At 65.7% G+C, this 57,039-nt stretch carries 47 protein-coding genes and 1 tRNA gene (2 of these 48 only partly in view); 30 read left to right on the top strand and 18 right to left on the bottom strand.

Going from position 1 to position 57,039, the window contains the following annotated elements; all coding sequences use genetic code 11:
* The 4 genes from KVP10_RS13845 to putA form a co-directional block, all read left to right on the top strand.
* Window positions 1-866 carry the 3' portion of a paraquat-inducible protein A gene (locus tag KVP10_RS13845; RefSeq protein WP_343218741.1) on the top strand. The gene continues 283 nt to the left of window position 1, outside the view, so only the last 866 of its 1,149 coding nucleotides appear in the window; the start codon falls outside the window, past its left edge; the stop codon is at window positions 864-866.
* Window positions 863-2,599 (top strand): PqiB family protein, encoded by a 1,737-nt coding sequence (locus KVP10_RS13850; protein ID WP_217965185.1) that lies wholly within the window; start codon window positions 863-865, stop codon window positions 2,597-2,599. The genes KVP10_RS13845 and KVP10_RS13850 overlap by 4 nt, the downstream gene beginning before the upstream one ends.
* Window positions 2,600-2,621: 22 nt before the next feature.
* On the top strand, window positions 2,622-3,260 hold the full coding sequence (locus tag KVP10_RS13855) for a PqiC family protein (protein WP_217965186.1): 639 nt from the start codon (window positions 2,622-2,624) through the stop codon (window positions 3,258-3,260).
* A gap of 171 nt (window positions 3,261-3,431) precedes the next feature.
* Window positions 3,432-7,337 (top strand): trifunctional transcriptional regulator/proline dehydrogenase/L-glutamate gamma-semialdehyde dehydrogenase, encoded by a 3,906-nt coding sequence (putA, locus tag KVP10_RS13860; protein WP_217965187.1) that lies wholly within the window; start codon window positions 3,432-3,434, stop codon window positions 7,335-7,337.
* Between the two features lie 69 nt (window positions 7,338-7,406).
* On the opposite strand, the gene dut is transcribed toward putA, so the two are convergent.
* Complete coding sequence (gene dut, locus KVP10_RS13865; protein WP_217965188.1) at window positions 7,407-7,868, bottom strand: dUTP diphosphatase; 462 nt, start codon at window positions 7,866-7,868, stop codon at window positions 7,407-7,409.
* A gap of 323 nt (window positions 7,869-8,191) precedes the next feature.
* Here dut and KVP10_RS13870 point away from each other — a divergent pair, with 323 nt between their 5' ends.
* The 5 genes from KVP10_RS13870 to KVP10_RS13890 all read left to right on the top strand — a co-directional run bounded on the left by KVP10_RS13870 (window position 8,192) and on the right by KVP10_RS13890 (window position 11,409).
* A complete protein-coding gene (locus KVP10_RS13870; protein WP_217965189.1) occupies window positions 8,192-8,437 on the top strand; it encodes a DUF2249 domain-containing protein in 246 nt (81 codons plus the stop codon).
* A 148-nt stretch (window positions 8,438-8,585) separates the two neighbouring features.
* Complete coding sequence (locus KVP10_RS13875; protein ID WP_217965190.1) at window positions 8,586-9,950, top strand: hypothetical protein; 1,365 nt, start codon at window positions 8,586-8,588, stop codon at window positions 9,948-9,950.
* A gap of 57 nt (window positions 9,951-10,007) precedes the next feature.
* Complete coding sequence (locus KVP10_RS13880; RefSeq protein ID WP_217965191.1) at window positions 10,008-10,547, top strand: DUF2249 domain-containing protein; 540 nt, start codon at window positions 10,008-10,010, stop codon at window positions 10,545-10,547.
* On the top strand, window positions 10,544-11,014 hold the full coding sequence (locus tag KVP10_RS13885) for a metal-sulfur cluster assembly factor (protein ID WP_217965192.1): 471 nt from the start codon (window positions 10,544-10,546) through the stop codon (window positions 11,012-11,014). The genes KVP10_RS13880 and KVP10_RS13885 overlap by 4 nt, the downstream gene beginning before the upstream one ends.
* Window positions 11,015-11,238: 224 nt before the next feature.
* Complete coding sequence (locus KVP10_RS13890) at window positions 11,239-11,409, top strand: hypothetical protein (protein WP_217965193.1); 171 nt, start codon at window positions 11,239-11,241, stop codon at window positions 11,407-11,409.
* A gap of 33 nt (window positions 11,410-11,442) precedes the next feature.
* Here the strand turns inward: KVP10_RS13890 and KVP10_RS13895 are convergent, their stop codons facing one another.
* The 6 genes from KVP10_RS13895 to KVP10_RS13920 all read right to left on the bottom strand — a co-directional run bounded on the left by KVP10_RS13895 (window position 11,443) and on the right by KVP10_RS13920 (window position 18,278).
* Window positions 11,443-11,910, bottom strand: a complete 468-nt coding sequence (locus tag KVP10_RS13895) for an RrF2 family transcriptional regulator (protein ID WP_217965194.1) — start codon at window positions 11,908-11,910, stop codon at window positions 11,443-11,445.
* Between the two features lie 194 nt (window positions 11,911-12,104).
* Window positions 12,105-12,563, bottom strand: a complete 459-nt coding sequence (locus KVP10_RS13900; protein ID WP_217965195.1) for a hypothetical protein — start codon at window positions 12,561-12,563, stop codon at window positions 12,105-12,107.
* A gap of 27 nt (window positions 12,564-12,590) precedes the next feature.
* Entirely contained in the window at window positions 12,591-13,805 is a 1,215-nt protein-coding gene (gene coaBC / locus KVP10_RS13905; protein WP_217965196.1) for a bifunctional phosphopantothenoylcysteine decarboxylase/phosphopantothenate--cysteine ligase CoaBC, read from the bottom strand.
* A gap of 127 nt (window positions 13,806-13,932) precedes the next feature.
* The gene (gene lspA / locus KVP10_RS13910; RefSeq protein WP_217965197.1) at window positions 13,933-14,493 is read right to left on the bottom strand and encodes a signal peptidase II; all 561 of its coding nucleotides are present in this window, start codon (window positions 14,491-14,493) and stop codon (window positions 13,933-13,935) included.
* Window positions 14,486-17,323, bottom strand: a complete 2,838-nt coding sequence (gene ileS, locus KVP10_RS13915) for an isoleucine--tRNA ligase (protein WP_217965198.1) — start codon at window positions 17,321-17,323, stop codon at window positions 14,486-14,488. Before ileS ends, lspA begins: the two co-directional genes overlap by 8 nt.
* Window positions 17,313-18,278: a bifunctional riboflavin kinase/FAD synthetase gene (locus KVP10_RS13920; protein WP_217965199.1), complete on the bottom strand. Its 966-nt coding sequence runs from the start codon at window positions 18,276-18,278 to the stop codon at window positions 17,313-17,315. Before KVP10_RS13920 ends, ileS begins: the two co-directional genes overlap by 11 nt.
* A 123-nt stretch (window positions 18,279-18,401) precedes the next feature.
* On the opposite strand from KVP10_RS13920, the gene purN reads away from it, so the two are divergent.
* The 5 genes from purN (at window position 18,402) to KVP10_RS13945 (ending at window position 24,649) form a co-directional block, all read left to right on the top strand.
* Window positions 18,402-19,031 carry a phosphoribosylglycinamide formyltransferase gene (purN, locus tag KVP10_RS13925; RefSeq protein WP_246600688.1) on the top strand — a complete coding sequence of 210 codons (630 nt, stop codon included), beginning with the start codon at window positions 18,402-18,404 and terminating at the stop codon, window positions 19,029-19,031.
* Between the two features lie 200 nt (window positions 19,032-19,231).
* A complete protein-coding gene (locus KVP10_RS13930) occupies window positions 19,232-20,461 on the top strand; it encodes an RsmB/NOP family class I SAM-dependent RNA methyltransferase (protein ID WP_217965266.1) in 1,230 nt (409 codons plus the stop codon).
* Between the two features lie 144 nt (window positions 20,462-20,605).
* Entirely contained in the window at window positions 20,606-21,811 is a 1,206-nt protein-coding gene (locus KVP10_RS13935) for a DesA family fatty acid desaturase (RefSeq protein WP_217965201.1), read from the top strand.
* Window positions 21,808-24,264 carry a UvrD-helicase domain-containing protein gene (locus KVP10_RS13940; RefSeq protein WP_217965202.1) on the top strand — a complete coding sequence of 819 codons (2,457 nt, stop codon included), beginning with the start codon at window positions 21,808-21,810 and terminating at the stop codon, window positions 24,262-24,264. Before KVP10_RS13935 ends, KVP10_RS13940 begins: the two co-directional genes overlap by 4 nt.
* Window positions 24,265-24,340: 76 nt before the next feature.
* Entirely contained in the window at window positions 24,341-24,649 is a 309-nt protein-coding gene (locus KVP10_RS13945; RefSeq protein ID WP_217965203.1) for a DUF1330 domain-containing protein, read from the top strand.
* Between the two features lie 221 nt (window positions 24,650-24,870).
* Here the strand turns inward: KVP10_RS13945 and KVP10_RS13950 are convergent, their stop codons facing one another.
* The 6 genes from KVP10_RS13950 to KVP10_RS13975 form a co-directional block, all read right to left on the bottom strand.
* On the bottom strand, window positions 24,871-26,808 hold the full coding sequence (locus tag KVP10_RS13950) for an ABC-F family ATP-binding cassette domain-containing protein (protein ID WP_217965204.1): 1,938 nt from the start codon (window positions 26,806-26,808) through the stop codon (window positions 24,871-24,873).
* Window positions 26,805-27,701, bottom strand: a complete 897-nt coding sequence (gene prmB / locus KVP10_RS13955) for a 50S ribosomal protein L3 N(5)-glutamine methyltransferase (protein WP_217965205.1) — start codon at window positions 27,699-27,701, stop codon at window positions 26,805-26,807. The genes KVP10_RS13950 and prmB overlap by 4 nt, the downstream gene beginning before the upstream one ends.
* Before the next feature lie 134 nt (window positions 27,702-27,835).
* On the bottom strand, window positions 27,836-28,972 hold the full coding sequence (gene dapE / locus KVP10_RS13960) for a succinyl-diaminopimelate desuccinylase (protein ID WP_217965206.1): 1,137 nt from the start codon (window positions 28,970-28,972) through the stop codon (window positions 27,836-27,838).
* The gene (gene dapD, locus KVP10_RS13965; protein WP_217965207.1) at window positions 28,972-29,793 is read right to left on the bottom strand and encodes a 2,3,4,5-tetrahydropyridine-2,6-dicarboxylate N-succinyltransferase; all 822 of its coding nucleotides are present in this window, start codon (window positions 29,791-29,793) and stop codon (window positions 28,972-28,974) included. Before dapD ends, dapE begins: the two co-directional genes overlap by 1 nt.
* 125 nt (window positions 29,794-29,918) lie before the next feature.
* Window positions 29,919-31,115 carry a succinyldiaminopimelate transaminase gene (dapC, locus tag KVP10_RS13970; protein WP_217965208.1) on the bottom strand — a complete coding sequence of 399 codons (1,197 nt, stop codon included), beginning with the start codon at window positions 31,113-31,115 and terminating at the stop codon, window positions 29,919-29,921.
* 115 nt (window positions 31,116-31,230) lie between these two features.
* Window positions 31,231-31,315, bottom strand: a tRNA-Leu gene (locus tag KVP10_RS13975).
* Window positions 31,316-32,571: 1,256 nt separating this feature from the next.
* Between KVP10_RS13975 and KVP10_RS13980 the strand changes: the two genes are divergently transcribed.
* From KVP10_RS13980 to thpD, 10 genes are all read left to right on the top strand, one after another.
* Window positions 32,572-33,108, top strand: coding sequence for a Csu type fimbrial protein (locus KVP10_RS13980; protein WP_217965209.1), 537 nt, complete (start codon window positions 32,572-32,574; stop codon window positions 33,106-33,108).
* 107 nt (window positions 33,109-33,215) lie between these two features.
* Window positions 33,216-33,926, top strand: a complete 711-nt coding sequence (locus tag KVP10_RS13985) for a fimbrial biogenesis chaperone (protein WP_217965210.1) — start codon at window positions 33,216-33,218, stop codon at window positions 33,924-33,926.
* A 43-nt stretch (window positions 33,927-33,969) separates the two neighbouring features.
* Window positions 33,970-36,285, top strand: coding sequence for a fimbria/pilus outer membrane usher protein (locus KVP10_RS13990; protein WP_217965211.1), 2,316 nt, complete (start codon window positions 33,970-33,972; stop codon window positions 36,283-36,285).
* A gap of 43 nt (window positions 36,286-36,328) precedes the next feature.
* Entirely contained in the window at window positions 36,329-37,342 is a 1,014-nt protein-coding gene (locus tag KVP10_RS13995) for a Csu type fimbrial protein (protein WP_217965212.1), read from the top strand.
* Between the two features lie 234 nt (window positions 37,343-37,576).
* A complete protein-coding gene (locus tag KVP10_RS14000) occupies window positions 37,577-37,993 on the top strand; it encodes a hypothetical protein (RefSeq protein ID WP_217965213.1) in 417 nt (138 codons plus the stop codon).
* Window positions 37,994-38,258: 265 nt separating this feature from the next.
* The gene (locus KVP10_RS14005) at window positions 38,259-38,798 is read left to right on the top strand and encodes a MarR family winged helix-turn-helix transcriptional regulator (RefSeq protein ID WP_217965214.1); all 540 of its coding nucleotides are present in this window, start codon (window positions 38,259-38,261) and stop codon (window positions 38,796-38,798) included.
* On the top strand, window positions 38,795-39,367 hold the full coding sequence (ectA, locus tag KVP10_RS14010; RefSeq protein ID WP_217965215.1) for a diaminobutyrate acetyltransferase: 573 nt from the start codon (window positions 38,795-38,797) through the stop codon (window positions 39,365-39,367). The genes KVP10_RS14005 and ectA overlap by 4 nt, the downstream gene beginning before the upstream one ends.
* Window positions 39,368-39,529: 162 nt before the next feature.
* The gene (ectB, locus tag KVP10_RS14015; protein ID WP_217965216.1) at window positions 39,530-40,834 is read left to right on the top strand and encodes a diaminobutyrate--2-oxoglutarate transaminase; all 1,305 of its coding nucleotides are present in this window, start codon (window positions 39,530-39,532) and stop codon (window positions 40,832-40,834) included.
* Entirely contained in the window at window positions 40,831-41,226 is a 396-nt protein-coding gene (locus KVP10_RS14020) for an ectoine synthase (protein ID WP_217965217.1), read from the top strand. The genes ectB and KVP10_RS14020 overlap by 4 nt, the downstream gene beginning before the upstream one ends.
* 17 nt (window positions 41,227-41,243) lie before the next feature.
* A complete protein-coding gene (gene thpD, locus KVP10_RS14025) occupies window positions 41,244-42,176 on the top strand; it encodes an ectoine hydroxylase (RefSeq protein ID WP_217965218.1) in 933 nt (310 codons plus the stop codon).
* Window positions 42,177-42,315: 139 nt separating this feature from the next.
* Here thpD and ehuA read toward each other — a convergent pair whose 3' ends face one another.
* The 4 genes from ehuA to ehuB all read right to left on the bottom strand — a co-directional run bounded on the left by ehuA (window position 42,316) and on the right by ehuB (window position 45,642).
* Entirely contained in the window at window positions 42,316-43,110 is a 795-nt protein-coding gene (gene ehuA / locus KVP10_RS14030) for an ectoine/hydroxyectoine ABC transporter ATP-binding protein EhuA (RefSeq protein WP_246600663.1), read from the bottom strand.
* Entirely contained in the window at window positions 43,107-43,799 is a 693-nt protein-coding gene (ehuD, locus tag KVP10_RS14035) for an ectoine/hydroxyectoine ABC transporter permease subunit EhuD (RefSeq protein ID WP_217965219.1), read from the bottom strand. Before ehuD ends, ehuA begins: the two co-directional genes overlap by 4 nt.
* 129 nt (window positions 43,800-43,928) lie before the next feature.
* Window positions 43,929-44,603 (bottom strand): ectoine/hydroxyectoine ABC transporter permease subunit EhuC, encoded by a 675-nt coding sequence (ehuC, locus tag KVP10_RS14040; RefSeq protein ID WP_217965220.1) that lies wholly within the window; start codon window positions 44,601-44,603, stop codon window positions 43,929-43,931.
* Between the two features lie 166 nt (window positions 44,604-44,769).
* Window positions 44,770-45,642 (bottom strand): ectoine/hydroxyectoine ABC transporter substrate-binding protein EhuB, encoded by an 873-nt coding sequence (gene ehuB, locus KVP10_RS14045; RefSeq protein WP_217965221.1) that lies wholly within the window; start codon window positions 45,640-45,642, stop codon window positions 44,770-44,772.
* 346 nt (window positions 45,643-45,988) lie between these two features.
* Here ehuB and tig point away from each other — a divergent pair, with 346 nt between their 5' ends.
* The 4 genes from tig to lon all read left to right on the top strand — a co-directional run bounded on the left by tig (window position 45,989) and on the right by lon (window position 52,097).
* Window positions 45,989-47,299, top strand: coding sequence for a trigger factor (gene tig, locus KVP10_RS14050; protein ID WP_217965222.1), 1,311 nt, complete (start codon window positions 45,989-45,991; stop codon window positions 47,297-47,299).
* Window positions 47,300-47,302: 3 nt separating this feature from the next.
* The gene (gene clpP, locus KVP10_RS14055; protein WP_217965268.1) at window positions 47,303-47,959 is read left to right on the top strand and encodes an ATP-dependent Clp endopeptidase proteolytic subunit ClpP; all 657 of its coding nucleotides are present in this window, start codon (window positions 47,303-47,305) and stop codon (window positions 47,957-47,959) included.
* 74 nt (window positions 47,960-48,033) lie between these two features.
* Window positions 48,034-49,338: an ATP-dependent Clp protease ATP-binding subunit ClpX gene (clpX, locus tag KVP10_RS14060; RefSeq protein WP_217965223.1), complete on the top strand. Its 1,305-nt coding sequence runs from the start codon at window positions 48,034-48,036 to the stop codon at window positions 49,336-49,338.
* Between the two features lie 299 nt (window positions 49,339-49,637).
* Complete coding sequence (lon, locus tag KVP10_RS14065; RefSeq protein WP_217965224.1) at window positions 49,638-52,097, top strand: endopeptidase La; 2,460 nt, start codon at window positions 49,638-49,640, stop codon at window positions 52,095-52,097.
* Between the two features lie 79 nt (window positions 52,098-52,176).
* On the opposite strand, the gene KVP10_RS14070 is transcribed toward lon, so the two are convergent.
* Entirely contained in the window at window positions 52,177-55,047 is a 2,871-nt protein-coding gene (locus tag KVP10_RS14070) for a valine--tRNA ligase (protein WP_217965225.1), read from the bottom strand.
* A gap of 467 nt (window positions 55,048-55,514) precedes the next feature.
* Between KVP10_RS14070 and ndk the strand changes: the two genes are divergently transcribed.
* Together ndk and rlmN are read left to right on the top strand one after the other, a co-directional pair.
* On the top strand, window positions 55,515-55,940 hold the full coding sequence (gene ndk, locus KVP10_RS14075; protein ID WP_217965226.1) for a nucleoside-diphosphate kinase: 426 nt from the start codon (window positions 55,515-55,517) through the stop codon (window positions 55,938-55,940).
* 47 nt (window positions 55,941-55,987) lie between these two features.
* A protein-coding gene (gene rlmN, locus KVP10_RS14080; RefSeq protein WP_217965227.1) for a dual-specificity RNA methyltransferase RlmN crosses the window boundary here: on the top strand, window positions 55,988-57,039 show its 5' portion. 97 nt of this gene lie beyond the right edge of the window; the window shows 1,052 of its 1,149 coding nt (coding positions 1-1,052); the start codon lies at window positions 55,988-55,990; its stop codon lies off the right edge, out of view.

Here is a 57,039-nt window from a genome sequence, read left to right on the forward strand (position 1 = left end):
GCATGATCCCGGTGCTGATGCTGGGCATATTGGTCGCGATCGTCAAGCTTTCGGGGCTCGCGACCCTGGTTGTCGGGCCGGGCCTGTGGGGTTTTGCGGGCTTGACCGTATTGATGACGACGCTGACCCGGACCGGGGCGCGGCACTTGTGGCGCGAGGCCGAGGATGCCGGGCTGGTCGAGGCCTCGGGCGCGGCGCTCGTCGCGGGCCTGCCGGTGGCTGCATGCGAATCCTGCGGTTGCGTGCAAAACCTGGAGCCCGGCCGCGCCGAGGGCAAATGCCGCCGTTGCGGTGCGGCCCTGCATCTGCGCAAACCCATCATGGCCTCGCGCGCCTGGGCTTGCGTGGCGGGGGCCGCCATCCTGTACATACCGGCCAACCTGCTGCCGGTGATGCTGCTGCGCACGCCGGCCGGCACCAGCGCCCACACCATACTGGGCGGCGTGATCGAGCTGTGGCAACTGGGCTCGTGGGATCTCGCGATCGTGGTGTTCGTGGCCAGTATCGTGGTGCCGATGACCAAGCTGTTCGCCCTGGCCTACCTGTTGCTGCACCAGCGCTGGCAGGGCGTCGAGGCGCAGCGCCAGCGCACCCGCCTGTATGAGTTCGTGGAATTCATCGGCCAGTGGTCGATGCTCGACGTGTTCGTGGTGATCCTGTTGTCGGCAATGGCGGACTTTCCCGGCTTTACGCAGGTCACCGCCGGGCCCGGCGCGGCCAGCTTCGGCCTGGTGGTGGTGCTGACCATGTTTGCGGCCATGAGTTACGATCCGCGTAGCGGCTGGGATGCGCGCAAGGCGGCCCAGGACACAGCCATGCCCGCCATCGAGGAACATCATCGCCGGGCGACTAGAGAGACAGCATGACGGAACCGAGCACACCCCCTTCCGATCCGCAGCCGCTCGCCGAGGCGGGCGGGCGCAGCGCCGAAGACGCACAGCGCGCCGCGGATGCCGGCGCCGGCGCGGATACGGCCGCGGATGGCGGCGCTGCGCTGCGCCCGCGCGTCATACCCAAGCGCCAATTGAGGATTTCCTGGATCTGGCTGATTCCCATCCTGGCCGCGGTGATCGGCCTGTCGCTGGTGGTCAGGGCATGGATGCGCATCGGGCCGGTGGTGACGATCAGCTTCGAGTCGGCCGACGGCCTGGAAGTCGGACAGACCAAGGTGCGCTACAAGGACGTGGTCATCGGCGTGGTCAAGGACATCGAGGTATCCCAGGACCGCAGCCGCGTGCTGGTCAAGGCGCAGATCAGCCGCGACAGCTCCGGCTACGTCGCACGCACGGGCACGCGTTTCTGGGTCGTGCGCCCGCGGCTCGGCATTACCGGGGTTTCCGGCCTGGGCACGCTGCTCTCGGGCGCCTACATTGCCGTCGACACGACTCATACGCAGGACGGGGCCAGCGAGGCCAGGTATTATTTCACCGGGCTGGAGAAGCCCCCCGAAGTGGCCAGCGACCGTCCGGGGCGGCGCTTCACCGTGACGGCGCCGGACCTGGGCTCGCTCGAGATAGGCTCGCCCGTGTACTACCGGCGCATCCAGGTGGGCCGCGTGGTCGGCTACGATCTCGATCCGGGCGGGCGCAAGGTGCGCATCCAGATTTTCATCGATGCGCCCAATGACAAGTTCGTGACCCGCGATGCGCGCTTCTGGAACGTCAGCGGCATCAATATATCGCTCAATGGCGATGGCCTGGCGGTGCAGACCGGCTCCCTGGCCGCCATAGTCTCGGGCGGCATTTCATTTGCGCCCGCGAGCGACGAGGATACGGCGCGGGCGCCCGCCAATGCCGTGTTCGAGCTCAAGGCCACCGAGGCCGAGGCGCTGGCCCAGCCCGACGGCCCGGCGTTCCCCATCAACTTGGTGTTCTATCAGTCGGTGCGCGGCCTCAAGGTCGGGGCCCCTGTCGATTTCCGCGGCATGGAGCTCGGCAAGGTCGAAGACATCAGCCTGGAATACCACCAGAAAGACGACGATTTCGTGGTGATGGTCAAGACCGTCGTCTATCCGTCGCGCCTGGGGGCGGCCTACGACAGCCTGTCCCAGGACAGCGCCCGCAGCGGCTACGCTCGCGGCGCCGAACTCGAGCAACTGGTCAAGAAGGGCTTGCGGGCGCAATTGCGGGTGGCCAACCTGCTGACCGGCCAGCAGTACGTGGCCCTGGATTTCTTCCCGCATGCCGCGCCGGTGAAATTCGACAAGACCGCCGAGCCGGTCGAGCTGCCCACCGTACCGGGCAATTTCGACCGCTTGCAGCAGCAATTGGGCAATATCGTGGACAAGCTGGGCTCGGTGCAATTCGGCGCCATAGGCAGCGATCTGCAAGGCTTGCTGAAGTCGCTGACGCACTTGTCCAATCGCCTGAACAGCCAGGTCGCGCCGCAGGCTACCGCGACCCTGAAGGCGGCGCAGCGCTCGCTGGGGCATGTCGATTCCCTGATGGCGCCGGATTCGGCGCTCGCCGGCAATCTGGAGCAGACCTTGCGCGAATTGCGAGCCGCGGCGAAATCCCTGCGGGCCCTGGCCGACTACCTGCAGGCTCATCCGAGCTCCATGCTGCGCGGCAATCCGGCCGACGTGCTGCCGGGGCAGTAGGGGTGTTTGAATGGAGCGACGCTTGAAGAGCTATAAACCTTTGTGCGTGGCGGTCTTCGCCGCCTTGCTGGCCGGGTGCGCCGCTCCCGCGGCGAACCAGTATTACACGCTGTCGCCCGAAGCGGGCTCGGCCGCAGCCACGGCTCCGCAAGGGCGCCTGGCCTATGCCGTCAGCGTGCAGCCGGTGACGATACCGGCCCAAGTCGACCGGCCGCAGATCGTCATCGGCGATTCGAGCCAGCCGGCGCGGCTCCAGCCTTTGAACCAGTCCTTGTGGGCGGCGCCGCTGGCCGATGAAATCCGCCATGCGCTGGCAGGCGAATTGTCGCGCCGCCTGGGCGTGCCGGACATCGCGCTGGGCACGCAGCCGCGGGGCCTGCCTGTCTGGCGGCTGGATTTCACTGTGAACCGCTACGAAATGGTGTATGCCCGCAAGGCGGTGCTGGAGGCCACGTGGCGCCTGGCCGAGTCGCGCGGCGGCCACGAAGAATCGCCGCGCGTATGCCGAGCCCGGGCCGAGGTGCCGGCGCAAGCGGGCGTGGCGTCGCTGGTGGCCGGCCAGCAACTGGCCCTGCAACGTATCGCGGCGCTGATCGCCGGCCAGATCTCGGGGCGGCACGAGACGCCTGCAAGCGGCGTACGCCTCGAAGGTTGCACCTGATAGCCGAGTAATCCAGGGCTGGTTAACCAAATTATTATAAAAGGGTTAACCCTAATATATCGACAGTTGCAACCCATGTAGCATTCCATACGCCGCCCTCCGGGGCCGGGCGCGGGTATCGCGAGCCCGGTGTCCCGTCCCGCGTTGCGGGCGGTATCTGGGAGCAGACACATGGCAAGCACTACATTGGGCGTCAAGGTCGACGAAGCCTTGCGCGAGCGGCTGCGATTGGCCGCCGAGAAAGTGGGGCGCACCCCGCACTGGCTGCACAAGCAGGCGATCCTGTCCTATGTCGATGCCATCGAACGCGGCCGCATCCCCGTGGAAATTCTCGGCGAGGCCGGTCCCGGGTCCGAAGCGCAGCAGGGCGCGGCGGCGCCCGAGCCCATACCGGTGTTCTACGAGTTCGCCCAGGAAGTGCAAGCCCAGTCGGTGCTGCGCGCCGCGATCACGGCGGCCTACCGGCGCCCCGAAACCGAGTGCGTGCCGCTGCTGCTCGACCCGGCTCGCAGCCGCCAGCCGCAAGAGGTGCGCGAGCTGGCCCTGCGCCTGGTCGCGGCCCTGCGCGGCAAGCGCAAGGGCGGCGGGGTCGAGGGCCTGATCCAGGAATTTTCGCTCTCGAGCCAGGAAGGCGTGGCGCTGATGTGCCTGGCCGAGGCCTTGCTGCGCATCCCCGACAGGGCGACCCGCGATGCGCTGATCCGCGACAAGATCAGCCGTGGCGACTGGAAGTCGCACCTGGGCGAATCGCCGTCGCTGTTCGTCAACGCCGCCACCTGGGGGCTGATGCTCACCGGCAGGCTGGTGGGCGTCAATAGCGAGCAGTCGCTGTCGCGGGCCTTGACGCGGCTTATCGGCAAGGGCGGCGAGCCGCTCATACGCAAGAGCGTGAACATTGCCATGCGCATGATGGGCGAACAGTTCGTGTCGGGGCAGACGATCTCGGCGGCCATCGCCAACGGCCGCGCGCGCGAACGCGAGGGCTTCCGTTATTCCTACGACATGCTGGGCGAGGCGGCCACTACGGCCGAGGACGCGCGGCGCTATTACGCCTCGTACGAGCAGGCGATACACGCCATCGGCAAGGCTGCGCAGGGCCGCGGCATCTACGAAGGCCCGGGCATTTCCGTCAAGTTGTCCGCGCTGCATCCGCGCTACGCACGGGCCCAGCGCGAGCGCGTCATGGCCGAACTGCTGCCGCGCCTTGCCGCCCTGGCGCGCCTGGCGCGCAGCTACGATATCGGCCTGAACATCGATGCGGAAGAGGCCGACCGGCTGGAACTGTCGCTCGACCTGCTGGAGGCCTTGTGCTTCGATCCGGACCTGGCCGGCTGGAATGGCATAGGCTTCGTCGTCCAGGCCTATCAGAAACGCGCGCCCTTCGTGATCGACTATGTCATGGACCTGGCGCGGCGCAGTTCGCACAGGCTGATGCTGCGCCTGGTCAAGGGAGCCTACTGGGACGCGGAGATCAAGCGCGCCCAGGTGGATGGGCTCGAAGGCTATCCGGTGTATACACGAAAGATCTACACCGATATCTCGTACCTGGCCTGCGCGCGCAAGCTGCTGTCCGACCCCGTGGCAGTTTTTCCGCAGTTCGCCACACACAATGCCCATACGCTGTCGGCCATCTATCACATGGCCGGGCAGAATTTCTATCCGGGCCAGTATGAATTCCAGTGCCTGCATGGCATGGGCGAGTCGCTGTACGAAGAGGTGACCGGGCCCCTGTCGCAGGGCAAGCTGAACCGGCCTTGCCGCATTTATGCGCCGGTGGGCACGCACGAGACGCTGCTGGCCTACCTGGTGCGGCGCTTGCTGGAAAACGGCGCCAATACTTCGTTCGTCAACCGGGTCGGCGACCCGGAGGTCGACATCGACGCGCTGATCGACGATCCGGTGCAGGCCGCCGAGCGCATCCATCCGCTGGGCTCTCCGCACGACAAGATTCCGCTGCCGCGCAGTCTCTATGCGCGTGCCGAGGGCCGGCTCAACTCCGCCGGCCTGGATCTCACCAACGAACAGCGGCTGGCATCGTTGTCGGCGGCGCTGCTGGCCGGCGCCGCCGCGCCGTGGCGCGCGGCGCCGATGGTGGGCGAGGGCGAAGGCGGATTCGAATGGGACGAGACCCGCGCCGCCGCGGTGCTCAATCCGGGCGACCGGCGCGATGTCGTGGGCAAGGCGATCGAGGCCGGCCCCGCCGAGATCGAAGCTGCGCTCGCCGCCGCTGCGCACGTGGCGCCCATCTGGCAGTCCACGCCGGTGGCCGAGCGCGCCCAATGCCTGCTGCGCGCGGCCCAGTTGCTCGAAGATGAAATGCAGCCGCTGCTGGGGCTGATCGTGCGCGAGGCGGGAAAATCCCTGCCCAATGCTATTTCCGAAGTGCGCGAGGCTGTGGATTTCTTGCGCTATTACGCGGGCGCGATCGAACGCACTTTTTCCAACGACACCCACCGTCCACTGGGGCCGGTGCTGTGCATCAGCCCATGGAATTTTCCGCTGGCCATCTTCACCGGGCAGGTGGCCGCGGCGCTGGCTGCGGGCAATCCGGTGCTGGCCAAGCCGGCCGAGCAAACCAGTCTGATCGCCGCGCAGGCGGTGGCGATCCTGCACCGCGCCGGGGTGCCTCGCGCTGCCGTGCAATTGCTGCCGGGGCGCGGCGAGACGGTGGGCGCGGCACTGGTCGATAGCCCGGTGGTGCGCGGCGTGATGTTCACCGGTTCGACCGAGGTCGCGCAGGGCATTAACCGCAAGCTCGCCGAGCGCCTCGACGATGCCGGCCATCCGGTGCCGCTGATTGCCGAGACGGGCGGCCAGAACGCCATGGTGGTGGACTCGTCGGCGCTGGCCGAGCAGGTCGTGTACGACGTGCTGGCCTCGGCCTTCGACTCCGCCGGGCAGCGCTGTTCGGCGCTGCGCCTGCTATGCCTGCAGGAGGACTGCGCGGATCGCGTGCTGGCCATGCTGCGCGGGGCGCTGCGCGAGTTGCAGGTGGGTCCGACCGACAAGCTCGCCACGGATGTCGGTCCGGTCATCGACGAGCCGGCGCGGGCCGCCATCGAGGCGCATGTCGAGGCGATGCGCGAGGCCGGCCTCGCCGTCGACCGGCAGGAACTCGCCGCGGCTTGCGCGCATGGTTGCTTCGTGGCCCCGACACTGGTCGAGATCGACGATGTGTCGGTATTGGGCAAGGAAGTGTTCGGGCCGGTGCTGCACGTGCTGCGCTATGCCCGCGGCGAGCTGGATGCCTTGCTGGATGGCATCAATGCGCTGGGCTACGGGCTGACCTTCGGCGTGCACACACGCATCGACGAGACGGTGGAGCGGGTCACGAACCGCATCCGCACGGGCAATCTGTACGTGAACCGCAACATCATCGGGGCCGTGGTGGGGGTGCAGCCCTTCGGCGGCGAAGGGCTGTCGGGCACCGGCCCCAAGGCGGGCGGCCCGCTGTATTTGTCGCGGTTGCTGGCGCAGCGGCCTCCGGGCCTGCCGCCAGGCTGCGAACTCGACGCCGGCGGCCGCGCCTCCATCACGCTGCCGGGCCCCACGGGAGAAAGCGACGTATACCGCCTGCAGCCGCGCGGCAGCGTGCTGTGCATCGCGGCCACCTTGGCCGGCGCGCGAGCGCAATACGAGGCCTGCCGCGCCACGGGCAACCGCATGATGCTGCTGGAAAACGGCGCGGGCCGCGAGTTCGCCGCGGAGCTGGCCGAGCATGCCAGCCCCGGCGCGACCAGGGGCGTGGCCCGGGCCTCGGATGTGGGCCAGGCAGCGCGTGGCGCTGCCGTGGGTGTGGACAGTCGCGGCGACCGGCCAGTGCGCCTCGTGGCCGACGGCGAGATCGATCGCGGCGCGTACCACGCAGTGCTGTTCGAGGGTGATGGCGATGCGCTGCGCGAGTTGAACCGGAGAGTGGCCGCGCGCGGCGGCCCCATCGTGGGCGTGCAGGGCTTGAGCAGCGACGAGATCGCCGCCGGGCGGCAGTATGTGCAGGATCGCCTGCTGCGCGAGGTGTCGCTCAGCATCAATACCGCCGCCGCCGGCGGCAATGCCAGCCTGATGATGGTGGGTTGAAAACGGGAGAGGGGCCCGGGGCTTGGTCACACTAAAAGGGGCACCCCTTTTATTTAGTGTGAACAGGCCCTAGTTGCGGCCGGTGCTGCCGAAGCCGCCGGTGCCGCGCTCGGTCTCGGTGGAAAATTCGTCCACGTACTGCAGCATGACCTGGATCACGGGCTGGAACATCAGCTGGGCGATGCGTTCGCCGGGCTGCACCGTGTAGGTTTCTGCGCCGTCATTGGCCAGGATGACGCCGATTTCGCCGTGGTAGTCGGCGTCGATGACCCCTATGCCCTGGGCGACCCGGACACCGTGCTTCAGCGACAGGCCGGAGCGCGAGGCCACGATGGCCACCAGGCCGGGATCCATCATATTGATGGCGATGCCGGTCTTCACCAGGCAGCGGCCGCCTGGCTGCAAGGCTACGGGATCTTCGATGCAGGCCCTGAGGTCCATGGCCGCCGAGCCGTCCGTGGCGTAGGACGGCGGCTCGATTTTCGTGCCGAGCAAGGGGTTGACCACTCGGGCCTCGATGCGTCTAAACATATGCGTTCCTTATTGATGGCGCGGTGGCGCGGGCCTGGCGGCTGGGGCTGTGTACGGATCTCTACATGGCGGATGCCGCCGCAATGATATCTCGATTGCCGGCCTCGTGCCGCCGCGGGCTGGCTGCGTTTCGGCCTGCATGCTCGATTTAAATATATATTTACAATACATATTTAAGGGCGTAGACTTTCCCCACGATCGCAACGGTCCGCAGCTCCGCATACGCATGTGTCCATGCGCTTGCGGGGCTGCGGGCAGCACGGGACGCCGTGGCCGCGGGGCGCACCATCCGCCCTATATACCCTCTAGTCAAGGAACCTGAAATGCCCAGTACTTCTGACGCAGCCGTCGACGTCGTCGACGTGCGCACTCTCATACCGCCCCAGCGCCACGCGAAGATATTCCAGCTCGTGGGGCAGTTGCAGCCCGGCAAGTCCTTCATCCTGGTCAACGACCACGATCCCAAGCCGCTGTACTACCAGCTCGAGGCCGAGCATCCCAAGCAGTTCTCCTGGGAATACCTGGAACGCGGCCCGCAAGTCTGGCGCGTCGAGATCGGCAAGCTGTAGGCGGCGCCGGGCCCGGCGCCTCGTCCACTGGTTTCTGTGGCGGGCCTGCCCGCGCAAAAAGGCATCGCACTCCTTTTGGCGCGAGCGCACGCCGATCGGGCGGGACGCGGGGCTGCCGGGCTGCCGCACCGGTATAAGGGAAATCCAAATGAACAATATCGCCCTGTCGCGCTGGACCATGTCGTACTTCGTGACGTCCTTGGCGGCGTTCGCGATTGCGCAGGCGCTGATGGTGCTGGGCTACGGCTTTCCGCAAGCCGCCGCTGCGGCTCCGGCCACCCTGGCTCTCGTGCACATCGTGGCGCTGGGCTGGCTCAGCCTGCTGCTGTGCGGCGCGCTGTTCCAGTTCGTGCCGGTGCTGACCGCGCATCCGCTACACAGCAATTCATTGCCGCTGCCCACGCTCTGTTGCCTGATTGCCGGCACGCTGGCGCTGGTTTGCGGCTTCCTGCAATTGGCGGGCGATATACATACGGGGCCGCCTTGCTTCGTCTTCGCGGCCGTGCTGCTGGCAGCGGGTTTCGGCCTGGTGCTGTGGAACCTGGGGCGCACGCTGTGGGCGGCCAGGCCCTTGTCGGTGCCGGCAAGATTCGTCGCGGCGGGGCTGGCCTGTTTGCTGGCGGTGCTGGCCCTGGGCATCGTCTTCGCCTTGGTGCTGGGCGGCGCCCTGACATACGGGCCCGCGTTGCGGCTGGTGCATGCGGGGCTTGCCGTGCATATTGCCGCGGGCCTGGGCGGCTGGCTCACCTTTACGGCCATGGGCGTCAGTTATCGTTTGCTGGCCATGTTCATGCTGGCTCCCGAATTGGACGGGCGCGGCACGCGCCTGGGGCTTGCGCTGGGCTGCGGTGCGCTGGCCGTCGCCATCGTCGGCGGCGTCGCGGCCATAGGCATGGGCGTGCGCACAAGCCGGGTGCTGCTGATTGCAGGCGCCTTGGCCCTGGCCTGCCTGGTCTTCTACGGCAAGGACATGGTGCACCTGTATCGCGCCAGGAAACGCCGCAAGATCGAGCTCAACAGCAAGATGGCGATGCTGGCCCAGGCCTCGCTGGCCGCGGCGGTAGTGCTGTTTCTGTTGTCGCTGGCGCTGGGCCGGCTCGGGCAATTGCTGCCCGCGCTCGTGTACTTGCTGGCATTCGGCTGGCTGTCGGGCCTGGGCCTGGCCAAGCTCTACAAGATCGTGCCGTTTCTCACCTGGCTCGAATGCTATGGTCCTGTGCTGGGAAAAAAACCGACTCCGCGCGTCCAAGACCTGGTGACGGAGCAGGGCGCGCGCAAGTGGTTCCTGCTGTATTTCGCCGCGGTCTGGCTGGGCAGCGCCATACTGCTGGCCGGTTTCGCCCCGCTGTTTCGCATAAGCGCCGCAGCGGCGCTGTTCGCCAGCGGCGGCATTGCCTTCCATTTGCTGCGTGCCCGGCTGCTGCTGGATGTCAAGCCCGAACTGCGCCTGCCCGACGGCGTGCGCAAGCCGAACATTCTGTATTCCTTTTCTCCCAAGGCCTCTTTGCGCTGAATGTGGTGCAGCACCCCATTCAGGGCGGACGGCCCTGGTCTTTGAACGGAGATGACGTTGAACAAACTTATCGAATATGTCGAACTCGATGTGCGCCCGATCCTGCGCGCCGGCGGTGAGCCGTTCGAGAAAATCATGGAGGCAGTAGCGTCTCTTGCCCCCGGCAAGGGCCTGCGCCTGTTTGCCACCTTCAAGCCTACGCCGCTGTTCCATGTGCTGGGCGCCAAGGGCTATGCCCATGTGGAAAAGCCCCTGGAAGGCGGCGACTGGGAGATCGAGTTCTATCCGGACGGCGCGGCCCAGGCCGCGGGCGCCGTTGCGAACGGGTCGCCGCAAGCGGCGTCGGGCCAGGACTGGCCCGAGCCGGCGCACAGCATGGACGTGCGCGAGCTGGATCCCCCCGAGCCCATGGTGAACATCCTGGCGAAGATCGAAGGCATGGCCGACGGCCAGGTCCTGTCGGCCTTGCTGAATCGCGAACCGCTGTTCCTGCTGCCCGAACTGGCCAAGCGCGGCCATCAGTGGCGCGGAGGCTTCGAAGCCGACACTTATAAGCTGCTGGTGCGAGTGGGCGCCGCACACGAGGAGGCCGCATGAGCACGCCCGAACACGATGCATCCGCGCATGAGGCGCCTGGCGCGGGGCCGGCCGCAGCCTCCGGCACGGCGGCGGATGCGGCTGGAGCCGCTACCGCCGGAACCGGCGCTCCAGGAACCGAGGCTTCCGGAACCGATGCGGCGGCCGACGCGCTGATCGAACAGGTCAGGCTGGCCTTGCACCAGGTCATCGATCCCGAGCTGGGCTACAACATCGTCGACCTGGGGCTGGTCTACGGCATCACCGTAGAAGAGGGCGACCATGTTCACGTCTCCATGACGACCACGACGCGCGGCTGCCCGGCTACCAATTACTTGATGGAAGGCGCAAGCAATTGCGCTATCGCGGTGGACGGAGTGGAAGAGGTCGCCGTCGAACTGACCTACGATCCGCCCTGGAATCCCGGCATGGCAAGCCGCGCGGCCAAGCAGCACCTGGGCATAGACGAAAGGGCGGCCTGGTCCTGATGGGCGCGGACAAGATTGCGGCGCCCTCGTCGGTGTCTGCGTCGGCGTTGCCATCATCGGCATCGGCTGAGCTTGAGGAATCCACAACAGACAGGGGATCGGCATCGGCTGCGAAACCCGCAGCGCTTGCCGGTTCTGCGCCGGCTTTAGCTCCCGCCTTACCGCCGACGTCGGCATTAGCTCCGCCGTCGGCGCCCAGCATCGGAGCGCCCCTGGACGAGACCTTGTGCGGTCTGCTGCTGGATGGCCTGGGTGCGCTTGCCGATGCGGGCGGCGTCGAAAAGGCCTGCCGGCTTGCGGGGCATGCCTACGTGACGCTCAGGCATGAAAACCCACAGCAAGCGCGCCGCTTCGATGTATTGCTGCATCGCCTGAGCCGGCGCCTGGACTGGTAGCCGTTGGTAGCTGCCTGCAGCCGCCCGCACGCCTCAGTGCTTCTGCCTGGACACGAAACGGATCGGCGCTTCCTTGTTCAAGGCGCGCACCAGGGAGCGGCGTTGCACCAGCAGGTCGGCCAATGTGTAGCCGTCCAGGTAATCGAAATAGGCTTCGAGGGCCCCGCCCAGGATGCCGCGCAGGCCGCAGGCCGCCGTGATCAGGCATTGGTTGTTCTTGTCGTCGAAGCATTCGACGATATGGAAATCCGGCTCCATGGAGCGGATCACCTCGCCCACATTGATTTCTTCCGGCGCCATCGCCAGCTTCAGGCCGCCCGCGCGGCCCCGGACCGTCGTCAGGTAGCCCGAACGGCTCAGCGCGTGGACGACCTTGACCAGGTGGTTGCGCTGGATATCGAAGGTACTGGCGATTTCCTGCACAGTCACCAGTTCGTCTGGCCGCAACGCCGCGTAGATCAGGACACGCAGGCTGTAATCGGCGAAATCGGTCAGTTTCATAGTGCGATGGCGGATAGGGGACCGGCCGCCGCGGTGTCGCCGCGTGGCCGCCGCATCAATGATGCATTATAAATACATAAATTGGTAGCGATAATTCCCGTCGCGGCGCGCCGTGCGCCCTGCGGCCCGACGGGCGATTGGGCGCCATGCGCCGTCACGGCTTCGCTGGCGCACTCGGCGCCTGGATCCGGCGCCTAGTATTCGATGTGCTCGGGAAATGATTTCTTGGGGTCTTGCGGGCGCATGCGAGGATTGCGCGCCGCCTTGCCCATGGCCAGCAACAGCCGCGCGGCGATGAGCGCGAAGCCCGCGGGCAGCCATTCGTCCATGTGGCCGGACCGGGCATGCCAGGCCTGGATGCCCAGCCGCAGCGCCAAGAAAAACAGCACCCAGGCGGCGATGATCAGCAGCAGGCCGATAAAGCGCGGAGCCCGCGCGGGCGGTTCGGCCTGTTGCGCTACGGGCGATGCCGGTATGTCGCCGCCGGTTGCGGCGGACCCGCCGGCGCTTTCGGCGCCGCGGCTTTTTTGCGATTCGGCCTCGGCTTGCCGGGCCGCTGCGGACGGCTGGGTCCGGTTCGAGTCGCCCAATTTCTGTACGTATGAGGCATAGTCCCCGTCGCCGGGGCCTTCGTATCGGTTCGAGTCGTTCATCTTCGTGTTCTCGCGGCCTGCGCCGTCTCAGTGCCGCGGCCGGGCGCGGTCGAGCCGCTCGGCGATCTCACGTACCAGGCGGCGCGCGGCCTCCATCTTGGGCAGGACCGGCAATTCGGCATGGCCCTGCGCATCGAACAGCACCAGTTGCGTGGTCTCGGTATTCATGGAGTGTTGCGCCAGATTGCCCACCAGCAGCGGCACGCCCTTGCGTTCGCGCTTGGCGCGCGCGTGTTCATGCAGGTTTTCGGTTTCGGCCGCAAAGCCCACGCACCAGGGGCCGTCGGGCAGGCGGGCGACGTCTGCCAGGATGTCGGGGTTGGGCGCAAACCGCAGTTCGGGAGCGCCGCCGCCGGTGGTCTTTTTCAGCTTGCTGTCCGAGGCATTGGCCACGTGCCAGTCGGCAACGGCCGCCACGGCAATGAAGAGGTCGGCGCCGCGCACCGCCTGCATCACGGCGGCATGCATCTGCCTTGCGCTTTCCACGTCGATGCGCGCCACGCCCTGGGGTGGTGCGAGCAGCGTCGGCCCCGACACCAACGTGACTTCGGCGCCCGCTTCGCGCGCGGCCCGGGCCAGCGCATAGCCGGTCTTGCCGGACGACCGGTTGCTGATGATCCGTACCGGATCTATCGGTTCGGCGGTGGGGCCGGCGGTGATGACCACGCGCCGGCCGGCCAGGGCCTTGGGCTGGAAGAAGGCGATGAGCTCGGCCAGGATTTCGCCGGGCTCGAGCATGCGGCCGCTGCCGGTTTCGCCGCAGGCCTGGCTGCCTTCGGCCGGGCCGAGAATGGCGACGCCATCGGCGCGCAACTGGGCGATATTGCGCTGTGTGGCCGGGTGCAGCCACATTTCCCGGTTCATGGCCGGCGCCACCAGCAGGGGACAGTTGCCGCGCGCCACGCATAGGGTGGCCAGCAGGTCGTCGGCCATGCCGTGGGCCAGCCTGGCAATGAAATCGGTGCTGGCCGGGGCGATCAGGATGGCATCGGCGCCGCGGGTCAGGTTGATGTGCGCCATGCTGTTGGGCACGCGCGCATCGAAGGTGTCCAGGTAGACGGCGCGCCCCGACAACGCCTGCATGGTGGTGAGGGTGATGAACTGCGTCGCGGCGGCCGTCATGACCACGTCGATCGCGGCCCCTTCGTCCTGCGCGCGGCGCAATAATTCGGCGCTCTTGTAGCAGGCGATGCCGCCGGTCAGTCCCAGGACGATGCGTTTGTCTGCGAGGTCTTGTGTCACGAAGCTTGTTCTCCGCTGGCGGATATCCAGTGTGGCCGATGCGCCGGGCCGCTACCGCGTGCCGCTGCCTCGGGCGGCCGGCCTGGCCTGCTCGATCAGGCGAGCGCGCAGGCCGCCGCTAGGCCGATCATAACCTGCGGCGACGGCGTTCGCGCCCCACGCGCAGCAGCTCGTCCAGTATCAGCAGGATCGCGCCGCAGGTGATTGCGACGTCGGCGATGTTGAAGGCGGGGAAATACCAGTCGCGCCAATAGAACAGCAGGAAGTCGACGACGTGGCCGTGCTGGATGCGGTCCACCACATTGCCCACCGCGCCGCCCAGGATCGCGGTAAGCGATGAGCAGAACAGCGGCTGGCCGGAGTCGCGCCGCAGCAGGTTGACGATCAGCGCCGCCGCGCCGATGGCGATGGCGGTGAACAGCCAGCGCTGCCAGCCCTGGCCCTCGGCGAGGAAGCTGAAGGCTGCGCCGCTGTTGTGCAGCAGCGTGAAATCGAAGAAGGGCAGTACGTGCAGGCGCTCGCCGTAGTGCAGGTGCGAGTCGAAGTAGGCCTTGGCCGCCTGGTCCAGCAGCACGATCAGCACGGCCGCGCCGAGCCAGGCCCAGAAGCGCCAGGCTCGGTCGCGGGGCGTGCGCGCCGCGCGGCCTGCCGTACCGGCGTCGCGGCCAGCTTCGCGCGCTTCAGGCATGGTGCCGCACTTCGCCGTGGCCGAACAGATTGTCCACGCAACGCCCGCAGAGCTCGGGGTGCTCGGGGTCGTGGCCTACGTCGGCGCGGTGGTGCCAGCAGCGTTCGCACTTCTTGTGCGTGGTGGGGCTGACCTCGATGCGCAGGTCCTGGGCCGATTCGTGCAGCGTGGCGCGCGAGACGATGAGCACGAAGCGCAGGTCGTCGTCCAGCGAGGCCAGCATGCGGTGATCGTCGCCCGCGGCGTAGATGTCCAGTTCGGCGGCCAGCGAGGAGCCGACCAGGCCGGCGCTGCGCACTTCTTCTATCTTGCGCAAGGCCTCGGCGCGTATCTCGCGCAGGCGGCCCCATTTGTCGAGCAGCACCTGGGCGTCGACCTGCGCGGGCAGCGCATGGAAGAGCTCGGTGAAGATGCTGACGACCTTGGTGTTGGCGTGCAGGTCGGCCCAGGCCTCTTCGGCGGTGAAGGACAGAATGGGCGCCAGCAGCTTGAGCAGCGCGTGCGCCACGTGATAGAGCGCGGTCTGCGCCGAGCGGCGCGCTGCGCTCGTGCGGCCGGTGGTATAGAGGCGGTCCTTGAGCACATCCAGGTAGAAGGCGCCCAGGTCTTCGGAGCAGAACACCTGCAGGCGCGCCACGGCCGGGTGGAATTCATAGCGCTCGTAGTTGGCCAGCACCTCGGCCTGCATGCGCGCGGTCATGGCCAGCGCATAGCGGTCGATCTCGAACATGTGCTCCAGGGGCAGGGCATCGGCCACGGGATCGAAGTCGCTCAGGTTGCCCAGCAGGAACTTGAGCGTGTTGCGGATGCGGCGGTAGCCTTCGACCACGCGCTTGAGAATCTCGTCCGAGATCGACAGTTCGCCCGAATAGTCGGTGGAGGCCGTCCACAGGCGCAGGATCTCGGCGCCGAGGGAGTCCGAGACTTTCTGCGGCGCCACCACATTGCCCACGGATTTGCTCATCTTGCGGCCCTGGCCGTCGACCACGAAACCGTGCGTGAGCAAAGCCTTGTAGGGCGGACGGCCGTACAGCATGCAACTGGTGAGCAGCGAGGAATGGAACCACCCGCGGTGCTGGTCGGAACCTTCCAGGTACAGGTCGGCGGGCCATTGCAGCAGGTCGGCGTGCGAGCCTTTCAGGTCGTGGTCGCGCCCGCCCATGACCGTGGCGTGCGTGCTGCCCGAATCGAACCAGACGTCGAGCGTGTCGGGGTTCTTGATGTATTGGTCGGCTTCGTCGCCCAGCAGTTCGCGCGGGTCGAGCGACTGCCAGGCCTCGATGCCGTGCTTTTCGACGCGCTGCGCCACTTGTTCGAGCAATTCGACGGTGCGCGGATGCAGTTCGCCGGTTTCCTTGTGCACGAAGAAGGCCATGGGCACGCCCCACTGGCGCTGGCGCGACAGGGTCCAGTCGGGGCGGTTGGCGATCATGGCGTGCAGCCGTGCGCGGCCCCAGGCGGGATAGAAGGCGGTCTGTTCTATGCCTTCCAGCGCGGCCTCGCGCAGCGATTTGCCCGAACGGGGCAGCCGGTCCATGCCGGCGAACCACTGGCTGGTGGCGCGGTAGATGATCGGCGTCTTGTGGCGCCAGCAGTGCATGTAGCTGTGCCGGTGTTGTTCCACCTTGAGCAGGTTGCCGGCCGCCTGCAGGGTTTCGACGATCTTGGGGTTGGCCTTCCAGATCATCATGCCGCCGAAAAGCGGCAGGCTCGGGACGTAGTGGCCGTCACCCATCACGGGGTTGATGATCTGCTCGTCGGCCAGGCCGTGCGCCTTGCACGACACGAAGTCTTCGACGCCATAGGCGGGCGAAGAGTGCACCACGCCGGTGCCGGCTTCGAGCGTGACGTAGTCGCCCAGGTAGACGGGCGACATGCGGCGGTAGCCCGGGTCGACGTCATGCAGCGGATGCTTGAATTCGAGATTGGCCAGGGCGCTGCCCTTGGCCGTGGCGAGAATGCTGCCGCTCAGGCCCCATTGTTCCAGGCAGGATTGCACCAGGTCCTTGGCCAGCAGCAGGCAGCGCCCGGTGGCGCGCGGCTCGTCCAGCAGCACCAGGGCGTAGTCGATGTCCGGGTGCACGTTCAGCGCCTGGTTGGCGGGCAGGGTCCAGGGCGTGGTGGTCCAGATGACGATGGCGCCGTCTTCGACGGCGGCCAGGCCGAACGCGTGCGCCAGCTTCTCGCGGTTGCCGAAGCGCAGCGCCACGTAGACGGCCGGATCGGTGCGATCGGCGTATTCCACCTCGGCCTCGGCCAGGGCGGAACCGCAGTCGAAGCACCAGTTCACCGGCTTGAGCCCGCGGTACACATAGCCCTTGTCCATGATGCGCGCCAGCACCCGCAGCTCGTCGGCCTCGTTGCCGAAGTTCATCGTCAGGTAGGGGTGGTCCCAGTCGGCCAGCACGCCCAGGCGCTTGAAATCCTTGCGCTGGCGGTCGATCTGCTCGAGCGCATAGGCGCGCGCCTTGGACTGCACCTCGGCCACCGGCAGGTTCTTGCCGTATTTCTTTTCGATCTGGATCTCGATGGGCATGCCGTGGCAGTCCCAGCCCGGCACGTATTGCGCGTCATAGCCGGCCATGGCGCGGCTCTTGACGATGATGTCCTTCAAGATCTTGTTGACCGCGTGGCCGATGTGGATGTCGCCATTGGCGTAGGGCGGGCCGTCGTGCAGCACGAACTTGGGCCGGCCCCGGCTGGCCTCGCGTATCGCGGCATAGACTTTGTTTTCTTCCCAGTCGGCGATCCACGTCGGCTCCCGCTTGGCGAGGTCGCCGCGCATGGGAAATGGGGTGTCGGGCAGATTGAGAGTGTTTCTATAGTCCATGGACGGCGAAATAGTCGCGAGCGCTGCGCGCATCTTTTTCGATCGCGGCAGTCAGAGTGGGTAAGTCGGGAAATTTTTCCTCGTCCCGCAGAAATTCGAGGAATTCGATGCGTGTGAGTTTACCGTATGCGTCGATGCGGCAGTCCAGCAGATGCACTTCCAGCATGACCTGGCCGCCGCCGGCGATGGTGGGGCGCACCCCCAGGCTGGCCACTCCGGGCAGCGGCGCCTCGGCCAGCCCGTGGGCGCGCACGACGTAGATGCCCGAGCGTACCGCGCACAGCGGCGGCACGCGCAGGTTCAGCGTGGGAAACCCCAGGGTGCGCCCGAGTTTCTGGCCGTGCACCACGTGGCCGCTGATGTGATAGGTATGGCCGAGCAAGTGTTCGGCGCGGCCCAGGTCTCCCACCGCCAGCGCGGTGCGTACCTCGGAACTGGAAATGCGGTGGCCGTGCTCGTCGGCCACGTCGGCGATGGTCTCGACCTGGAAGCCGTGGCGCGCGCCCATGGCTCGCAGCAGCGCGATGTCGCCGGCACGCTTGTGGCCGTAGCGGAAATCCTCGCCCACCAGCAGCCAGCGGGTGTTCAGGCCGCGCAGCAGCAGTTGCTCGATGAAGTCCTCGGCCGACATGTCGGCCAGGCGCTGGTTGAAGCGTTCCAGCGCGACCTGTTCTATGCCGTGCCGGGCCAGCGCGCACATCTTGTCGCGCAGGCTGCTGATCTGGGTGGGGATGAGTTCGGGGCGATGGCCCTTGCCGGCGAAATAGGCGCGCGGGTGCGGCTCGAAGGTCATCACCGTGGGCGCCAGGCCCTGGGCGCGGGCATGGCCGGCCACGCGCGCCAGGATCGCCTGGTGGCCGCGATGCACGCCGTCGAAATTGCCTATCGTCACGGCGCTCGGACGGTCGGAGTCGAAGCGCGGCAGGCAGCGGTAGATACGGGGAGAAGGATTCACAGACGAGAGTTTACAATTTTGGATTATTCCGCAGATTTTTCCGCTCAGGAACCGCCCATTTTGATTCACTCTTCCCCTACACGCTGCCGCCTCGTCATACTGATTTCGGGCCGCGGCAGCAATATGCAGGCCATCGTCGAGGCCGTGCGCGCGCAATCGCTGCCCCTGGATGTATGCGCCGTGATCGCCAACAGGGCCGATGCGGCCGGCCTGGCCTGGGCGCGCGAGCAGGGGCTGGACGCCCGGCTGGTGGCGCATCGCGACTACGCCTCGCGCGCTGAGTTCGACCAGGCGCTGGCGCAACTGATCGACGGCTATCGCCCCGATTACATCCTGATGGCGGGCTTCATGCGGGTGCTGACCACCGAATTCGTCGAACGCTACAGCGGCCGCCTGCTGAACATCCATCCCTCGCTATTGCCCGCGTTTCCAGGGCTGCACACCCACCAGCAGGCGCTGGCCATGGGGGTGCAGTGGCATGGCTGCACCGTGCATTTCGTCACGCCGGTGCTGGACCACGGCCCCATCGTTGCCCAGGGTGCGATGCCGGTGCTGGCCGGCGACACCCCCGACACCCTGGCCGCCAGGCTGCTGGAACTCGAGCACGAGGTCTACGCACTGGTGGTGCGCTGGCTGGCCGAGGGCAGGGTGGAACTCGACGCTGCCGGGCAGCGCGCCACAGTGCGCGGCGTGAGCCATCGCTGCGTGCTGCGCATGCCGCAAGGCCAGGTTTTGCCGGAGACCGTGCAATGAAGCGCCCCTCCAACCCCAATAGTCGCGACGCCGCCTCTACAGGCCGCAGTTCCAAGCCCGCGGATCGTGGCTCGGCCGGCCGCCCCGGCCGGGCCGCCAAGGGCCGTCCCTCGGGCGGCCGCGCTGCCGCGCAAGGCGCCGCCGCAAGCCCGGCGCAGCGCCTGCTGCCCGCCGCCACGCGCATCGAACAGGTGCGCGAGGTGCTGGGTGAAGTGCTGCAGTGGGAATATCCCGCCGACGCCGTGTTGTCGCATTGGCTGCGCGCCCGCCCGCACATGGGCGCGCGTGATCGCGCCGAGGTGGCCGAGGCGGTGTTCGACGCCTTGCGCCATTTGCGCCGCTACCGCCATTTCGCCGAGAGCGGCAGCGGGCCGGCGGCGCGCCGCCTGGCCATCCTGGGGCTCGCCTCGGTGTTCAGCGAGCAGGTCCTGGACGCCGCCCTGCAAGAAGACGAACGCGAGTGGCTGGCGCGCCTGCGCCGCATCGACCCGGCCAGCCTGCCTGCCGCGGTGCGCCACAGCCTGCCGGACTGGCTGGAGCAGCGCCTGGCCGACGTGCCGCAAGCCGAAGCGCTGATCGAGGCGCTGAACCGTCCGGCGCCCCTGGACGTGCGCGTCAATCCCCTGAAGGCCGAGCGCGCCACGGTGCTCGAGGCGCTGCGCGCGGGCCCCGCGGCGCGCTACAGCCCCGAGCCCACGCTCCATTCGCCCTGGGGCATACGCCTGCAGGGCCGGCCTTCGGTGAATCGCTGGCCGCTGTTCGAAAACGGCAGCCTCGAGGTCCAGGACGAGGGCAGCCAGGTCCTGGTTGCCCTGGTGGCCCCCAAGCGCGGCGAGATGGTCATCGACTATTGCGCAGGCGCTGGCGGCAAGACCCTGCTGCTGGGGGCCTTGATGCGCTCTACCGGCCGCCTGTACGCCTTCGATGTGTCGGCCGCCAGGCTGGCGCGCGCCAAGCCCCGGGTGGCCCGCAGCGGGCTGTCCAACGTGGTTCCCGTGGTGATCCGCGCCGACGGCGACCAGCGCGTCAAGCGCCTGGCGGGCAAGGCCCACCGGGTATTGGTCGACGCCCCGTGCAGCGGGCTGGGCACCCTGCGCCGCAATCCGGACCTGAAATGGCGCCAGCATCCCGAATCGCTGGCCGAGTTGTGCCAGGTGCAGGCCCGCATCCTGCGCCAGGCGGCCCGTTGCGTGGCGCCGGGCGGGCGCCTGGTGTATGCCACCTGCAGCGTCCTGCCGGAAGAAAACGAAAACCAGGTTCAGGCTTTCCTGGCGGAAAACCCCGAATTCGAGCTGCTGGAGGCCGGCCCGATCCTGGCCGATCGTTGCGAAAATCTGACATTCCAGGGGCCGTATTTGTCCCTGCGCCCGGACCGCGACGGCACCGACGGATTCTTCGCGGCGGCCATGCAACGGCGCAAGCCCGCCTGAAGCTGAACCGTAGCTGACTCGTACGCCCGATTTTTTGCTTAGTCATTGATTTTTCTCAAAAACTAAAATGAAAATTAGCTGTCATACGAGGGCCAACTGGGCTAAACTTCTAGATGTTTTCAAGACGGAGGCTTAATTAAGCTCATGAATTCCGTGCTCAATTTCCTGTCGGGCGGCCTGCTGCAATTGTCGTGGTGGCAGCTCGTAATCGTGACGCTGGTGCTGACACACATCACCATCGTAGGGGTCACTGTATTCCTGCATCGCAGCCAGGCGCATCGCGGGCTCGACCTGCATCCGGCCGTCATGCATTTCTTCCGCTTCTGGCTGTGGATGACCACCGGCATGATCACCAAGGAATGGGTGGCCATACACCGCAAGCACCATGCCAAGTGCGAACGCGAAGGCGACCCGCATTCGCCGATGATCTTCGGCATCGGCAAGGTGTTCTTCCGCGGCGCCGAACTCTATCGCCAGGAAGCCACCAACGAAGAAACCCTCAAGCGTTTCGGCCACGGCACGCCCGACGACTGGCTCGAGCGCAAGCTCTACACCCCGCACAGCCTGCTGGGCGTGCTCATCATGCTGGGCATAGACCTGGCCCTGTTCGGCACCATCGGCCTGACGATCTGGGCGGTGCAAATGGCCTGGATTCCCTTCTGGGCGGCCGGCGTGGTCAACGGCCTGGGCCACTTCTGGGGCTACCGCAACTATGCCTGCCCCGATACCAGCACCAATGTGTCGCCCTGGGGCATCATCATCGGCGGCGAAGAACTGCACAACAACCACCATGCCTATGGCACCTCGGCCAAGTTCTCCACCAAGTGGTACGAATTCGACATCGGCTGGTGCTATATCTCGGTGCTCAGCTTCGTGGGGCTGGCCAAGGTCAAGAAGCTCGCGCCCAAGCTCAAGCTCGAGCCCGCGTCCTCCAAGATGGTGGTCGACCTGCGCACCCTGCAGGGCGTCATCACGCACCGCTACGAGATCCTGGCGCGCTATACCGACCTGGTCAAGCACGCCATAGGCGAAGAGCTCACCCGCCTCAAGCCCACCGGCGGCGCCGATTGCCGCTGGTCGCTGCTGGCGCGCGCCCGCAAGGTGCTCAAGAGCGGCGGCGAGGCCCTCGAGCCCGCCCAGCGCGCCGAGATCGACACTGCCGTGGCCGACAACCAGTCGCTGTCCACGCTGGTGCAGATGCGCCGCGAACTCATCCGCTTGTGGGAAAGCTCCAGCGCCAGCAGCGAGCAATTGCTGGCTGACCTGCAGGCCTGGTGCCAGCGTGCCCAGCAAAGCGGCATAGAAGGGCTTGAACAGTTCGCCTATCGCCTGCGCCGCTACGCGGCATGATCGAGAAGCTCAATCCCGAACAGCAAGCTGCGGTAACTCTCCCTGCACAGCACGCCCTGGTACTCGCCGGGGCGGGCAGCGGCAAGACGCGGGTGCTCACCACCCGCATGGCCTGGCTGATCCAGACCGGCCAGGCCAGCCCGCATGCCCTGCTGGCCGTCACCTTCACCAACAAATCGGCGCGCGAGATGCTCGCGCGCCTGTCCGCGCTGCTGCCGATCAACACGCGCGGCCTGTGGGTGGGCACTTTCCACGGCTTGTGCAACCGCCTGCTGCGGGCGCATTACCGCGACGCGGGGCTGGCGCAGACCTTCCAGATCCTGGACACCGCCGACCAGCTCGCGGCGATCAAGCGGCTGCTCAAGGCCTCGGGCATCGACGACGAGAAATACCCGCCGCGCGAGGTGCAGCGCTTCATCAACGGCGCCAAAGAAGAGGGGCTGCGCCCCGATGCGGTCGAGGCGCACGATCCGTACCGGCTGCGCATGGTCGAGATCTATCGCCTGTACCAGGCGCAGTGCGAGCGCGAAAGCGTGGTCGATTTCGCCGAGCTGCTGCTGCGCTGCTACGAACTCTTGCAGCGCAATGCCCCGATCCGCGAGCACTACCAGCGGCGCTTCCGCCATATCCTGGTCGACGAATTCCAGGACACCAACGCCCTGCAATACCGCTGGCTGACCCTGCTGGCCGCGGGCGGGGCGCCGATCTTCGCGGTGGGCGACGACGATCAGTCCATCTATGCCTTCCGCGGCGCCAACGTCGGCAATATGGCCGATTTCGAGCGCGACTATGCGCGCGGCACGGTCATCCGGCTGGAACAGAACTACCGTTCCTATGGCCACATACTCGATTCGGCCAATGCCTTGATCGCGCACAATACGGCGCGCCTGGGCAAGAACCTCTGGACCGAGCAGGGCGAGGGCGAGCCGGTACGCGTGGTCGAGCAGCCCTCGGACATGCTGGAAGCGCAATGGGTGGTGGACGAGATCAAGTCGCTCATCGGCGAGGGCAGCCTGCGGCGCGAGATCGCGGTGCTGTACCGCAGCAACGCCCAGTCGCGGGTCATCGAGCACGCGCTGTTTTCCACGGGCATTCCCTACAAGGTCTATGGCGGCCTGCGCTTCTTCGAGCGCCAGGAGGTCAAGCACGCGCTGGCCTACCTGCGCCTGATGGACAATCCCGACGACGATACCTCCTGGCTGCGGGTGGTCAATTTCCCGACGCGCGGCATAGGCGCGCGCACGCTCGAGCAATTGTCCGACCTGGCGCGCGAGCGAGGCACCAGCCTGCACAAGGCGGCGCATCTGGTCGGCGGGAAGGGCGGCGGCAATCTGCTGAAGTTCGCCGCAATGATCGAAAGCATGGCGCACGAGGCGCAAGTCTTGCCGCTGCCGGAGCTCATCGAGCATGTCGTGCATCACAGCGGTTTGCTGACGCACTACCAGTCCGAAAGAGAAGGCGCCGATCGCCTGGAAAACCTGCAGGAACTGGTCAATGCGGCGGCCGTCTTTGCCGGCGAAGAGAATTTCGAGGGCTTGCCGGCGGGACGCATGGTCGAACTGCCGGCGGCTGGGCAGGCGGACGCCGCAGGTGATTTTGCTGCTGCGGGCGCTGCCGCAGGGTCCGACGCGGCGGGTGCCGTTGCGCCCGTTTCCGATGCCGTCGCGGGCGATGCCGCCGATCCCGGCGCAGCGGCCGGCGCCGCATCGAGCGCCGATGCCTTGCCGGGCGCCGCCGATCTCATCGAGGCCGGCGCGCGCCAGGGCATGTCGCCGCTGGCCGCATTCCTTTCCCACGCCTCGCTGGAGGCGGGCGACAACCAGGCCCAGGCGGGCCAGGATGCCGTACAGCTCATGACGGTGCATGCCGCCAAGGGGCTGGAATTCGACGCCGTGTTCATTACCGGCGTCGAGGAAGGCCTGTTCCCGCATGAGAACAGCCTGATGGAGCAATCCGGCCTGGAAGAAGAGCGGCGCCTCATGTATGTGGCGATTACCCGCGCGCGCCAGCGCCTGTACCTGACGCTGGCCCAGAGCCGCATGCTGCACGGGCAGACCCGCTACGCGCTGCGCTCGCGCTTCCTCGACGAAATTCCCGAAGAGCACCTGAAGTGGCTCAGCCCCAAGGTGCGCGTGCCGGTATCCAGTGCGTGGGCCGGCACCGCGGACGTGGCCTCGGGCGGCTGGAACGCGCAGCGCCGCGGCGATGCCTATGGGCGCCCGGCCACGGGCCAGATCGCCCCGCGCTCCCCGCGCAGTTGGGCGAGTGGCGTGACCGTCGGCCAGCAGCAGTTCCGCATCGGCCAGGGCGTGCGCCATCCGAAATTCGGCGACGGCACCATACTCAGCCTGAGCGGCAGCGGCCAGGACGCGCAGGCGCAGATCCAGTTCCGCGATGCCGGCACCAAGACGCTGGCCCTGGGGGTCGCCAAGCTGGAAGTGATTGCCGGCTAGCCGGCATCGCGCAAGGCGCGCATATTCCCGCGCGAGCCGCAAGCATGCAAAATAGCGGCATGACAAGGAGGAGTTCATGGAAAACGACAACACTGCGGCGGGGGCGGCCTGCCTGGTGGGCCATGTGACGGTCAAGAATCCGGCCAAGTGGGCGGACTACTGCGCCAAGGTGCCCGCCACTATTGCGCCCTGGGGCGGGCAACTGCTGTTTCGCGGCAAGCGCAATACCGTGCTCAGTGGTACGCATACGCATACGGACGTAGTGGCGATCCGTTTTCCCGACGCAGCCTCGCTGCGCGGCTGGCACGATTCCCCGGCCTATCAGGCCCTGATTCCTATCCGCGAGCAGGCGGTCGACCTGGTGCTGGTCAGCTACGATTGCTGACGCGGGTGCGCGGCCGGGATAGCCGGCACAGCCAATGCGCCGGGATGATCGAGCTGCAATAGCCGCGCGGTCTCGCCGCATCGTGCAGGTGCTGGCACGGGCATAGGCACAGGCAGGGCGCAAGCACAAGCACGGGCAGGGCACAGGCACAGGCATAGGCACAGGCAGGGCACCGGCACCGGCACCGGCAAGGCGCCGGCCGGGTATGGCGCGCCGGGCGGCTACGGCTGGCGGACTTCCAGGTCTTCGAGTTCCTGCTGCAGTTCCAGCCACTGCTCTTCGAGCAGCGCCGTCTGTTTTTGCAGGTCGCCATGTTCGGCCAAGGTCTTCAGGCGTTCGTCGCGGCGCGCTTCGGTGTAGAGATCGGCATCGGCGATCAGGGCATCCAGTTGGGCCAGGCGCCGGCTGGCCTCGTGCATCGAGGTTTCGATGCGCCCGATCTTCTGCAGCACCGGCTTGCGCAGCGCCGCCTGGCGTTGGCGGATCTCGGCCTGCTCGCGCCGTTCCTGGCGGCGGTCGGTGCTCTTGCCGTCGCGGCCGGCGGCATCGGGCGCGCGCGCCTCGGCGCGGGCCTGGGCGCCGCGCTGCGCCAGCCAGTCGCGGTAGTCTTCCAGGTCGCCGTCGAATTCCCGCACGGCGCCGTCGGCCACGATCCAGAAGCTGTCGACCGTGGTGCGCAGCAGATGGCGGTCGTGCGACACCAGCAGCACGCTGCCCGGAAACTCTGCCAGGGCGGCGGCCAGCGCTTCGCGCGTGTCCACATCCAGGTGGTTGCTGGGTTCGTCCAGCAGCAGCAGATTGGGCTTTTGCCAGACGATCAGCGCCAGGGCCAGGCGAGCCTTCTCGCCGCCCGACAGCGGGCCGACCGTGCCCAGCACCATGTCGCCGTTGAAACCGAAACCGCCCAGGTAATTGCGCAGTTCTTGTTCGCGGGCCTGCGGCGCGAGCCGCTGCAGGTGCTGCAAGGGCGTGCCCTGCGGGTCCAGCATGTCGAGCTGCTGCTGCGCGAAATAGCCGATCTCCAGCCCCCTGGAAGCGTGGCGCTGCCCACGTAGCGCCGGCAGCTCGGCGGCCAGTGTCTTGACCAGCGTGGACTTGCCCGCGCCGTTGACCCCCAGGATGCCGATGCGGCTGCCTCCGCGCACCATCAGTTGCACGTTCTCGAGCACGGTGCGCGTGCCGCCCTCGGGCAGCGCGTAGCCGGTGCTGACATCTTCCAGCACCAGCAGCGGATCGGGCATGCCCGTGGGTTCCGGGATGCGTATGTCGATGCCGGCCTCGGCCTGCAGCGGCGCCAGCGTCTGCATGCGCGCCAGCGCCTTGACGCGGCTCTGCGCCTGCTTGGCCTTGGTGGCCTTGGCCTTGAAGCGGTCGATGAAATTCTGCAAGCGCGCGGTTTCGCGCGTTTGTCTTTCCCAGGCCAGGCGCGACTGGCGCAGGCGCTCGGCGCGCTGGGTCAGGAAGTCTTCGTAGCCGCCGCGGTAGCGTATCAGCTTGCCTTGGTCGAAATGCAGGATGGCGCGCGCTACCGTGTCGAGAAATTCGGTGTCGTGCGAAATCACCAGCACGGTGCCCTGGTAGGAGGCCAGCCAGCGCTCCAGCCACAGCATGGCGTCCAGGTCCAGGTGATTGGTGGGCTCGTCCAGCAGCAACAGGTCGGACGGCGCCATCAGGGCGCGGGCCAGCGCCAGGCGCATCTGCCAGCCGCCGGAGAAATCGCGGACGGGGCTGGACCACTGTTGCGGCGTGAAGCCCAGCCCGGCCAGCAATTGCTCGGCGCGCGCCGGTGCGCTCCAGGCGTCGGCCTCGACCAGGGCCGCTTCCAGCTCGGCGATGCGCTGGCCGTCGGCATCGGGCGTGGCGCGCCTTTGCTCTTGCAGGTCGCGCAGGTGCCGGTCGCCGTCGATCACGAACTCGCGGGCGGGCAGGGTGTTGTCGCCGATTTCCTGTTCGACGCTGGCGATGCGCCAGCCGGCCGGCATGTCGAGCGTACCGGCGTCGGGATCGAGCCGGCCCTGCAGCAGCATGAACAGGGTCGATTTGCCGGCCCCGTTCTTGCCGACCACGCCGACGCGCTCGCCCGCATGCACCACGAAATCGGCCTGGTCCAGCAGCAGCTTGGTGCCGCGCCGCAGCGACAACCCGGTGGCGCGTATCATTGTTCCAGTTGTTCCCGCGTCAGCATCAGGATCTGGTCTTCGGTGCGTTCGGTACTGAGCCAGACCGGGTCAAGGCCGGGAAAGGCCGCCACGAAGTTGTCGTACTCGTTGCCGATCTCCAGCACCAGCAGGCCCCCGGGCGCCATGAAGTCGGGCGCCTTGGACAACAGGCGGCGCACCAGGTCCATGCCGTCCTCGCCGCCCGCCAGGGCCATGGTCGGCTCGTGGCGGAATTCTTCCGGCAGCGCCTCCATGGAGTGGTTGTTGACGTAGGGCGGGTTGCAGATGATGAGGTTGTATTCGCAATGCGGCAACTGGTCGAACAGATCGCTGCGGTGCGTGGTGACGCGGCCGTCCAGGCCGAACTGCTCGATGTTGCGGTCGGCCACTTCCAGGGCGTGTTCGGAGAGATCGACCGCGTCGACCTGGGCGTTCTCGAAGGCCAGCGCCGCCAGCACAGCCAGGCAGCCCGAGCCTGTACACAGATCGAGCACGAAATCCAGGTCTTCGGGGTGCGCCACCCAGGGCGACAGGTCGTGCGCCAGCAGTTCGGCGATGGGCGAGCGCGGCACGATGACGCGCTGGTCGACAAAGAATCGGTGGCCCTGCAGCCAGGCCTCGCCGGTCAGATAGGCCGCGGGCAGGCGCTCCTGGATGCGCCGCTGCACCAGCTTCAGGTAGCGCGCGCGTTCGTCGGGCAGCACGCGGGCGTCGAGGAAGGGCTCGAGTGTGTCCAGCGGCAGGTGCAGAGTGTGCAGCAGCAGGTAGACCGCCTCGTCCCAGGCATTGTCGCTGCCGTGGCCGAACGCCAGATGAGAGGCATTGAAGCGGCTGACGGTATAGCGCAGCAGGTCGCGCAGGGTGAGCAGTTCTTGTTGGGCCGATTCGTTCATAGGCATTCCGGTAATTCGTGTGGTGCGTGGGGCCGTCCGGCGGGCTTCCCGGCCGCCTCGGGGCCGCAATTCGAAGATAGCATGCCGGCCCGCGGCCGGCGAGCGGCCGCGGACGTGGCGGGCGGGCCGATGGTTCAGTCCAGCAGCAGGCGCTCCAGGGTGCGGCGATAGATGTTCTTCAGGGGCTCCAGCGTGTCGATGCGGATGTGCTCGTCGACCTGGTGGATAGTGGCGTTGATGGGGCCGAACTCCACGACCTGCGGGCAGATCCGGGCGATGAAGCGCCCGTCGGAGGTGCCTCCGGTGGTGGACAGCTCGGTGGCGACGCCGGTTTCGTCCAGTATGGCGCCGGCCAGGGCCTCGCTCAGTTCGCCGCGCGGCGTCAGGAACGGCCGCCCGCCCAGCGTCCAGTCCAGCGTGTATTCCAGGCCGTGCTTGTCCAGCACCCGCGCGACGCGCGCTTGCAGGTCTTCGGGCGCGCTGATGCTGGCGTAGCGGAAATTGAAGTCCAGCACGGCCTCGCCCGGTATGACGTTGGTGGCGCCGGTGCCGGCGTGCAGATTGGAAACCTGGAAAGTGGTCGGCGGGAAGTATTCGTTGCCCTGGTCCCATTGCGTCTGCGCCAGTTCGGCCAGGGCAGGGGCCAGCAGGTGGATGGGGTTGCGCGCCAGGTGGGGGTAGGCGACGTGGCCCTGCTTGCCCTTGACCGTCAGGCGTCCCGACAGCGAGCCGCGCCGGCCGTTCTTGACCGTGTCGCCCAGCGCCTGCACCGAGGTGGGCTCGCCGACGATGCAGTAGTCCAGGCTGACGCCGCGCGTGGCCAGGGCCTCGCAGACCTTGACCGTACCGTCCACGGACGGGCCTTCTTCGTCGGAAGTGATGAGCAGCCCGATGGAGCCGCGGTGGTCCGGATGGGCGGCCACGAATTCCTCGGCAGCCACGACGAAGGCGGCGATCGAGCTTTTCATGTCGGCCGCGCCGCGGCCGTACAGCTTGCCGTCGCGCTCGGTGGGCGCGAAGGGATCGCTGCCCCATTTTTCCAGCGGACCCGTGGGCACTACGTCGGTGTGGCCGGCAAAGACCAGCAGCGGGGCGGCCGTGCCGCGCCGCGCCCACAGGTTGACGACCTCGCCGTAGGCCAGGGTCTCGCCGGCAAAGCCCGACGCCCGCAGGCGCTCGGCCAGCCGCTGCTGGCAGCCGGCGTCTTCGGGTGTGACCGAGCGGCGCGCGATCAGGTCCTTGACCAGATCCAGCACTGAACCATGGTCCATCAGGTTCTCAGCAGGTCGTTGATGCTGGTCTTGGAGCGTGTCTGGGCGTCGACCCGCTTGACGATGACCGCGCAGGCCAGGCTGTGCGAGCCGTCGGCGGCGGGCAGCGAGCCGGGCACCACGACCGAGCCGGCCGGTATGCGTCCGTACGAGATGGTGCCGGTGGCACGGTCGTAGATCTTGGTGCTTTGGGACAGGAACACCCCCATGGCAAGCACCGAATTTTCTTCGACGATCACGCCTTCGACCACTTCGGAGCGTGCGCCGATGAAGCAGTTGTCCTCGATGATGGTGGGGTTGGCCTGCAGCGGTTCGAGCACGCCGCCTATGCCTACGCCGCCCGACAGGTGCACATTCTTGCCGATCTGCGCGCAGGAGCCGACCGTGGCCCAGGTGTCGACCATGGTGCCTTCGTCCACATAGGCGCCGATGTTGACGTAGGAGGGCATGAGCACCACGTTGCGGGCGATGAATGCGCCCTTGCGCGCCACCGCCGGCGGCACTACCCGGTAGCCGCCGTTGACGAAGGCCTGGGCGCCGTAGTCGCCGAATTTCAGCGGCACCTTGTCGTAGAACTGCATGGGCGCCTGGCCCATGACCTCGTTGTTTTCCAGGCGGAAGGACAGCAGCACCGCCTTTTTGATCCACTGGTGGACCACCCATTCGAAATCGATTTTTTCCGCCACCCGCAGGCGGCCGGTGTCCAGCGCGTTGATGGTTTGCTGCACGGCTTCGCGGATGGGAGCGCTTTCGGCGTCCGGTCCGATTTCGGCGCGATGTTCCCAGGCGTGTTCGATGGTGCTTTGGAGATCGAGTGTCATGGTCGTGTAAGCGGTTTGGGTTGAGCGATTGAGGGATTTCGGTTCAATGATACGACGCGAATCATGCGGCGCGTGTCCCGGCGGCTGGCCTGCGCCGCCGGGCGGCGCGTTGCGGGCGCGTGCCGTCAGGCGCGGGTCTTCATATAGTCGACGATGCGTTGCGCGGCCTCCACGCATTGGTCCTTCGGCGCCACCAGAGCGATGCGCATGCGCCCGGCCCCAGGGTTGGCGCCCTGGGCGTCGCGCGCCAGGAAGCTGCCCGGCAGCACCGTCACTGCGGTATGCGCGTACAGGTCGCGGGCGAACTCGGGGTCGGGGCCGGGCGTCTCGGCCCACAGATAGAAGGACGCCTGGGGCCATTGCACACCCAGCGCCGGCGCCAGCAGCGGCACTACGGCCTCGAATTTTTCGCGGTACAGGCGGCGGTTCTCGACCACGTGCGCCTCGTCGCCCCAGGCCGCCACGCTGGCCTGCGACACCACAGGGCTGAGCGCGCTGCCGTGGTAGGTGCGGTACAGCAGGAACTGCTGGATGAGGCCGGCGTCGCCCGCCACGAAGCCCGAACGCATGCCCGGCACGTTGGAGCGCTTGGACAGGCTGGAAAAACACACCAGGCCGCGGTAATCGGCGCGGCCCAGCAGGCTGGCAGCCTGCATGCCGCCCAGCGGCTTGTCGGCCTCGTCGAAATAGATTTCGGAATAGCACTCGTCCGAGGCGATCACGAAGCCGTATTCGTCGGCCAGCTCGAAGAGGCGGCGCCATTCCTCGAGCGGCATGACGTTGCCGGCAGGGTTGCCGGGCGAGCATACATATAGCAGGCGCACCTTGCGCCAGACCTCTGCGGGCACTCCGGCCCAGTCCAGGCCGAACCCGAGGTCTGCGCGCGCATTCACAAAATAGGGCCGCGCCCCGGCCAGCAGCGCCGCACCCTCATAGATCTGGTAGAAGGGGTTGGGGCACATCACCAGCGAGTCGGCCGTGGGGTCGATGACTGTCTGGGCGAAGGCGAACAGCGCCTCGCGCGAGCCCAGCGCGGGCAGCACCTGGGTTTCGGGATCGGGCGCGGCAATGCCGTAGCGCCGCGCTATCCATTCCGAAATGGCGCGGCGCAGGACCGGGTCGCCCTTGGTAGGCGGGTAGACCGACAGTCCGCCCATCGCGCCGCGCATGGCTTCCACCACCAGCGGCGCGGCCGCATGCTTGGGCTCGCCGATGGACAGATTGATCGGCGTCAGGCCTTCGGGCGGGCGTTCCGCCGAAGCCATCAACTGGCGCAGCTTCGCGAAGGGGTAGGGGTGAAGCTCGTTGAGTCTGGGGTTCATGGGACCGCGCGGAAAAAATGCCCCCACGCTGCGCCAACTTCGTTGGCTTGCCGCCCCACGGGGGCCAGAAAAAGCGGCGCACGTCTCGCGCCTGATCGACGTGCATCGGGGATGGTGGTGCGAACGGAGAGACTCGAACTCTCACACCTCTCGGCGCCAGAACCTAAATCTGGTGCGTCTACCAATTCCGCCACGTTCGCAAAAAAAACCGAGCCTGAAAGTGTAGCTTCAATTCAGGGGGGGAGCAAGCAAGGTCGATACGACTGGCTTCGATCGATTCAAGGCCGGCGCCGGGTGAGAGCGGAAGGGGATGAGCGGCAGGGGAAGAGCGGCAGGGGAAGAGCGGCAGGGCAAAAGCGGAAGGGGGTGAGTGGCAGAGGACGAGCGGGTCGCGGGCCAGCCTTGGGGCGTGCGGATTGTTCTGCGGGGTGTGGCGAGAGTGCCGGGTCCGGGCGTCGGGTAGTGCACCCCGCGGCCGCGCACGGCGCATGGAGCTCATGCGCGAGGCGATGAGCAGATCCTGCCGCAAATATGTGCGAAGAGTGTCGATGCGTGGGTGGGGCGCGGTCTTGTTCCCGATATAACCCTATTCCCGGTATCTATTTAAATGAAGGCTTGCTTGCCCATGTTGACCGCAGTCATGCATTTTGAATTTCAAATCGGGTTTTGAAATGACCGGATTAATGCTGAAAAAAGGAATGTAATGCTGCGGCAGGAAATGGATCTTCCAGGCAAATGGATTCCCCGGGGATAGGGATTCCCGACCCGGGTATTAATAAATAATCGCCGTTCCCAGATTCGCGGCATTTTAAATATTCCCGGCAGATGGGATATTTGATCGTCATGCCGGATCAAAGCGGCCGCGAGGTTCGCCGCGGCAAAACGCGCCATTGATTGGCCTCGTCAAAAATCGTCAATTCCAGCCGAGGTGGGGCTTTGCTTATACAAGTACGCGCATAATGCGCGACGCCTGAGCACCGGCGTATCGATCCGTGTGTCGCAAATCGGGTTAGCCGTGCTGCGCCACATAGCGGTTTTACAGGGTGTATGACGTGTACGCGGGGCCGGAATTGTATTGTTGGTCCATAGAGAGTCATTGGGTTTGTGCCATGAAAAATCCAATGCTTGTACGACGTCCGGACGATCCCAAGTAATCCGCGATCTTCATTAATTCGAGGCATGGCATAAGCCGGATAGGCCCGCTAACCATGGCGAACCAAGGGTTTGTGTATTTATTGCCACGATATTGCGATATTGCCGATTTGGCACTTCGGGCAAACGGTTTTAGCCGAATTCCAAAAGTGATTTGAATCGCCCAAACCTAAAATTCAGTCCGTAATGAATCGGAGGCCGGATCGCAAATTTGCATCCTGATCGTCGAGCGCGATACGCAAGACCAGGCCGGCACCTCTAAATATCAGCGAATCGATTTCGCATCTTGAATACAGGAATCATCATGAAAGCAATCACTCGTAATCTGCTGGCCGCAATGAGCGCCGTAGCGGGTCTGTCGTTGTTTGCCGCACCCCTCACCGCCTCGGCCGCTAACACCGCCACCGGCACGCTCCAGGCCCAGATCGTGATTACCAGCGACTGTACGGTATCCGGCGGCAATTCGAAGCTCGATTTCTCGAGCCACAAATCCACCGAAACCGATGCCAGTGCCAACAATGGCGGATTCTCGGTTACGTGCACCAACCTGACGCCGTACACGATAGGCCTGCAATCCGCGTCGGCGGGTTCCACCACCAACGGGGCGGGTGTCATGTCGAGCACTGCCCCCGGCGTGTCGCAGACCATCGGCTACCAGCTCTATCAAGATTCCAGTTACTCGACAGCCTGGGGCAACAGCACGTCGGGCACTGCCAACGTCAAGTCCGCAACCGGCACCGGCGCTGCCCAGGCCTATGTGGTCTATGGCAAGACGACCTCGACGCTGAACGTGCCGGCCGCCACCTATTCCGATACGGTCAATATCAACGTCTATTACTGAAACTTATTAAAAGCGACTACACTCCGGGTTCGATCTGCTTGCTTTTGGGTGAACCTATGTGGATAGCGCGTTTCGGTGCCGCCCGGCGCATTGGGCTGGCTTGCTTGATGGTGTTGTTATGCGGGCTGCCGGGCCGTGGCGCCTTGGCAGCCGGCCTGCAGATTTCGCCGATCAGCTTGTCCATCCCCAGCGACAAGAAGGCCGATGAAATCTGGCTGCGCAATGTCAGCGAACAGCCCGTTCATGCCCAGGTCCGGGTCTATCGGTGGTCCCAGGCGGGAGGGCAGGATGTCCTTACCCCCGATGCCTACATGATAGCCAGTCCGCCCATGGTGCAGGTCGGGCCGGGGCAGCAGCAACTGGTACGCCTGGTGCGCGTGGGCCCCATGGCCGCGCCGGCCGCCGAAGAACGCAGCTACCGCCTGCTGGTCGACGAGCTTCCCATCAAGCCCCAGAACCAGCCCAAGGCTGGCCTGAATTTCGTTTTCCGCTATTCGATTCCGGTCTTCATTGCCGGAACCGCCTCGCCCAAGCCTGTGCTGCAATGGCAGGTGCAGGAATCCAGCGGGCATGCATGGCTGCTGGTGCGCAATTCGGGCACCATGCATGGCCAGTTGGCCGACGTTGCGTTTACCCCACCCCATGGCAAGACCGTGATGGCGCTCGGCGGTCTTGCCGGATATGTTTTGCCTGGCCAGTACCGGCGGCTCGAATTGCATTTGCCTCCGGGCGAGTTTGCCCAGGGCGGCACTTTTTCCAGCCTGACCAATGGCACCAAGGCCAGTGCGAGCGTTGCACCCATTACCAAGGCTCCTTAGCGGGGGCGCAGCCACCCTGTTGCTCATGGGCGGCGTATACCATATGCCAGCAGCCGCCCAGACTCCCCCCGCAGCAGACACCCAGGCCTCCGGCCCGCCGCCTGGCGGGGCTGCGGCGGACGCCGGTGCGATGGTGTTCCTGCTGGTTACCGTCAATGGCAACACCGACGCCGACCTGACGCAGTTCAGCGATCGCGGCGGCAGGCTGTATGTCAGCCCCGAGAATGCCGCGCAACTGGGCTTTCGCGCCGACTACCTGAAGAAAATACCGCCGGACACGCCGCTCGACGCCTACCCCGGCGTCAAGGCCAAGTACAACCCCAGCCTGCAAAGCCTCAGCATCACGGCGCCGTTTTCCATACTCAATGTAAGTACGGCGGTGGTCGGCGACAAGGGCGGGGCGCGCACCCAGGCCTCGGTCTCTCCGGGCCTGGTGCTGAACTACGACCTGTACTCGTCGTATACCAACAAGAATTCCCTGAGCCTGAGCGGCTTCGGACAGTTGCGGGCCTTCAACGACCTGGGCGTATTCAGCGATTCGTACCTGCTGTCGGGACAGCATGTGTCCGATACGCCCGGCTGGCAGCGCAGCACGGTGCGCATGGATACCACGCTGCAGCATTCCTGGCAGGACAAGGAAATCACGCTGACCATGGGCGATGCGCTGACCAACGGCCTGTCGTGGACCCGCCAGACACGCATCGGCGGCCTGCAGATCGCGCGCGATTTTTCGCTGCAGCCCTACCAGTCGACCACGCCGCTGCCGGCTTATTTCGGCTCGGCCGCGCTGCCCTCGGCGGTGCAGTTGTACGTCAACGGCATCCAGCAATACAACGGCACTGTGCCAGCCGGGCCTTTCCAGCTCAATGTCCTGCCCAGCGTCAACGGCGCCGGCCAGGCGCGCGTGGTGATGACCGACGCCCTGGGCCGCAGCACCACCGTCAGCTTCCCCTTTTATTCGGCCGTCAATCTGCTGCGCGCAGGGCTCACCGACTGGTCGTTCGAGACCGGCTACGTGCGCCAGAATTACGGCTACCAGTCCTTCGACTATGGCCACGACCCTATGGTGTCGGGCACCATCCGGCACGGCTTCACCAATTCCCTGACGCTCGAAAGCCACTTCGAGGCCAGCAAGGGTGTCGCCATGGGCGGCCTGGGCGGGGGGGCGACCGTGGGCTCACTGGGCACGGTATCGGGATCCTGGGCGCAAAGCCGTTCGCAGGGCCGGGGCGGTTCGCAGTATTCGCTCAGCTACCAGTTGCAGCACGGCCGCTACAGCTTGGGCGCCAACACCCAGCGCGCGCTGCGCAATTTCGCGGACGTGGCCACGCAGTACGGCAGTGCGCCCATATTGCGTACCGACAGTGCCTACGTGAGCGTGGACACCGGCATGCTGGGCAGCTTCGGCCTGAACTACGCTTATCTGCAACAAGCCGGCCAGCCGCGCTCGCGTTATGCGGGCGCCTCGTGGTCGCGTACCTTCGCTCACGGGGTCACGCTGGGCGTGGCCGCCAACCAGAATCTCGACAACCACGGCGACCGCACCATTTCGCTGAATCTGAGCATCAACTTCGACAAAGGCGTATCGGCCTACGGCTCGGCGGTGCACAGCAAGGATTCCACCACCTACACGGCCAGCGTCAACCGTTCGGCCCAGACCCCGGACGGCTGGAGCTGGGGCGTGCAGGCGCAGCAATCGGACCAGCAGGGTATGGGCGCCAGCGGCCAGGTCAGCCGCCACGCCCAGTACGCGGACATCGGCGCCGGTATCAACAGCCTGGGCTCCGACCAGACCGCCTATGCGACTGCCTCGGGTTCGATCGTGGCCATGGGCGGCGGCCTGTTCGCTTCGCGCCGCATCTACGACGGCTTTGCCGTGGTGTCCACCGACGGCGTGCCCGATGTGCCGGTCAAGGAAGAAAACCGGCCCGTGGGCAAGACCGACAGCCGCGGCTTGCTGCTGGTGCCCGGCCTGCAGTCCTACCAGAACAACAAGGTTTCCATCGATCCCACCAATCTGGCGGTGGACATGCGCATCAAGCGCGTCAATATGAATGTGGTGCCGCGCCAGGGGTCCGGGGTGAACGTCAAGTTCGTCATGGAAAGAGTGCATGCCGCCTCGCTGATACTGCACCAGCCCGATGGCAAGGACGTGCCCATGGGCGCCCAGGCGTTCCTCAACGGCAGCAAGGACGCCGGCGGCTGGGTGGGCTACGACGGGCGCCTGTACCTCGAAGGCCTGCAGCCCGACAACCGTTTGATCGTGAGCGGCGCCGGCGCGGATTGCAGCGTGCAGTTCCCATATCATGCCAAGGCCGACACCCTGCCGGAAATAGGACCTCTCACATGCAAGCCTTGAACACTCGCCGGGCGCGCTTGCAGGGCACAGGAAGCGAAACGCCATGAAAAGCCTGATTTTTTTCCTGCGCATCCTGCGCCCGGGCCTGCTGGCCCTGTTGCTGACGGCGATATGTACCGGATCGGCCATGGCGGGTTCAGTGAGCTGCTGGGGCAACAGCAGCACCATGGATTTCGGCACTATCAATCTGCTGGACGGCGGGGTAACCGACTCCTCCAGCGTCATAAGCTACGGCTGCAGTGCGGACCCCGGCACCAACATCCTGCTGTGCATGAGCCTGGGGGCGGACCCCGGCACGCAAAGCTACAACCCCCGCTACCTGGTTCTGGACAACAGCGGCGGCTCCAGCACCATGGCCTTCAATATGTATACGGACAGCGCCAGAACAGTGGTGTGGGGCGCCACGGGCGGCAGCTATGCCCCCGTGGCGATTACGATGACCATGCCCTCGGGGTCGTACTCCATGACGGGGACTGTCCCGATATACGGGCGTATCAAGTCTTCGGGGCAGGCGGGCCTGCCTGCGGGCTGGTACAGCACCAACACCCGGGGCAACTGGCCGCTGACGATTGCCTACAGGTCCTATAACGGCGCCGTGCCCAAATGCACCAATGGATCGCTGTCCACCGTCAACTCGGGCTTCTATATAGACGCCTCGGTAAACAGCGACTGCCGGCTGATCTCGTCCTCGAACATGGATTTCGGCACTGTGTTCCAGACTCTCACCCAGAACGTCGATACGACCGCCGCGATCGTGGTCACCTGCAATGGCGGCCAGAGCGGCAATGGCTATCACGTATTGCTGGGCGACGGCTTGAATCCGGTCTCTTCCGGCGGCCAGCGGCGCATGCAGGGGCCGAACGGATCGCTGCTCAATTACGAGTTATACAAAGATGCCGCGCGTACCACGCGCTGGGGCAATACCGATTATCTGGGGGTGGCGGGCACGGGCACCGGCCAGCCCCAGACCCTGGTGGTATACGGCCGGGTGCCGTCCCAGTCCGTTCCCGCGGCGGGCAAGTATACGGACACCGTGGTTATTACAGTGGATTATTAGCAGTCTCTGGTCGACGGCAGGCCGCCGGCCAGCCCTTTCGCCGCAATGCGGGCGGCCGGCGGCCCGGGCTGGCGATCGGCAATCCCGACGGGCGTCCAGGGCGGTGGGCCGTGAGCCATGAGGCGGCGGGCCATCAATACAGTAATCGGATAAATATCCGGCAGATTTTCGCGATACAGCCGTTCCGGCGATGCTATAGTCATTTCCGGGGCAAGCAAAAGTTGACGTGTAATTATGATCACTCGAACATTCTTGTCCGCCGTGTTGTGCCTGTCTCTGCCCGGCCTGTCGCAGGCGGCGGGCTTGTCGCGCAGCATGGGCGAATTCCAGGCCAGCATCACCATCGTCGCGGCATGCAGCGCGCAGCAGGCCATGTTCGGTTCACAGTCGCAGGGCAGCGGCCAGCAAGTGACGGTGATTTGCCAGCCGGGCATGACGCCATTTCTCACGCAGTCCATCGATCTCGGGGCCGGCTCCGGCGGTTCGGGCTCCAGTCCCTCGTCCGCCTCCCAGGGCGGTACATCCACGGGCGCTGCCAGTACGCCTGCCGCGGGGCCAGCCTTTGACCTGGTTTCCAAGAACGAAGTGCTGTCGCCGCCCCTGCCCAGCGCCTCCACCTTCGCCTCGAAGGTGATATACGTCATGTTCTAGCGTCTTGCCGATGCCTGGCGGGCGCTTTGTTCCCCAGGCATATGTCCTGGCACCATGGCGCCATGCCACCGCCCGGGCGCGGCCACGCCCAAGGCACTTGGCGCAGGGCCGCGCCAAATAAGCACTACATCCCGCCGCTAGCCGGCATCTGCCACCTCCGCGTGGTGGATGCATGATGCTCGCGCGCCTTGACTTTGACGTTTTGTGAACATATCATTTGAGTAGAAATTACTTTTGATGAAATGAATAGGGTGTTCCCTGCATCATGAACGATACCGTGGTCGACCCGCACTATGATTTGCGGATTCTGCGCGCCTTGCGCCGCATCACCCGCTCCATAGCGCTGCATTCCCGCCAGCTCGCCGCCTGCAGCCATATCACGGCGCCGCAGCTCATCTGCCTGCGCGCGGTAATAGGCCTGGGGCCGCTGACCGCCACGGCCATCAGCCGCGAAATCCATGCCAGCCCCAGTACCGTTGTCGGCATACTCGACCGCCTCGAAGACAAAGGCCTGGTGCGGCGCGAACGCAGCCGCGAAGATCGCCGCATCGTTTTCGTCACGGCTACTGACGCCGGCATCACCCTGGCCAAGGACACTCCGTCGCCGCTGCAAAAGAAGCTGGCCGACGCCCTCAAGGCGCTGCCCGAGCTGGAACAGGCCACCATTACCCTGTCGCTCGAGCGCATCGTGGATCTAATGGAGCCGCAAGGCGTGCTGCCGCCCGAAGCGCTGGACGAGCCCGGCTCGCCCATCCTGGATGTCGCAGTTGGCGGGGCTCCTCCCGAATCGGGTCTGGTGGTATGAGTCTAGAGGCGCGCGAACTCCATCCCCTCTCTTCCATTCCAGGGCGCCGCGCCGCGGCGCCCCAGGCCTACGGCCTGCGTCCCATCCGCCGGACCGACGGCCGGGCCATACACGGCCTGATCGCCGAATGCCCGCCGCTGGATCTCAATTCCCTATATGCCTATTTGCTGCTGAGCGAGCATCACGCCGACACTTGCGTGCTGGCCGAGGACGGCTCCGGGCAAATAGCGGGCTTCGTGTCGGCCTACGTGCCGCCGCGGCACCCCGAAGTGCTTTTCGTCTGGCAAGTAGCCGTACATCCGCGCGCGCGCGGATGTGGCCTGGCCCGGCAGATGTTGTGGCACCTGCTCGAGCGCCCCGCCTCGAGCGCCATCCGATATATCGAGACCACTGTCGGTCCCGATAATGCCGCGTCGCGCGGCGTGTTCGCCGGCCTTGCCCGGCAACTGCATGCCACCTGTTCCGACAGCGCCTTGTTCGGGCCCGAGCTTTTCGGGCCAGGCGGGCACGAAGAGGAAAGGTTGTTGCGCATCGGGCCTTTCCAGCCCCCGGTATCGCGGCCGCGCTGAGCGCCGGCCGTCCGGTTCGCCCACCCCCCGAGGCATGGCGCCTCTTGCGGTGTGGTCGGGCCACTAGCCCCTTTACGGGTATTTCAGCTAAGAGGCTTGCGCGAGCAGCCGCCACGGCAGCTCATTCTCCGCAGCAAGGCCTCGAAACTAAGGGAGAACACCATGGACTTGAAAATATTTGACCGGATGGAGTCGGAGGTACGCGGCTACGTCCGGTCTTTCCCGGTCGTTTTTGATCAGGCCCGGGGGTCTTTGCTGTTCGATGAAACGGGCAGGCAATACATCGATTTCTTCAGCGGCGCCGGCACCCTGAACTACGGACACAACAATCCGGTGCTCAAGCGCAGGCTGCTCGATTACCTGGGCACCGACGGCGTGGTGCATGGCCTGGACATGGCCACCAGCGCCAAGAAATATTTCCTCGAGACCTTCGAGCGCGTGCTGCTCAAGCCGCGCGGCTGGCAATATACGCTGCAGTTCACCGGCCCGACCGGCACCAACGCCGTCGAGGCGGCGCTGAAACTGGCGCGCCAGGTCAAGGGACGGCAGAACGTGATTTCCTTCACCCATGGTTTCCATGGGGTCAGCGCCGGATCGCTGGCGGCCACGGCGAACGCCAAGTTCCGCCGCGCCGCGGGCATGGCCCTGGGCAATACCACTTTCGTGCCCTATGACGGGTACATGGGGCCGGACGTCGATACGGCGGCCTATCTCGAGCGCCTGCTGGACGACCCCAGCAGCGGGCTGGATCACCCGGCAGCAGTGATCGTGGAAACCGTGCAGGGCGAGGGCGGCGTGAACGTCGCCACTTGGCGCTGGCTGCGGCAGATCGAAACCCTGTGCCGGCGCCACGACATGCTGTTGATCGTCGACGACATCCAGGTGGGCTGCGGGCGCACCGGCAGTTTCTTCAGCTTCGAGCAGGCCGGCATCCAGCCGGATATCGTGACGTTGTCCAAGTCCCTGTCGGGCTTCGGCCTGCCCATGTCGCTGGTGCTGTTCAAGCCCGAGCTCGACATCTGGAAGCCGGGCGCGCACAGCGGCACCTTCCGCGGCAACAACCTGGCATTCGTCACCGCCGCCCAGGCGCTGGACAGCTACTGGACGAACGATGCCTTCGCCACCGAGACGCGGCGCAAGGAAGAGCTGGTACGCAATTGGCTCGAGAACCTGGCCTGCAGCTATCCGGGGGCCGGCCTGAGCGTACGCGGCCGCGGCCTGATACAGGGCCTGGTCACGCCGGCCGAAGGCGGCCTGGCCAATCGCATTGCGGCCAAGGCCTTCGAATACGGCGTGGTGATCGAGACTTCGGGCGCGCACGACGAGGTGCTCAAGGTGCTGCCGGCGCTGACCATCGAAGACCAGTTGCTGGAACGCGGCCTCGAAGTCCTGGAGCGCAGCACCGCGGAAATCCTGGGCAGCCAGGGCAACGGCAAGATACTCAAATTCGGAGGACAGCGGCGATGATAGTCAAGAATGTGAAAGATGTGATCGGCACGGATCTCGAGGTCAAGACGGACACGTGGCTGAGCCGGCGGGTGCTGCTCAAGAAGGACGGCATGGGCTTCTCGTTCCACGAGACCGTGATCTTTCCGGGCAGCGAGACCCACATCCACTACCAGAACCACCTCGAGGCGGTCTGGTGCATAGAGGGCGACGGCGAGGTCGAGACCATTGCCGACGGCAAGAAATATGCGCTCGGCCCCGGCGTGGTCTACGCCCTGGACCAGCACGACGATCACTGGCTGCGCGGCGGCAAGGAGCCGCTGCGCGTGATTTGCGTTTTCAACCCGCCGCTCACGGGGCTGGAGGTGCATGACGAAGAGGGAGTGTATCCCGCCATGTCCGACGCGGCTTAGGCAGCGGGAGACTCCTGATGGTGACTACTATGAGTGATTTATACGATTCGCGCACGGATCGCGGCACCGCGATCATCGCGCGCCAGGATCCGGTGGTCTACGCCGGCGGCGCCTATGCCCAGGCGCTGTCGGCGCAGCAACTGGCGTCCTACGAAAGCGACGGGTTCTTGCTGATCGAGGACCTGTTCTCGGCGGCCGAGGTGCAGGCGCTGCTGGACGAGATCCAGCGCATGGGCAAGGACCCCGCCATACTCGGCGGGGAAGAAGTCATTACCGAGCCCGGCAGCGACGCGTTGCGCTCGGTGTTCCGGGTGCACGAGCTGAGCCCGCTGCTGAACAAGCTGGCGCGCGACCCGCGCCTGATCCACGTGGCGCGCCAGATACTGGGTTCCGAAGTCTATATCCACCAGTCGCGGGCCAATATGAAGCCGGGCTTCAAGGGCAAGGAATTCTATTGGCATTCCGATTTCGAGACCTGGCACGTCGAGGACGGCATGCCGTCCATGCGGGCGCTGAGCTGCTCGCTGCTGCTGACCGAGAACAATGCCTGCAACGGGCCGCTGATGCTGGTGCCGGGCTCGCAGCGGCACTTCATTTCCTGCCAGGGCAAGACTCCGGAAAACAATTACCGCAGTTCGCTCAAGAAGCAGGAATATGGCGTGCCCGACCCGGTCAGCCTGCAATTGCTGGCCGAGCAGGGCGGCATCCGCGCCATGACCGGCGGCGCGGGTTCGGTGGTGTTCTTCGACTGCAATACCATGCATGGCTCCAACGGCAATATCTCGCCGTGGCCGCGGGCCAATGTATTCATGGTCTACAACAGCGTGGAAAACCGCCTGAGCCCGCCCAAGTACGGCCTGGCGCCGCGCCCCGAGCACATCGCGGCGCGACGCGGCAATGCGGCGCTCGTGCCGCTGGACGCGCCTGCAACGGTGCACGCCGGCGACTGAACGCGGCGCGGGCTCCGGCCTTGTGCCGGCTGGCGCCTGTGATGCAGGGCCCGATCTTCGAGGATCGGGCCCTTTTTTCTCGGGACGGCGGAAAGAGTCTGCCGCCTGCGCGTGCAGCGCTTGCAGGCCGGCTGCGTGTTCAGGCGGGCGCGGTCGCGTCCAGGAAGCCCCTGAGGAATTCGCGCGTGCGTTCCTGCCGGGGCTCGGAGAAGATCTGCTCGGGCGGGCCTTGCTCGACGATATTGCCCTGGTCGAAGAAACACACGCGGTCCGAGATCTGCTTGGCGAACTGCATTTCGTGTGTCACCAGCAGCATGGTCAGGTCGTGTTCTTCGGAAAGGCGCTGGATCACGTTCAATACCTCGCCCACCAGCTCGGGATCGAGCGCCGAGGTGGGCTCGTCGAACAGCATGATGTTGGGGTGCATGGCCAGCGCGCGGGCGATGGCCACGCGCTGCTGCTGGCCGCCCGACAACTGGCTGGGAAACTTGTCGGCCTGGTCGGCCAGGCCCACCAGTTCCAGGTATTCGTGGGCGCGTTCGCGCGCCTGCTTGCGCGACAGCCCCAGCACATGCACCGGCGCCTCGGTGATATTGCGGCGCACGGTCATGTGCGGAAACAGGTTGAACTGCTGGAACACCATGCCCATTTCCTTGCGCATTTCGCGCAGGTGCGCCTCGTCGGCGGGCACCAGCTTGTCGTTGCGGTACTGATGCCACAGGGGCTTGCCGGCGACATGGATCAGGCCGCTGTCTATGCTTTCCAGTGTCATGAGTATGCGCAGCACCGTCGACTTGCCCGAGCCCGAGGGGCCGATGATGGTGACCTTCTCGCCCTTGTGGACCTCGAAGTCCAGGCCGTCGAGCACCGTCGCGTCGCCGAAGCGCTTGACGACTTTCTCGAAGCGGATGATGGCATTGGTATCGTCGTTCATCGTAGCGGTAATCCTCGTTTGGGCAGGCGGGTGTCGAGGTAGCGCACGCCGGCCGATGCCAGGATGGTCAGGACCAGGTACAGGCCGCCCACCATGGACAAGGGAATCAGGTAATTGAAGGTCCGGTCGCCGATGATCTTGGCGACATTGAGCACCTCGAGCACCGACACCACGGACAGCACCGGCACGTCCTTCATGATGGAGACGAGGTAATTGCCCAGCGCCGGAATGATGCGTGGCACGGCTTGCGGCAGCACGATCACGCAGAATATCCGCATGGGCGACAGGTCCAGCGCGCGTGCGGCCTCGATCTGGCCGCGCAGCACCGATTCCAGCCCCGCCCGGTACACCTCGGCGGTATAGGCGCTGTACTGCACGCCCAGCGCCAGCGCGCCGGTCAGGAAGGCCGGCAGCACCAGGCCGTAGTCGGGCAGCACGTAGTACAGGAAGAACAGTTGCACCAGCAGCGGCGTGTCGCGGATGAATTCGGCCAGCACGCGTGCCGGCCAGGACACTACGCGCAGCCGGCTCGATTTCAGCGCCGCCAGCGCCAGCCCCAGGGCCAGCGCGATGGCAAAGCCCACGATGCTGGCCTCGATGGTCACCAGCAGGCCGCGCAGCAGGATGGGCAGTATCGACGCGGCAAACGCCGCGTTGCTGCTGGTGTCCCAGTGGATGCCGAACAGCATTTCAGCCCCGCCCGTATGAATCCGGACATGGGGCGGTCGCTGCCGGCCGTGCCATGCCTGGCGTACCGGGGCGGCATGCGCGCCGCGTGCGGTGCGGCAGGCGTAGTGGGCGTGAGGCGTGTTCCATTCTCAATTCCTTGCGACGGCGCGCCAGCGTCCGACCGAGTGTTCCAGCGTCTTCATGACCGCCATGAGCACCAGCGCCATGCCGAAGTACATGAACAGCAGCAGCGTGTAGATAGTGGTGCTGTCCTGGGTGAAGTTGCGGATCTGCTCGGCGCGGAAGGCCAGGTCGCCGAGGCTGATGAGCGACACCAGGGCGGTGTCCTTCAGATTCTGCACCGCCAGGTTGCAGAAGCTCGGCATCATCTCGGGGATGGCCTGGGGCAGGGCGATGCGCCACATGATCTGCCGCGGCGTGAAGTCCAGCGCCTTGGCCGCTTCGTATTGCGAGCGCGGCACGGCCTGGATCGCGCCGCGCACGACTTCCGCCCCGTAGGCGCCGATGTTCAGCCCCAGGGCCAGCACGCCGGCCACGACCGGCGGCATGCGCAGGTCCACGCCGGCCATCTGGCCGAACACCGGCAGGGCGAAGTACAGCCAGAACAACTGCACCAGCAGCGAGGTCCCGCGAAACAGCTCGATGATCGCGATGCTGGGCAGGCGCAGCAGCCGGCCGCGGGCCAACCTGCCCATGCCCAGCGCAAACGAAACCACCGCGCCCAATAGCGTGGACATGACGGTGAGCTGCACGGTGACCCAGGCGCCTTGCAGCAAAGGGGTGCTATAGCTCAGCCAATGCATGATGGTTCACCGCCTGTTTCGCAGCGTTGCGCCGATCGGGCTGCGGACAAGGAATGGCGCCGGCCCGGGTTTTTGCAGCCAGTGCCGCGGCGGCCGGACGGCCCGGCCGCGAGGCTGGGGCCGGGACAGGCTCCGGCAGCGCGCGGGCGCTGTCCCGCAAGCCGTGTCAGCCCTTGCAAAGCTGCGCCGTGGTCTTGGCGAACGACTGCTTGTCGTCGTTGGCCGTGAAGCCGTAGCGGCTCATGATCTTGCCCCAGGCTGGAGTCTTCTTGAACTTCGCGAGCTGGGCGTTGACCGCGTCGCGCAAGTCGCCGGAATTCTGCGCGAAGGCGAAGCCGCCCCAACTGCGGGCCGGCGTGCCCTTGATGACCGGATCGGTGAACGGCTTGGCGGCTTGCACCTTCTTGCTCTTGCCGGCAAGCTGGACCACGGTCAGGCCGGTGGCGGCGTAGGCGTCGGCGCGGCCGGTGGACACCGTGGATATGGCGTCGGCATTATTGGAAATCGTGACGATGCGCGCGTCGGGGATGCCGAGCGCCTGCATCATTTCGAGCTGATCCGCGCCAGCCATGATGGCCACCTTGCCATTGCCCTTGGCGAAGGCTTCATAGGAATGCAGCTTCTTGGGATTGCCCTTGGGCACCAGCAAGCCTTCGCCGTAGGAACTGTTGGGCTCGGAGAACAGCACCTGCTGGCAGCGCTGCGGCAGGATGGCCATCTCGGCGGCCACCATGTCGTAGCGGCCGGCCTTCAGGCCGGGAATCAGCGAGCCGAAGCTGGCCGTCACCCAGTCGATTTTCTTGACCCCGAGCTGTTTCATGACTTGTGCGGCGACGTCCGGGCCGGCGCCGCGGGCATGGCCGTTCATGTCGATGTAGCCATAGGGGATTTCATTGGCCACGGCGATGCGCACGTGGCCGCTATGCCGGATCTGCGCCAAGGTCGCGGCGTGCGCCGCGCCGCCGGCGGCCAGCGCCGCGGCCGCCACGGCGGCGGCCAGCATGGACTGAGGAATTCTCGGACGGAATGTCTGTTTCATGGCCATATCCTTGGGGGACGGCCGGGCACGACCTTTGCGCGGAGTCGCTACGCAAGAGGCGGTACGCCGCAATGCCGTACTGAAGTGAATGATATATGGTCAAATATTACCTCATAAAATTATTTCTACTCAAATGAATTGATATCGAAATAATGCCGGAACGCAGCGGGCAGGCTCCCTTGCGGTTGGGCCCATTCATCGGCAATCGGGCAAGCGGGGCGCGGATGTCGGCGATCTGGCGCAGGGCGGAGGCGGGCTCGATCCGGGGATTTGCAGTTTCCGGTAAAATACCCTGTTCATTTGTTTGTCCACACCACATCACAATCATTACTTGGATAGGTCTCTAATGCAGCCTGAGGTTGAAATTCTGTCCGGCCTGGAGCGCCGCGTCGATCTGTTGGTTTCCATCGCCGATGTCGAAAAACAAGTCCAGGCGCAACTCAAGCGCGTTGCGCGCAGTGCCAAGGTGCAAGGTTTCCGGCCCGGCAAGGCGCCGCTGTCGCTGATCGAACGCAGCCATGGCCCCGGCATCCGCTACGACGTGATCAACAGCGAAGTCGGCCGCAGCCTCGACAAGGTCGTGGAAGAGGCCAAGCTGCGCGTGGCCGGCGTGCCCAATCTGGAACCCAAGACCGAAGGCGTGCCCGAAGGCACGATGGCGTTCTCGGCCACCTTCGAGGTCTACCCCGAAGTCAGCGTGCCCGACCTCGCCGCCCTGCAGGTCAAGCGCGCCCACACCGACGTGGGCGATGCCCAGGTGCAGCACACTGTCGACATCCTGCGCAAGCAGCGCGCCAACTACGAGGCGCGCGAAGGCCGCGCGGCGCAGGACGACGACCGCGTGACCCTCGACTTCGTCGGCACCATCGACGGCACGCCCTTCGAAGGTGGTTCCGCCGAGAAATTCCCCTTCGTCCTGGGCCAGGGCCGCATGCTGCCCGAGTTCGAGACCGCAGTGCGCGGCATGAAGGCCGGCGAGAAAAAGACTTTCCCCCTGGCCTTCCCGGAAGACTACGCAGGCAAGGAAGTGGCCGGCAAGACCGCCGAATTCACCGTCACGGTCACCGAAGTCGCCGAACCCGTGCTGCCCGAAGTCGACGCGGAATTCGCCAAGTCGCTGGGGCAGGCCGAGGGCGACGTCGACAAGCTGCTGGCCGATGTGCGCAGCAACATCGAGCGCGAGGTCAAGTCGCGCACCCAGGCTCGCACCAAGGGCAGCGTCATGGACGCCCTGGCGGCCGCCTGCACCTTCGACGTTCCCAAGGCGCTGGTCGACAACGACATCGAAAGCCGCATCGCGGCGGCGCGCGAAGAACTCAAGCAGCGCGGCGTGCCCAATGCCGAGTCGGTGCCGATTCCTCCCGACACTTTCAAGGCCGATTCCGAGCGCCGCGTGCGCCTGGGGCTGCTGGTTTCCGAACTGGTCAAGAGCGCCGACCTGCAGGCCAAGCCCGAACAAGTGCGCGCCCGCATCGAAGAGTTCGCCCAGAACTACGAGCAGCCCGCGCAGGTCGTGGCATACTATCTGTCGGATCGCCAGCGCCGCGCCGAGATCGAGGCCCTGGTGCTCGAGGACAACGTGGTGCAACACGTCCTGTCCAAGGCCCAGGCCGCTGACGAAGCCGTACCCTTCGACGAACTCATGGGGACTGCATAAATGATGCAGCGTTTCACCGATTTTTACGCGGCAATGCACGGCGACGCTTCCGTCGTGCCTACGGGCCTGGGCTATGTGCCCATCGTGATCGAGCAGTCCGGGCGCGGCGAGCGCTCGTACGACATCTATTCCCGGCTGCTGCGTGAAAGAGTGGTGTTCTTCGTCGGGCCGGTCAACGACAATTCGGCCAACCTGGTGGTGGCGCAACTGCTGTTCCTGGAGTCGGAAAACCCCGACAAGGACATCTCGCTGTACATCAATTCGCCGGGCGGCTCGGTTTATTCCGGCCTGGCGGTGTACGACACCATGCAGTTCGTCAAGCCCGACGTCTCCACGCTGTGCACCGGCATCGCCGCCAGCATGGGGGCGTTCCTGCTGGCCGCGGGCGCCAAGGGCAAGCGCTACTCGCTGCCGAATTCGCGTATCATGATCCACCAGCCCTCGGGCGGCGCCCAAGGGCCGGCTTCCGACATCCAGATCCAGGCGCGCGAGATCATCAGCCTGCGCGCACGCCTCAATGGCATCCTGGCCAAGCATACCGGCCAGCCCATCGAACGCATCGAAGTGGACACCGACCGCGATAATTTCATGTCGGCCGAAGATGCGGTATCGTATGGTCTGGTGGACAAGGTCATGGTCTCCCGCGCCGACGTGGCGTGACGATCGGCAGGCCGGCCTTGTTGTTTGCGCGGGCCTGCGCCCGCGCGGCCCATATAGATTGAGCTAAGAGTTTTATGCCCGAGAAAAAAGGTTCGGCAGACGAAAAAGTATTGCATTGTTCGTTTTGCAATAAAAGCCAGCACGAGGTCCGCAAGCTGATCGCCGGGCCGTCGGTGTTCATCTGCGACGAATGCATAGACCTATGCAACGACATCATCCTCGAGGAAACCCACGAGGCTGCCAGGGACGCCATACGCAACGAACTGCCCACGCCGCGCGAGATCAAGAATTTTCTCGACGGCTATGTCATCGGCCAGGACCAGCCCAAGCGCAGCCTGGCAGTGGCGGTCTACAACCACTACAAGCGTATCCGCTACGGCGAGGTCAAGGGCGACGACGTCGAGCTCTCCAAGAGCAACATCCTGCTCATAGGGCCTACCGGCTCGGGCAAGACGCTGCTTGCCCAGACGCTGGCGCGCATGCTCGACGTGCCCTTCGTCATGGCCGACGCCACCACGCTGACCGAAGCCGGCTACGTGGGCGAAGACGTCGAGAACATCATCCAGAAGCTGCTGCAGAATTGCAATTACGATGTCGAGAAGGCGCAGCGCGCCATCGTCTACATCGATGAAATCGACAAGATCTCGCGCAAGTCCGACAACCCGTCTATCACGCGCGACGTGTCGGGCGAGGGCGTGCAGCAGGCGCTGCTCAAGCTCATCGAGGGCACCGTCGCCTCGGTGCCGCCGCAGGGCGGGCGCAAGCATCCCAACCAGGATTTCGTCCAGGTCGATACCACCAATATCCTGTTCATCGTGGGCGGCGCCTTCGACGGGCTGGAAAAGGTCATCCGCGACCGCACCGAGCGGTCCGGCATAGGCTTTGCGGCCTCGGTGCATGCCAAGTCCGAAAGCAGCGTGGGCGAGCTGTTCTCCGAGGTCGAACCTGAAGACCTCATCAAGTTCGGCCTGATCCCCGAGCTGGTCGGGCGCCTGCCCGTGGTGGCCACGCTCGAGGAACTCCAGGAAGAAACCCTGATCCGCATCCTCACCGAGCCCAAGAACTCGCTCATCAAGCAGTTCCAGAAGCTGTTCGAGATGGAAGACGTCGAACTCGACGTGCGTCCGCAGGCGCTGTCGGCCATTGCGCGGCGCGCGCTCAAGCGGCGCACGGGCGCGCGCGGCCTGCGCTCCATCGTCGAGCAGGCCCTGCTGGGCACCATGTACGAACTTCCCTCGCAGAAGAACGTCAAACGCGTGGTGCTGGACGAGAACGCGGTCGAGGGCAAGGGCTCGCCCCTGCTGATCTTCGCCGACCAGGATGCCAAGCCTGCCGAGCCCAAGGCCGAACGGCCCAAGCTGAAGGATGCGGCGGCCTGAACGCGCCCGCTACGCGGCCGTCAAAATACCTGTCAAGATTCCCCGTCCGGCGTAGCCGGCGGGGTATGCCCGCTCGTATAATGAGCTCGCATGAAGTATGCCAGGGGGATGCTCCGAACCCGTCGCCCCGCCTTGCCGCCGTCCTGGTACGGGCGCGCCGGGTCCGGGCCGGCCGTTCGGAATTTCCCCGGGGCTTGAATATTTGGCTATCGTCCATACATACACCCAGTATGCTGTGACGCGAGCCGGGCTTGCGCCCGCCCCGCGTTCCCAACGCGGTGTTTTTAAAGGAATTTATTATGTCTGCGAGCCAGATTCTAGCTTCAGAACCTATGGACTTGCCCCTGTTGCCCCTGCGCGACGTAGTGGTCTTCCCGCACATGGTGATACCGCTGTTCGTCGGCCGCCCGCGCTCCATCAAGGCGCTCGAGCTGGCCATGGAGGCCGGCAACAACATCATGCTGGTGGCGCAAAAGTCGGCCAGCAAGGACGACCCCACGCCCGACGATCTGTACGAAATCGGCTGCGCGGCCGGTATCCTGCAGATGCTGAAACTGCCAGACGGCACCGTGAAGGTGCTGGTCGAGGGCCTGCAGCGCGCCCGCATCCGCAACGTCAGCGACGCGGAAACCCATTTCATGGCGACTGTCGTGCCGGTGGCGCCTGACGCCGGCCAGGGCGCCGAATCCGAAGCCCTGCGCCGCGCGATCGTTGCCCAGTTCGAGCAGTACGTCAAGCTCAACAAGAAGATCCCCCAGGAAATCCTCACTTCCCTGAGCGGCATCGACGACGCCGGGCGCCTGGCCGACACCATCGCCGCGCATCTGCCCCTGAAGCTCGAGCAAAAGCAGAAGATGCTCGAGTCCATGGGCATCACCGAGCGCCTCGAAAACCTGCTGTCGCAGCTCGAGTCCGAGATCGACATCCTGCAGGTCGAGAAGCGCATCCGCGGCCGCGTCAAGAAGCAGATGGAAAAGAGCCAGCGCGACTACTATCTGAACGAGCAGGTCAAGGCGATCCAGAAAGAGCTCGGCGAGGGCGAAGAGGGCGCCGACATCGAAGAGCTCGAAAAGAAGATCACTGCCGCGCACATGTCCAAGGAAGCGCGCAAGAAGGCCGACGCCGAGCTCAAGAAGCTCAAGCTCATGTCGCCCATGTCGGCCGAGGCCACTGTGGTGCGCAACTACATAGACACGCTGATCGGCTTGCCGTGGCGCAAGAAGAGCCGCATCAACAACTCCATCTCCAACGCCGAGCAGGTGCTGGACGCCGATCACTACGGCCTCGAGAAGGTCAAGGAACGCATCGTCGAGTATCTTGCCGTGCAGCAGCGGGTGGACAAGCTCAAGGCGCCCATCCTGTGCCTGGTCGGCCCTCCGGGCGTGGGCAAGACCTCGCTGGGGCAGTCGCTGGCGCGCACCACGAACCGCAAGTTCGTGCGCATGGCGCTGGGCGGCGTGCGCGACGAGGCCGAGATCCGCGGGCACCGGCGCACCTACATAGGCTCGATGCCGGGCAAGATCCTGCAGAACATGTCCAAGGTGGGCGTGCGCAATCCCTTGTTCCTGCTCGACGAAATCGACAAGATGGGGGCCGATTTCCGCGGCGACCCGTCCTCGGCCCTGCTCGAGGTGCTCGATCCCGAACAGAACCACACGTTCCAGGATCATTACATCGAGGTCGACTTCGACCTGTCCGATGTGATGTTCGTGGCCACCAGCAACACGCTGAACATTCCGCCGGCGCTGCTCGACCGCATGGAAGTCATCCGGCTGTCGGGCTACACCGAAGACGAAAAAGTGCATATCGCCTTCGATCATCTGCTGCCCAAGCTCATGAAGAACAATGGCGTGCGCGAAGGCGAGATGTCGATCGACGAAAGCGCGGTACGCGACATCGTGCGTTATTACACGCGCGAAGCGGGCGTGCGCGCGCTGGAACGCGAGATCAGCAAGATCTGCCGCAAGGTGGTCAAGCGCTTGCTGGCCCAGGCCGCGTCCACGGACGCTTCCAAGGACGAAGCCGGGGTTGCGCCGGTGCAGGTGACGGCCGAGAATCTCGACGATTTCCTCGGGGTGCGCCGCTACAATTTCGGCATGGCCGAAAAAGAAAACAAGGTCGGGCAGGTCACTGGCCTGGCCTGGACCGAGGTCGGCGGCGATCTGCTGACGATCGAAGTAGCGGACATGCCGGGCAAGGGCGTAGTGCTGCGCACCGGCTCGCTGGGCGACGTCATGAAGGAATCGGTCGAGGCCGCCCGCACGGTGGTACGGGCGCGGGCGCAGCGCTGGGGCATTGCCAACAGCGCGTTTGAAAAACGCGACCTGCACGTGCACTTCCCCGAAGGCGCGACGCCCAAGGACGGTCCGTCCGCGGGCATCGCGATCACCACTGCCATGGTGTCGGCGCTGACGGGCATCCCGGTGCGCGCCGATGTCGCCATGACGGGCGAGATCACGCTGCGCGGCGAAGTGCTGCCGATCGGCGGCCTCAAGGAAAAGCTGCTGGCGGCACACCGGGGCGGCATCAAGGTAGTGATGATCCCCGAAGAAAACGTCAAGGACCTGGCCGAGATCCCGGACAACGTGAAGAATCATCTCGAGATCATTCCGGTGCGCTGGATAGACCGGGTGCTCGAGGTGGCGCTGCAGCACATGCCGACGCCGCTGTCCGACGCCGAGGTGGCCAAGCTGGCCGCCGAGTCGGTGGCCACGGCCAAGCCGACTCCCGACGATCCGTCGGGGGTGATGAAGCACTAAGCCCGGGGTAGTCTTCCCGCGCAACGCCGTTGCGGCCCTTCCGGCCGCAACGGCGTTTTTGTATGCGCCGGCGGCGCGATCAGCCGCCGAGCCGGGCCAGTTGGGCCCGGATTTTTTCCAGGGTGTCGGTGAACTGCGCGACGCGCGCCTTTTCCTGTTCGATCACGGCCGCGGGGGCGCGCTGCACGAAGTTCTCGTTGGCCAGCTTGCCCTGCGCCTTGGCGATTTCGCCTTCCAGGCGCGCCGCTTCCTTGCCCAGGCGCTGCTTTTCGGCGGCGGCGTCGATTTCCACGCGCAGCATCAGCTGCGTGGTGCCCACCACCTGCACCGGCGCACCGACGTCCGGCAGTTGCTCGGCCAGCGTTACGTCGCTGAGCTTGGCCAGTGCTGCCAGGTAGGGGCGGTTGCGCTCCAGCCCGGCTTGCTCGCCCAGGGCGATGAGCGGCACGCGCTGGGCCGGCGACAGGTTCATTTCCCCGCGCAGCGCACGCACCGCTTCCACCTGGGCTTTCAGTTCGGCGATCTGCGCGACGGCTTGCGCATCGTGCAAGGCCGTGTCGCCCACGGGGTAGGGCTGCACGCAGATGCTGGTTTCTTCGTCAGGCTTGCGGCGGCCGGCGGCCACCGAGACTTTCTGCCAGAGCTCTTCGGTAATGAAGGGGATGATGGGATGGGCCAGGCGCAGCACGGCCTCCAGCACCTGGATCAGGGTGCGGCGCGTGCCTTGCTGCTGCGCCGGGGTGCCGCCCTGCAACTGGACCTTGGCCAGTTCCACGTACCAGTCGCAGTATTCGTCCCAGACGAAGTGGTAGATGGCATTGGCGATGTTGTCGAAGCGGTACTCGGCATAGCCCTGTTCCACTTCGGCCGCCAGCCGCTGCAGCGCATCGACGATCCAGCGGTCGGCGAAGGACAGCTCGGCGGACTGCGCGCCGCCCAGGTCCTGGCCTTCGACGTTCATGAGCACGTAGCGGGTGGCATTCCAGAGCTTGTTGCAGAAGTTGCGGTAGCCTTCGCAGCGCTTGAGATCGAAGTTGATGTTGCGTCCCAGCGTGGCGTAGGCCGCCATGGTGAAGCGCAGCGCGTCGGCGCCATAGGCGGGAAAGCCCTGCGGGTAGTCCTTGCGAGTTTTTTTCTCGATGCTGGCGGCCTGGCGCGGGTTCATCAGCCCGGTGGTGCGCTTGGCCAGCAGGGCTTCCAGGCCGATGCCGTCGATGAGGTCCACGGGGTCTATGGTATTGCCCTTGGACTTGCTCATTTTCTTGCCGTCCATGTCGCACACGAGCCCGTGCACGTACACGTCGCGGAAAGGCACCTGGCCGGTCAGGTGCATGCTCATCATCACCATCCGCGCCACCCAGAAGAAGATGATGTCGAAGCCCGTCACCAGCACGCTGGAGGGCAGGTAGCGCTGCAGGTCGGGCGTCTGTTCGGGCCAGCCCAGGTCGGTGAAGGGCACCAGCGCCGACGAGAACCAGGTGTCGAGCACGTCGGGGTCGCGGGTCAGGGCGCCTTGCACGCCGGCGGCGGCGGCCTGCGCGCGCGCCTGCTCTTCGCTGCGCGCCACGAAGATGCGGCCGTCTTCGGCGTACCAGGCGGGAATCTGGTGGCCCCACCAGAGCTGGCGCGAGATGCACCAGTCCTGGATTTTCCCCAACCACTGGTTGTAGGTGGTGGTCCAGTTCTCCGGGTAGAAGCGTACGCGCCCGTCGGCCACTACTTGCAGCGCCACGTCGGTAATACTCTTGCCGGGATTGATGGCGCCTTCGGGCGCCGGCTTGCTCATGGCCACGAACCACTGGTCGGTAAGCATGGGCTCGATGACGCTGTTGCTGCGGTCGCCGCGCGGCACCATGAGCTTGTGCGCCTTGACGCTCTGCAGGGCGCCGATCGCCTCGAGGTCGGCGAGCACCTTCTTGCGGGCCTCGTAGCGGTCCAGGCCGCGATAGGCGGGCGGCGCGTTGTCGTTGATGTGCGCATCCAGGGTCAGGATGCTGATCATTTCCAGCCCATGGCGCTGGCCCACCGCATAGTCGTTGAAGTCGTGCGCCGGGGTGACCTTGACGACACCGGTGCCGAACTCGCGGTCTACATATTCGTCGGCGATGACGGGGATTTCGCGCTTGCACAGGGGCAGCGCGACCTTGCTGCCGATCAGGTGGGCGTAGCGTTCGTCCTCGGGGTGCACCATTACCGCCACGTCGCCCAGCATGGTCTCGGGACGGGTGGTGGCCACCACCAGGTGCGTGAGGCCGCCCACGGGCACGAGCAGCGGGTAGCGGATTTCCCACATGTGGCCTTCTTCTTCCTCGCTGACCACCTCGAGGTCGGAGACCGCGGTGCCCAGCACCGGATCCCAGTTGACCAGGCGCTTGCCGCGGTAGATCAGGCCCTGTTCGTAGAGGCGCACGAAGGTTTCCACCACGCCGCGCGACAGATTGTCGTCCATGGTGAAGTATTCGCGCGACCAGTCGGCCGACGAGCCCAGGCGCCGGAATTGTTCAGTGATGGCGCTGCCGGACTTTTGCTTCCATTCCCAGACTTTCTCGACGAAGCGCTCGCGGCCCAGGTCGTGGCGCGAGATTTTCTGGGCGTCGAGCTGGCGTTCGACCACGATCTGGGTGGCGATGCCGGCGTGGTCGGTGCCCGGTATGAAGACGGTGTCGTCGCCGCGCATGCGGTGGTAGCGCACCAGGCCGTCCATGACCGTCTGGTTGAAGGCATGGCCCATGTGCAGGGTGCCGGTGACGTTGGGCGGCGGGAACTGGATGACGTAGGGGCGGCTTTCCCGGCCCGCCGGCGGCTCGGTGTGCCGGCCTCCCGCGAAATAGCCGCTGGCCTCCCAGAGCGCGTACCAGCGCGATTCCAGCTCGCCGGGCTCGAAACTCTTGGGTAGCTGTGCGGAATCGTTCGTGGCGGACGGCGTGCTCGGGGCGGACTTGTTGCTCATGGTGTGTGGCGGATCTGTGTGCGGAAAGGGGCTGTGGGTGGGTGCGCAAGCGCAATTCAAGCCCTACATTTTATGATGCGGCAGCTTTCCTTACACATGCTAAAATTATTGGTTGGCAAAAACCTGCGTAAAGCTATTGTTTTTATTGGAAAAAGCATCGCGCAAGCGGGCTTGCGCGATGAAGGTCCGAAATGATGGCCCGAAACGAGGTCCCGAAATGAGGGTCCAAAGCCGAGGCCCGAAATGAGGGTCCGGGATGGAAGGTCACAAATGAGGGCCGGAAATCGCGAGGGCCGGAATGAGGGCCTGAAACCGGCCAGCCGAAAGATTCGGCCGGCTGAAAACCAAGGCTCGTGGCCGGAAGGCTGACAACCTGGCTTGAAACCCGGGCTTGAAACCGAATACGCAGGTGCGCGCGTGTTGCGCGCGCCGCGAAATACGAAATACTTTATTTAACTGGAGTTTACATGGCGATTGAACGCACCCTGTCCATCATCAAACCCGACGCCGTGGCCAAGAATGCCATCGGCCAGATCGTTGCCCGTTTCGAACAGGCCGGACTGAAGGTCGTTGCCGCGGCGCTCAAGCAACTGTCGCGTTCCGAAGCCGAGCGTTTCTACGCCGTGCACAAAGAGCGTCCCTTCTACAAAGACCTGGTCGACTTCATGGTGTCGGGCCCGGTCTTCGTGCAGGTGCTGGAAGGAGAAAGCGCGATCCAGAAGAATCGCGACCTGATGGGCGCCACCGATCCCAAGAAGGCAGCGCCGGGCACGATTCGCGCCGACTTCGCCGACAGCATCGACGCCAATGCGGTGCACGGCTCCGACGCGGCCGAAACCGCGGCGGTCGAAATCGCCTTCTTCTTCCCCGAAAGCGACATCCACAGCCGCTGATCGCAATGCGGCACGCCTGCGTGCCGCCCGTAATTCCTCGCACTCTCATGTCCGATACGCAAGCCGTCAATCTCCTGGGCCTGGACGCCCCCCACCTGGCCGAGCTGGTCGGCCAGTGGGGCGGCAAGCCATTCCGTGCCCGGCAGCTACAGCGCTGGATGCACCAGCGCGGGGTCGACTCGTTCGACGACATGAGCGACCTGGCGCGCGACTTCCGGCAGCGCCTGGCCGAGCATTGCGTGATTGCCGCGCCCGCCGTATCGACCGAGCAGCGCTCTACCGACGGCACCCGCAAGTGGCTGTTCGACGTCGGCCGCGGCAATGCCATCGAAACCGTCTTCATCCCCGAGGACGACCGCGGCACCCTGTGCATATCCAGCCAGGCCGGCTGCACGGTCGCATGTCCCTTCTGTTCCACGGGCTACCAGGGCTTCAACCGCAACCTGACCACGGCCGAGATCATCGGCCAGCTCTGGTATGCGCGGCGCGCGGTAGCCCAGGACATGGGCTCGGCGCGCAGCGACGGCACGGCGGTCGAGCCGGGCCGCGTCATCAGCAATGTGGTGATGATGGGCATGGGCGAGCCGCTGCTGAATTACGACCAGGTATTGGGGGCCTTGCGCCTGATGCTGGACGACAATGCCTACGGCCTGTCGCGCCGGCGCGTGACCGTCTCGACTTCGGGCGTGGTGCCCATGATGGACCGCCTCGGCCACGATTGCCCGGTGGCGCTGGCGGTGTCGCTGCATGCGCCCAACGATGCCCTGCGCGACAAGCTCGTGCCCCTGAACCGCAAGTATCCGCTGGCCGAGCTGCTGGCGGCGTGCAATCGCTACCTCGAGCATGCGCCGCGCGACTTCATCACGTTCGAGTACATCATGCTCGACGGCGTGAACGACGCCGACGAGCATGCGCGCGAGCTCATCGCTATTGCAAATCAGGTGCGATGCAAGTTTAATCTGATACCTTTCAATCCATTTCCGCAGTCGGGCCTGAAGCGCTCGCCGTCGGCGCGGGTGCGCCTGTTCGCGCAGCGCCTGCAGGATGCCGGTGTCGTCACGACGGTGCGCAAGACCCGTGGCGACGATATCGCGGCGGC

The sequence above is a fragment of the Candidimonas humi genome (assembly GCF_019166065.1).
Lineage (GTDB): Bacteria > Pseudomonadota > Gammaproteobacteria > Burkholderiales > Burkholderiaceae_B > Candidimonas > Candidimonas humi.

Coding starts and splice junctions, on each gene's coding strand:
- KVP10_RS14005 (WP_217965214.1), top strand. CDS start 38,259: ATGAACGATACCGTGGTCGACCCGCACTATGATTTGCGGATTCTGCGC.
- dapC (WP_217965208.1), bottom strand. CDS start 31,115: ATGAACCCCAGACTCAACGAGCTTCACCCCTACCCCTTCGCGAAGCTG.
- ehuB (WP_217965221.1), bottom strand. CDS start 45,642: ATGAAACAGACATTCCGTCCGAGAATTCCTCAGTCCATGCTGGCCGCC.
- KVP10_RS13900 (WP_217965195.1), bottom strand. CDS start 12,563: ATGAACGACTCGAACCGATACGAAGGCCCCGGCGACGGGGACTATGCC.
- KVP10_RS13850 (WP_217965185.1), top strand. CDS start 863: ATGACGGAACCGAGCACACCCCCTTCCGATCCGCAGCCGCTCGCCGAG.
- lspA (WP_217965197.1), bottom strand. CDS start 14,493: ATGCCTGAAGCGCGCGAAGCTGGCCGCGACGCCGGTACGGCAGGCCGC.
- ileS (WP_217965198.1), bottom strand. CDS start 17,323: ATGGACTATAGAAACACTCTCAATCTGCCCGACACCCCATTTCCCATG.
- KVP10_RS13875 (WP_217965190.1), top strand. CDS start 8,586: ATGAACAATATCGCCCTGTCGCGCTGGACCATGTCGTACTTCGTGACG.
- lon (WP_217965224.1), top strand. CDS start 49,638: ATGTCTGCGAGCCAGATTCTAGCTTCAGAACCTATGGACTTGCCCCTG.
- ehuC (WP_217965220.1), bottom strand. CDS start 44,603: ATGCATTGGCTGAGCTATAGCACCCCTTTGCTGCAAGGCGCCTGGGTC.
- ectB (WP_217965216.1), top strand. CDS start 39,530: ATGGACTTGAAAATATTTGACCGGATGGAGTCGGAGGTACGCGGCTAC.
- KVP10_RS13870 (WP_217965189.1), top strand. CDS start 8,192: ATGCCCAGTACTTCTGACGCAGCCGTCGACGTCGTCGACGTGCGCACT.
- dapD (WP_217965207.1), bottom strand. CDS start 29,793: ATGACACTCGATCTCCAAAGCACCATCGAACACGCCTGGGAACATCGC.
- KVP10_RS13985 (WP_217965210.1), top strand. CDS start 33,216: ATGGTGTTGTTATGCGGGCTGCCGGGCCGTGGCGCCTTGGCAGCCGGC.
- prmB (WP_217965205.1), bottom strand. CDS start 27,701: ATGAACGAATCGGCCCAACAAGAACTGCTCACCCTGCGCGACCTGCTG.
- KVP10_RS14000 (WP_217965213.1), top strand. CDS start 37,577: ATGATCACTCGAACATTCTTGTCCGCCGTGTTGTGCCTGTCTCTGCCC.
- ehuD (WP_217965219.1), bottom strand. CDS start 43,799: ATGCTGTTCGGCATCCACTGGGACACCAGCAGCAACGCGGCGTTTGCC.
- clpP (WP_217965268.1), top strand. CDS start 47,303: ATGCAGCGTTTCACCGATTTTTACGCGGCAATGCACGGCGACGCTTCC.
- KVP10_RS13950 (WP_217965204.1), bottom strand. CDS start 26,808: ATGATACGCGCCACCGGGTTGTCGCTGCGGCGCGGCACCAAGCTGCTG.
- ndk (WP_217965226.1), top strand. CDS start 55,515: ATGGCGATTGAACGCACCCTGTCCATCATCAAACCCGACGCCGTGGCC.
- KVP10_RS14070 (WP_217965225.1), bottom strand. CDS start 55,047: ATGAGCAACAAGTCCGCCCCGAGCACGCCGTCCGCCACGAACGATTCC.
- KVP10_RS13990 (WP_217965211.1), top strand. CDS start 33,970: ATGCCAGCAGCCGCCCAGACTCCCCCCGCAGCAGACACCCAGGCCTCC.
- dut (WP_217965188.1), bottom strand. CDS start 7,868: ATGTTTAGACGCATCGAGGCCCGAGTGGTCAACCCCTTGCTCGGCACG.
- clpX (WP_217965223.1), top strand. CDS start 48,034: ATGCCCGAGAAAAAAGGTTCGGCAGACGAAAAAGTATTGCATTGTTCG.
- tig (WP_217965222.1), top strand. CDS start 45,989: ATGCAGCCTGAGGTTGAAATTCTGTCCGGCCTGGAGCGCCGCGTCGAT.
- purN (WP_246600688.1), top strand. CDS start 18,402: ATGCAGGCCATCGTCGAGGCCGTGCGCGCGCAATCGCTGCCCCTGGAT.
- KVP10_RS13995 (WP_217965212.1), top strand. CDS start 36,329: ATGAAAAGCCTGATTTTTTTCCTGCGCATCCTGCGCCCGGGCCTGCTG.
- KVP10_RS13895 (WP_217965194.1), bottom strand. CDS start 11,910: ATGAAACTGACCGATTTCGCCGATTACAGCCTGCGTGTCCTGATCTAC.
- KVP10_RS13945 (WP_217965203.1), top strand. CDS start 24,341: ATGGAAAACGACAACACTGCGGCGGGGGCGGCCTGCCTGGTGGGCCAT.
- KVP10_RS13935 (WP_217965201.1), top strand. CDS start 20,606: ATGAATTCCGTGCTCAATTTCCTGTCGGGCGGCCTGCTGCAATTGTCG.
- ectA (WP_217965215.1), top strand. CDS start 38,795: ATGAGTCTAGAGGCGCGCGAACTCCATCCCCTCTCTTCCATTCCAGGG.
- KVP10_RS13940 (WP_217965202.1), top strand. CDS start 21,808: ATGATCGAGAAGCTCAATCCCGAACAGCAAGCTGCGGTAACTCTCCCT.
- KVP10_RS13980 (WP_217965209.1), top strand. CDS start 32,572: ATGAAAGCAATCACTCGTAATCTGCTGGCCGCAATGAGCGCCGTAGCG.
- ehuA (WP_246600663.1), bottom strand. CDS start 43,110: ATGAACGACGATACCAATGCCATCATCCGCTTCGAGAAAGTCGTCAAG.
- putA (WP_217965187.1), top strand. CDS start 3,432: ATGGCAAGCACTACATTGGGCGTCAAGGTCGACGAAGCCTTGCGCGAG.
- KVP10_RS14020 (WP_217965217.1), top strand. CDS start 40,831: ATGATAGTCAAGAATGTGAAAGATGTGATCGGCACGGATCTCGAGGTC.
- KVP10_RS13885 (WP_217965192.1), top strand. CDS start 10,544: ATGAGCACGCCCGAACACGATGCATCCGCGCATGAGGCGCCTGGCGCG.
- thpD (WP_217965218.1), top strand. CDS start 41,244: ATGGTGACTACTATGAGTGATTTATACGATTCGCGCACGGATCGCGGC.
- dapE (WP_217965206.1), bottom strand. CDS start 28,972: ATGGACCATGGTTCAGTGCTGGATCTGGTCAAGGACCTGATCGCGCGC.